At 71.8% G+C, this 57,671-nt stretch carries 45 protein-coding genes (1 of these 45 running past the window's edge); 17 read left to right on the top strand and 28 right to left on the bottom strand.

The features are described 5' to 3' along the window. Both argG and AB0B57_RS31505 read right to left on the bottom strand, forming a co-directional pair. On the bottom strand, positions 1–1,233 hold the 5' portion of the coding sequence (argG, locus tag AB0B57_RS31510) for an argininosuccinate synthase (RefSeq protein ID WP_357078055.1). The gene continues 219 nt to the left of window position 1, outside the view; 1,233 of the gene's 1,452 nt are visible here — the first part of the coding sequence; the start codon lies at positions 1,231–1,233; its stop codon lies off the left edge, out of view. 47 nt (positions 1,234–1,280) lie between these two features. Continuing rightward, positions 1,281–2,102, bottom strand: a complete 822-nt coding sequence (locus tag AB0B57_RS31505) for an RNA methyltransferase (protein ID WP_357078052.1) — start codon at positions 2,100–2,102, stop codon at positions 1,281–1,283. A 117-nt stretch (positions 2,103–2,219) separates the two neighbouring features. Between AB0B57_RS31505 and AB0B57_RS31500 the strand changes: the two genes are divergently transcribed. Next, entirely contained in the window at positions 2,220–4,067 is a 1,848-nt protein-coding gene (locus tag AB0B57_RS31500; protein WP_357078049.1) for a thiamine pyrophosphate-requiring protein, read from the top strand. Between the two features lie 101 nt (positions 4,068–4,168). Here AB0B57_RS31500 and AB0B57_RS31495 read toward each other — a convergent pair whose 3' ends face one another. The 9 genes from AB0B57_RS31495 to AB0B57_RS31455 all read right to left on the bottom strand — a co-directional run bounded on the left by AB0B57_RS31495 (position 4,169) and on the right by AB0B57_RS31455 (position 16,522). After that, the gene (locus AB0B57_RS31495; protein ID WP_357078156.1) at positions 4,169–6,433 is read right to left on the bottom strand and encodes a transglycosylase domain-containing protein; all 2,265 of its coding nucleotides are present in this window, start codon (positions 6,431–6,433) and stop codon (positions 4,169–4,171) included. Between the two features lie 26 nt (positions 6,434–6,459). Continuing rightward, entirely contained in the window at positions 6,460–6,849 is a 390-nt protein-coding gene (locus AB0B57_RS31490) for a hypothetical protein (protein ID WP_357078046.1), read from the bottom strand. Then, positions 6,846–9,572, bottom strand: a complete 2,727-nt coding sequence (locus tag AB0B57_RS31485) for a hypothetical protein (protein ID WP_357078043.1) — start codon at positions 9,570–9,572, stop codon at positions 6,846–6,848. The genes AB0B57_RS31490 and AB0B57_RS31485 overlap by 4 nt, the downstream gene beginning before the upstream one ends. A 58-nt stretch (positions 9,573–9,630) precedes the next feature. Further along, positions 9,631–11,133, bottom strand: a complete 1,503-nt coding sequence (locus AB0B57_RS31480) for a class I SAM-dependent methyltransferase (RefSeq protein WP_357078040.1) — start codon at positions 11,131–11,133, stop codon at positions 9,631–9,633. A 13-nt stretch (positions 11,134–11,146) separates the two neighbouring features. Next, a complete protein-coding gene (locus tag AB0B57_RS31475) occupies positions 11,147–12,145 on the bottom strand; it encodes an L-histidine N(alpha)-methyltransferase (RefSeq protein ID WP_357078037.1) in 999 nt (332 codons plus the stop codon). 222 nt (positions 12,146–12,367) lie between these two features. After that, complete coding sequence (locus AB0B57_RS31470; RefSeq protein WP_357078035.1) at positions 12,368–13,363, bottom strand: hypothetical protein; 996 nt, start codon at positions 13,361–13,363, stop codon at positions 12,368–12,370. A 618-nt stretch (positions 13,364–13,981) separates the two neighbouring features. Continuing rightward, positions 13,982–14,785 carry a hypothetical protein gene (locus tag AB0B57_RS31465; protein ID WP_357078032.1) on the bottom strand — a complete coding sequence of 268 codons (804 nt, stop codon included), beginning with the start codon at positions 14,783–14,785 and terminating at the stop codon, positions 13,982–13,984. Positions 14,786–14,936: 151 nt separating this feature from the next. Next, positions 14,937–16,043, bottom strand: a complete 1,107-nt coding sequence (locus AB0B57_RS31460; RefSeq protein WP_357078029.1) for an SPFH domain-containing protein — start codon at positions 16,041–16,043, stop codon at positions 14,937–14,939. 5 nt (positions 16,044–16,048) lie between these two features. Further along, positions 16,049–16,522 (bottom strand): NfeD family protein, encoded by a 474-nt coding sequence (locus AB0B57_RS31455; RefSeq protein WP_357078026.1) that lies wholly within the window; start codon positions 16,520–16,522, stop codon positions 16,049–16,051. 128 nt (positions 16,523–16,650) lie between these two features. Between AB0B57_RS31455 and AB0B57_RS31450 the strand changes: the two genes are divergently transcribed. After that, entirely contained in the window at positions 16,651–17,964 is a 1,314-nt protein-coding gene (locus AB0B57_RS31450; protein ID WP_357078023.1) for a serine hydrolase domain-containing protein, read from the top strand. A 131-nt stretch (positions 17,965–18,095) separates the two neighbouring features. Here the strand turns inward: AB0B57_RS31450 and AB0B57_RS31445 are convergent, their stop codons facing one another. Continuing rightward, positions 18,096–18,908 carry a DUF3097 domain-containing protein gene (locus tag AB0B57_RS31445; RefSeq protein WP_357078020.1) on the bottom strand — a complete coding sequence of 271 codons (813 nt, stop codon included), beginning with the start codon at positions 18,906–18,908 and terminating at the stop codon, positions 18,096–18,098. Positions 18,909–19,099: 191 nt separating this feature from the next. Here AB0B57_RS31445 and AB0B57_RS31440 point away from each other — a divergent pair, with 191 nt between their 5' ends. Then, the gene (locus tag AB0B57_RS31440; RefSeq protein ID WP_357078017.1) at positions 19,100–19,894 is read left to right on the top strand and encodes a hypothetical protein; all 795 of its coding nucleotides are present in this window, start codon (positions 19,100–19,102) and stop codon (positions 19,892–19,894) included. Between the two features lie 85 nt (positions 19,895–19,979). Here the strand turns inward: AB0B57_RS31440 and AB0B57_RS31435 are convergent, their stop codons facing one another. The 4 genes from AB0B57_RS31435 to fabG all read right to left on the bottom strand — a co-directional run bounded on the left by AB0B57_RS31435 (position 19,980) and on the right by fabG (position 23,404). Continuing rightward, positions 19,980–20,759: an HAD-IIA family hydrolase gene (locus tag AB0B57_RS31435; protein WP_357078014.1), complete on the bottom strand. Its 780-nt coding sequence runs from the start codon at positions 20,757–20,759 to the stop codon at positions 19,980–19,982. Further along, the gene (locus tag AB0B57_RS31430; protein WP_357078011.1) at positions 20,752–21,804 is read right to left on the bottom strand and encodes a ferrochelatase; all 1,053 of its coding nucleotides are present in this window, start codon (positions 21,802–21,804) and stop codon (positions 20,752–20,754) included. Before AB0B57_RS31430 ends, AB0B57_RS31435 begins: the two co-directional genes overlap by 8 nt. Before the next feature lie 100 nt (positions 21,805–21,904). Continuing rightward, positions 21,905–22,672 (bottom strand): enoyl-ACP reductase FabI, encoded by a 768-nt coding sequence (fabI, locus tag AB0B57_RS31425; RefSeq protein ID WP_357078008.1) that lies wholly within the window; start codon positions 22,670–22,672, stop codon positions 21,905–21,907. Positions 22,673–22,699: 27 nt separating this feature from the next. After that, positions 22,700–23,404, bottom strand: coding sequence for a 3-oxoacyl-ACP reductase FabG (gene fabG, locus AB0B57_RS31420; RefSeq protein ID WP_357078005.1), 705 nt, complete (start codon positions 23,402–23,404; stop codon positions 22,700–22,702). 155 nt (positions 23,405–23,559) lie between these two features. Between fabG and AB0B57_RS31415 the strand changes: the two genes are divergently transcribed. The 4 genes from AB0B57_RS31415 (at position 23,560) to AB0B57_RS31400 (ending at position 27,685) form a co-directional block, all read left to right on the top strand. Beyond that, entirely contained in the window at positions 23,560–24,792 is a 1,233-nt protein-coding gene (locus AB0B57_RS31415; protein WP_357078003.1) for a histidine kinase, read from the top strand. After that, entirely contained in the window at positions 24,789–25,451 is a 663-nt protein-coding gene (locus AB0B57_RS31410; protein WP_357078000.1) for a response regulator transcription factor, read from the top strand. Before AB0B57_RS31415 ends, AB0B57_RS31410 begins: the two co-directional genes overlap by 4 nt. A 99-nt stretch (positions 25,452–25,550) precedes the next feature. Beyond that, complete coding sequence (locus AB0B57_RS31405; protein WP_357077997.1) at positions 25,551–26,456, top strand: alpha/beta hydrolase; 906 nt, start codon at positions 25,551–25,553, stop codon at positions 26,454–26,456. Beyond that, the gene (locus tag AB0B57_RS31400) at positions 26,453–27,685 is read left to right on the top strand and encodes an acyltransferase (RefSeq protein ID WP_357077994.1); all 1,233 of its coding nucleotides are present in this window, start codon (positions 26,453–26,455) and stop codon (positions 27,683–27,685) included. The genes AB0B57_RS31405 and AB0B57_RS31400 overlap by 4 nt, the downstream gene beginning before the upstream one ends. 355 nt (positions 27,686–28,040) lie before the next feature. Here the strand turns inward: AB0B57_RS31400 and AB0B57_RS31395 are convergent, their stop codons facing one another. From AB0B57_RS31395 to AB0B57_RS31385, 3 genes are read right to left on the bottom strand one after another with little or no spacing between them, the layout of a single operon-like run. Beyond that, the gene (locus AB0B57_RS31395) at positions 28,041–28,991 is read right to left on the bottom strand and encodes a VWA domain-containing protein (protein WP_357077991.1); all 951 of its coding nucleotides are present in this window, start codon (positions 28,989–28,991) and stop codon (positions 28,041–28,043) included. Continuing rightward, positions 28,988–29,986 (bottom strand): DUF58 domain-containing protein, encoded by a 999-nt coding sequence (locus AB0B57_RS31390; RefSeq protein ID WP_357078153.1) that lies wholly within the window; start codon positions 29,984–29,986, stop codon positions 28,988–28,990. The genes AB0B57_RS31395 and AB0B57_RS31390 overlap by 4 nt, the downstream gene beginning before the upstream one ends. Next, positions 29,965–31,062, bottom strand: a complete 1,098-nt coding sequence (locus AB0B57_RS31385) for a MoxR family ATPase (RefSeq protein ID WP_357077988.1) — start codon at positions 31,060–31,062, stop codon at positions 29,965–29,967. Before AB0B57_RS31385 ends, AB0B57_RS31390 begins: the two co-directional genes overlap by 22 nt. 241 nt (positions 31,063–31,303) lie before the next feature. Here AB0B57_RS31385 and AB0B57_RS31380 point away from each other — a divergent pair, with 241 nt between their 5' ends. The 3 genes from AB0B57_RS31380 (at position 31,304) to AB0B57_RS31370 (ending at position 33,697) form a co-directional block, all read left to right on the top strand. After that, positions 31,304–31,534 carry a hypothetical protein gene (locus tag AB0B57_RS31380; protein WP_357077985.1) on the top strand — a complete coding sequence of 77 codons (231 nt, stop codon included), beginning with the start codon at positions 31,304–31,306 and terminating at the stop codon, positions 31,532–31,534. 68 nt (positions 31,535–31,602) lie between these two features. Beyond that, positions 31,603–32,082: a PH domain-containing protein gene (locus AB0B57_RS31375; protein ID WP_357078150.1), complete on the top strand. Its 480-nt coding sequence runs from the start codon at positions 31,603–31,605 to the stop codon at positions 32,080–32,082. Between the two features lie 85 nt (positions 32,083–32,167). Then, positions 32,168–33,697 carry a PH domain-containing protein gene (locus tag AB0B57_RS31370; protein ID WP_357077982.1) on the top strand — a complete coding sequence of 510 codons (1,530 nt, stop codon included), beginning with the start codon at positions 32,168–32,170 and terminating at the stop codon, positions 33,695–33,697. A 180-nt stretch (positions 33,698–33,877) separates the two neighbouring features. Here the strand turns inward: AB0B57_RS31370 and AB0B57_RS31365 are convergent, their stop codons facing one another. Next, positions 33,878–34,954 (bottom strand): phosphatase PAP2 family protein, encoded by a 1,077-nt coding sequence (locus tag AB0B57_RS31365; RefSeq protein ID WP_357077979.1) that lies wholly within the window; start codon positions 34,952–34,954, stop codon positions 33,878–33,880. A gap of 127 nt (positions 34,955–35,081) precedes the next feature. Here AB0B57_RS31365 and AB0B57_RS31360 point away from each other — a divergent pair, with 127 nt between their 5' ends. Together AB0B57_RS31360 and AB0B57_RS31355 are read left to right on the top strand one after the other, a co-directional pair. Then, positions 35,082–35,486, top strand: coding sequence for a hotdog domain-containing protein (locus AB0B57_RS31360; protein ID WP_357077976.1), 405 nt, complete (start codon positions 35,082–35,084; stop codon positions 35,484–35,486). Further along, complete coding sequence (locus tag AB0B57_RS31355) at positions 35,483–36,313, top strand: MBL fold metallo-hydrolase (RefSeq protein WP_357077973.1); 831 nt, start codon at positions 35,483–35,485, stop codon at positions 36,311–36,313. Before AB0B57_RS31360 ends, AB0B57_RS31355 begins: the two co-directional genes overlap by 4 nt. A gap of 49 nt (positions 36,314–36,362) precedes the next feature. On the opposite strand, the gene AB0B57_RS31350 is transcribed toward AB0B57_RS31355, so the two are convergent. Continuing rightward, complete coding sequence (locus AB0B57_RS31350) at positions 36,363–37,298, bottom strand: PfkB family carbohydrate kinase (RefSeq protein WP_357078147.1); 936 nt, start codon at positions 37,296–37,298, stop codon at positions 36,363–36,365. 104 nt (positions 37,299–37,402) lie between these two features. Then, positions 37,403–38,593 carry an XdhC/CoxI family protein gene (locus tag AB0B57_RS31345; protein ID WP_357077970.1) on the bottom strand — a complete coding sequence of 397 codons (1,191 nt, stop codon included), beginning with the start codon at positions 38,591–38,593 and terminating at the stop codon, positions 37,403–37,405. Between the two features lie 369 nt (positions 38,594–38,962). On the opposite strand from AB0B57_RS31345, the gene AB0B57_RS31340 reads away from it, so the two are divergent. After that, complete coding sequence (locus AB0B57_RS31340) at positions 38,963–40,084, top strand: lytic polysaccharide monooxygenase (RefSeq protein ID WP_357078143.1); 1,122 nt, start codon at positions 38,963–38,965, stop codon at positions 40,082–40,084. A gap of 83 nt (positions 40,085–40,167) precedes the next feature. Here the strand turns inward: AB0B57_RS31340 and asnB are convergent, their stop codons facing one another. Then, positions 40,168–42,129 (bottom strand): asparagine synthase (glutamine-hydrolyzing), encoded by a 1,962-nt coding sequence (gene asnB / locus AB0B57_RS31335; protein ID WP_357077967.1) that lies wholly within the window; start codon positions 42,127–42,129, stop codon positions 40,168–40,170. A 133-nt stretch (positions 42,130–42,262) separates the two neighbouring features. On the opposite strand from asnB, the gene AB0B57_RS31330 reads away from it, so the two are divergent. From AB0B57_RS31330 to AB0B57_RS31320, 3 genes are all read left to right on the top strand, one after another. Then, positions 42,263–43,744, top strand: a complete 1,482-nt coding sequence (locus tag AB0B57_RS31330) for an aminopeptidase P family protein (protein ID WP_357077964.1) — start codon at positions 42,263–42,265, stop codon at positions 43,742–43,744. A gap of 590 nt (positions 43,745–44,334) precedes the next feature. Beyond that, entirely contained in the window at positions 44,335–46,554 is a 2,220-nt protein-coding gene (locus AB0B57_RS31325) for a hypothetical protein (RefSeq protein WP_357077961.1), read from the top strand. A gap of 280 nt (positions 46,555–46,834) precedes the next feature. Continuing rightward, complete coding sequence (locus tag AB0B57_RS31320) at positions 46,835–48,487, top strand: hypothetical protein (RefSeq protein WP_357077958.1); 1,653 nt, start codon at positions 46,835–46,837, stop codon at positions 48,485–48,487. Between the two features lie 67 nt (positions 48,488–48,554). On the opposite strand, the gene pulA is transcribed toward AB0B57_RS31320, so the two are convergent. The 5 genes from pulA to AB0B57_RS31295 form a co-directional block, all read right to left on the bottom strand. Beyond that, positions 48,555–54,107: a pullulanase-type alpha-1,6-glucosidase gene (pulA, locus tag AB0B57_RS31315; RefSeq protein WP_357077955.1), complete on the bottom strand. Its 5,553-nt coding sequence runs from the start codon at positions 54,105–54,107 to the stop codon at positions 48,555–48,557. 110 nt (positions 54,108–54,217) lie between these two features. Next, the gene (locus AB0B57_RS31310; RefSeq protein ID WP_357077952.1) at positions 54,218–54,862 is read right to left on the bottom strand and encodes a cellulose binding domain-containing protein; all 645 of its coding nucleotides are present in this window, start codon (positions 54,860–54,862) and stop codon (positions 54,218–54,220) included. Positions 54,863–55,001: 139 nt separating this feature from the next. Further along, positions 55,002–55,700, bottom strand: a complete 699-nt coding sequence (locus tag AB0B57_RS31305; RefSeq protein WP_357077949.1) for a hypothetical protein — start codon at positions 55,698–55,700, stop codon at positions 55,002–55,004. 97 nt (positions 55,701–55,797) lie between these two features. Next, positions 55,798–56,187 carry a hypothetical protein gene (locus AB0B57_RS31300; RefSeq protein ID WP_357077947.1) on the bottom strand — a complete coding sequence of 130 codons (390 nt, stop codon included), beginning with the start codon at positions 56,185–56,187 and terminating at the stop codon, positions 55,798–55,800. Positions 56,188–56,224: 37 nt separating this feature from the next. Continuing rightward, positions 56,225–56,977: a hypothetical protein gene (locus AB0B57_RS31295; protein ID WP_357077944.1), complete on the bottom strand. Its 753-nt coding sequence runs from the start codon at positions 56,975–56,977 to the stop codon at positions 56,225–56,227. A gap of 19 nt (positions 56,978–56,996) precedes the next feature. Here AB0B57_RS31295 and AB0B57_RS31290 point away from each other — a divergent pair, with 19 nt between their 5' ends. Continuing rightward, a complete protein-coding gene (locus tag AB0B57_RS31290; RefSeq protein WP_357077941.1) occupies positions 56,997–57,185 on the top strand; it encodes a hypothetical protein in 189 nt (62 codons plus the stop codon). Positions 57,186–57,671 lie beyond the last annotated feature (486 nt).

Below are 57,671 nucleotides of genomic sequence, written 5' to 3'. Positions count from 1 at the left end.
CAGGTTGCGCATGGTGAGCTGGCCGATCCGGTCCGACGGGCCGAACGCCGAGTCCTCGGTACGCTCCATCGACAGCTTGTCGGGGTGGTAGCTGAAGGCCGGGCCGGTGGTGTCGAGGATCGAGTAGTCCTCGCCCCGGCGCAGCCGCAGCGTCACCTCGCCGGTGACCGCCGTGCCGACCCAGCGCTGCAACGACTCGCGCAGCATCAGTGCCTGCGGGTCCAGCCAGCGACCCTCGTACATCAGCCGACCGAGGCGGCGACCCTCGTTGTGGTAGTTGGCCAGGGTGTCCTCGTTGTGGATGGCGTTGACCAACCGCTCGTACGCGTAGTGCAGCAGCGCCATTCCGGGCGCCTCGTAGATGCCGCGGCTCTTGGCCTCGATGATCCGGTTCTCGATCTGGTCGGACATGCCGAGGCCGTGCCGGCCGCCGATCGCGTTGGCCTCCAGCACCAGGTCGACGGGGCTGCCGAACTCCTTGCCGTTGATCGTCACCGGGCGACCCTGGTCGAAGCCGATCGTGACGTCCTCGGTCGGGATCTCCACCGCCGGGTCCCAGAACCGGACGCCCATGATCGGGCTGACCGTCTCGATGCCGGTGTCGAGGTGTTCCAGGGTCTTCGCCTCGTGCGTGGCGCCCCAGATGTTGGCGTCGGTGGAGTACGCCTTCTCGGTGCTGTCCCGGTAGGGCAGCCCGCGTTCGAGCAGCCACTCCGACATCTCCTTGCGCCCACCCAGTTCGGTGACGAAGTCGGTGTCGAGCCACGGCTTGTAGATGCGCAGCATCGGGTTGGCCAGCAGGCCGTACCGGTAGAACCGCTCGATGTCGTTGCCCTTGAAGGTGGAGCCGTCGCCCCAGATCTGGACATCGTCGGAGATCATCGCCCGCACCAGCAGGGTCCCGGTCACGGCCCGGCCGAGCGGCGTGGTGTTGAAGTACGCCCGTCCGCCCGAGCGGATGTGGAACGCCCCGCAGGTCAACGCCGCCAGGCCCTCCTCGACGAGGGCGGCACGGCAGTCGACGACTCGGGCGAGCTCGGCGCCGTAGCTGAGGGCGCGGCCGGGCACCGAGCCGATGTCGGGCTCGTCGTACTGGCCGATGTCGGCGGTGTAGGCGCAGGGGACGGCGCCCTTGTCGCGCATCCACGCGACCGCGACCGAGGTGTCGAGGCCGCCGGAGAAGGCGATGCCGACACGTTCGCCGGAGGGCAGGGAGGTGAGAACCTTGGACACGGGGAAAATTATGCAACAGACCGCATGGGCATGCAAGCTGAAGCGATCTACTCTCCGTCGAACCCCGGATCGTCGCGGCTCAACTCCCAGAAGGCGACAGCCGCGGCGGCGGCGACGTTCAACGAATCCACTCCGCGGCGCATCGGGAGCCGCACCCGTACGTCACTGGCGCTCTGCGCGGCTCCGGTCAACCCGGGGCCCTCGGCACCGAACAGCAACGCCGCCCGCGCCCGCTGGTCCGGGGAGAGCCGCTGCATCGGCAACGCGTCCGCCGCCGGGGTCAACGCCAGCACCGTGAAGCCGGCCTCCCGCACCTCCTCCAGACCCGCCGGCCAGCGGCTGAACTTCGCGTACGGCACCGCGAAGACCTCACCCATGCTGACCCGGACGCTGCGCCGGTAGAGCGGGTCGGCGCAGGTCGGCGACAACAACACTCCGTCGATGCCGAGCGCGGCGGCGCCCCGGAAGATCGCACCGAGATTGGTGTGGTTGTTGATGTCCTCCAGGATCACCACCCGGCGCGCGGCGGCGAGCACCTCGGCCGCCGTCGGCAGCGGCCGGCGGTGGAACGACGCCAGCACCCCCCGGTGTACGTGGAAACCGGTGGCCCGTTGCAGCACGTCCTGCGTCGCGGCGTACACCGGCGCGTCCCCGGTGTCCAGGTCGGCGAGCTGGTTGATGCGCTTGGCGTCGACCAGGTACGACCGGGCCGGGTAGCCGGCCCGCAGCGCCCGGCGCAGCACCAGCTCACCCTCGGCGATGAACAGGCCGTGCGGCGGCTCCCAGCGGGTGCGCAGCTCGACGTCGGTGAGCGCGCGGTAGTCGGCGATGCGGTCGTCGTCAGGGTCGGTGATCTCGTGGACGGGCACCCGACGATTCTGCCGGACGGCGCACCTCGCCCACCGATGCCCACCCGTGGGGTGTTTTGTCCGAAGGAGAAGGGGAACGACGGTGGACTACCGGACCCGACGGGAAGGACCACCCAGGTGAGCGCAGACCACACCGGAGCGGGCGAGGCCGGCGCTCTCCCCCGGCACCCCACCGTCGCGGACCACATCGTGTCGCGACTGTTGAGCTGGGGCGTGCACCGCTACTTCGGCTACCCCGGAGACGGCATCAACGGCCTCACGTCCGCGCTGCAACGCACCAACGGGCGCACCCAGTTCATCCAGGTACGCCACGAGGAGACCGCGGGCTTCGCCGCGTCGGCGCACGTCAAGTACGGCGGCGGGCCGCTGGGCTGCGCGCTGGTGACCAGCGGGCCGGGCGCGATCCACCTGCTCAACGGCCTGTACGACGCCAAGCTCGACCACCAGCCGGTGATCGCCCTGGTCGGGCACACCGCGACCACCGCCGAGGGCGGCGGCTACTACCAGGAGGTCGACCTGCTCGCCCTCTACAAGGACGTGGCGGCGGCGTTCCTCGCCCAACTCGACCACCCGGCGCAGGTACGCCACCTGGTCGACCGCGCGTGTCGCACCGCGTTGGCCCGGCGTACCGTCACCGCCCTGATCCTGCCCCTGGACATCCAGGACGAGCCGGCCATCCCGGACCCGCCCCACGCGCACGGGTACTACCAGACCAGCAACGTGCCGAGCAGCACTCCCACCGTGCCGCCGGCGGCCGACCTGCGGCGGGCCGCCGAGGTGCTCAGCGGTGGCAAGCGGGTGGCCATGCTGGTCGGGCAGGGTGCGCTGGGCGCGCAGGAGGAGGTCCGCGAGATCGCCCATCGACTCGGCGCCGGGGTGGCCACCGCCCTGCTCGGCTTCACAGTCGTCGACCACCGCGAACCATGGGTCACCGGGGCGATCGGGCTGCTCGGCACCCGGCCCAGCTGGCAGTTGATGACCGGCTGCGACAGGCTGCTGATCGTGGGCAGCAACATGCCGTACTCGGAGTTCTATCCCCCACCCGGGCAGGCCCGCGCGGTGCAGATCGACCTGGACGGCACGCAGCTCGGGCTGCGGTACCCGACCGAGGTGAACCTGACCGGGGACGCCCGCCCCACGTTGCGGGCGTTGCTGAACGAGCTGGGCCCCGGCCCCGGGCCGACCGCCTGGCGGGCGGAGATCGCCGAGGCCACCTCGGCGTGGCGTCGGGTGCAACGCGACCTGGCCGAGCAGACCGCCGACCCGGTCAACCCACAACTGCTCTTCCACACCCTCAACGAGCGCCTGCCCGACGACGTGCTGCTCGCCGTCGACTGCGGCACCACCACCGCCTGGTACGCCCGCCACCTCCAGGTCCGCCCCGGGATGCTCGCCAGCCTGTCCGGCACCCTGCTGTCCATGGGCGGTGCCATGCCGTACGCGCTGAGCGCCAAGTTCGCCCACCCGGACCGACCGCTCGTCGCGCTGATCGGCGACGGCGCCATGCAGATGAACGGCGTCAACGAGCTGATCACCGTGGCGAAGTACTGGCGCGGTTGGGCCGACCCCCGGTTCGTGGTGCTGGTGTTGAACAACCGGGATCTGGCGTTCGTAAGCTGGGAGCAACGTTCCAGCGAGGGGACGCCGATGTTCCCGGACAGCCAGCAGTTGCCGGACATCGCCTACCACCAGTGGGCGGAGGTGCTCGGGCTGCACGGTGAGCTGGTCGACTCGCCCGAGCAGGTGCCCGGCGTCTGGGAGCGGGCGTTCGCCGCCGACCGACCGGTGGTCATCAACGCCTTGGTCGACCCGGCCGAGCTGATGCTGCCGCCGCACTTCACCGTCGAACAGGCCCGCAACACCGCGGCGGCGGTGCTGCGCGGCGACACCGACTGGGCCGGCATCATCCGCCGCGGCCTCCCGTCGACCCTGGCGAGCTACCGTCCCCGCCGCCGCAAGGGCTGACCCCGCCCCGGCGCCGTCGATCATGGAGTTGTGGTGGTGGATGGAAGCCGCGAGCAGCCGCATAACGGGCACCACAAGTCCATGATCGACGGGCCAGGCGGTTAGCCTCGCCGGTTCAGCCAGCGGTCCAGCGGCGAGAGGCGGTTGTCGTTCTGGTTTTGCGGGCTCTGCGGGACCGTCGGGCGCTCTACCGGGCGCCGGGGGTCGCCGGCCAACTCGTGGCTGGGTGCGGCGAACGCCTTCTCCGGCTGGCCCTTGACGGCGGTGGCGATCACCCGGGCAACCGCGTCGATCACCTTGCTCTGCACCGCCGAACCCACCGCGTCGGCCGGATCGTCCGGGTTGGCGGCGATGCCGGCCACCGCGACCTGCGGGGTGAAGCCGACGAACGTCTCGGTGGAGTTCTGCTCCGAGCTACCCGTCTTACCGGCCACCGGCCGGCCGTCGAGGATGTCGTTCACACCGGTGGCGGTGCCACCGTTGCACTGCCCGAACGCCGACTGCTGGCCCACCGGGCAGCGCGCGGCGTCGGTCGCGGCACGGGCGACGTCCGGGTCGAGGACCCGCTTGCAGGACGGCTGCCCGACCGGCACCTTCTCGCCGTTCGCGGCGGTCACCGAGCGCACCGGCACCGGCGTGCAGTAGGTGCCCTCGGCGGCCACCGTGGCGTACGCGTTGGCCAGGTCGAGCGGGGTGGTGGCGGCCACGCCGAGGGTGAACGAACCCCAGTTCGCGGAGTTGTTCTTCGCGAAGGCGGCGTCCGAGTCGGCGCGGAAGGTGATGCCGAGCCGCTGCGCCATCTCGACCACCTTGTCCTGCCCGACCTGCTCGGCCAACCAGACGAAGTAGGTGTTCACCGAGCGGCCGAAGCCGTCCCACATCATCCGGTACCCGTCCATCCAGTCCGGGTTGGCGTTCGCCGGGCACCAGTGGCCGTCGCAGCTGCCCGGCCCCTCGGCGGCGTAGCGGGTGGGAAGCTTGGCGGGCGCGTCGAAGCCGGTGGAGAGGGTACGGCCCGACTCCAGCGCGGCGAGCATGGTGAACAGCTTGAAGGTGGAACCGGCCTGGTACCCGTCGACGCTGGCCCCGCCGGAGATCAACGGGTTCACGGTGTTCGGATAGTTCGGCTGCCCGGCCGGATTGTCGGCCAGGCTGTAGTGCCGATTGACCGCCATCGCCAACACCTGCCCGGTGCCCGGCTGCACCGCCGCGATCGGCAGGGCGTGCTTGCTGCCGTACCCGTAGACCTTGGTGGCCTGCTGCTGTGCGGTGGCCTGGATCTTCGGGTCCAACGAGGTGACCACGGTGTAGCCACCCGAGCGCAGGGCCTGCTCGCGCTCCGCGACGGTGGCCCCGAACGCCGGCTGGGCGACCCACCAGCGCCGCAGGTAGTCGCAGAAGTAACCCCAGTCGTCGTGCCCCTGGGACACGGCGGTGCAGCCGTTGGGCTGGGCGGTGGGGTGCAGGGCCAGCGGTTCCGTCTTGGCCTGGGCGGCCTGCGCGGCGGTGATCGCGCCGGTGGCGACCATCGAGTCCAGCACGTACGACCGGCGGGCCAGCGCGTCGTTCTTGTTCCCGTCGATCGGGCTGTACGCGTCCGGGGACTGCACCAGGCCGGCGAGCAGGGCCGACTCGGCGAGGGTCAACTGCGCCGGAGGCTTGCCGAAGTAACGCTGGCTGGCCGCCGCGACCCCGTACGCGCCGGAACCGAAGTAGGCGATGTTCAGGTACCGGTCGAGGATCTCGTCCTTGCCGAGGTTCTTGTCCAGGGCACTCGCGTACCGGATCTCCTGGATCTTGCGCCCGACGGTGGGGTCGGTGGCGGCGGCGCGTTCCTCGGCGGTGCGGGTGGGGTCGGTCTTGAGGACGTTACGGACGTACTGCATGGTCAGCGTCGAGCCGCCCTGCTCGGTGCCGCCGCCCTTGACGTTGGCGACCACGGCTCGGGCGAGGCCGCGCAGGTCCGCCCCACCGTGGTCGTAGAAGCGCCGGTCCTCGGCCGCCACGATCGCCTGCCGCATCACCGGGGCGATCTCCGACAACGGCACGTCGGTACGGTTCACGTCGTAGAACGTGGTGATCAGCGTCTTGCCGTCGTTGGCGTAGAGGTAGGAGCGCTGCGGAGTGGCCGGGGTCTTCAGCGAGGCCGGCAACGCGGCGTACGACCCGAGCGCGGAGCGGGCGGTGAGCCCGAGCAGCAGGTTGCCCGGCAGCGCGGCGACTGCCAGGGCAAGCCCGGCCAACACGCCGGCGAGCAGCACGGTGAACAGCCGCGACAGCGGCGAGCGGGAGGCGGCCATGCTCCCCAGGATTGCCACGAAGTGGGGAAATCGGCCAGCCTGGGCGGCAATTGTCAGGCAATTCACCGACAACCGGGGCGGCGGCCCGGCCGTCAACCACTCAGTACGCCGCTCCAGCGGATGAAACCGGGCAACAGGAGCACGGCGCACACCAGCGCCAGAACCGTCATCACCAACGGCAGCCGGGCGCGCCGCAACGCCCGGCGCAGGTACTCCTGCCGGATCTCCTGCTTCTCGGGCTCGCTGAAGTCACGGTCGATGTAGAGGTCGGCGTCCCGTTCGGCCGCCTGGAACAGGTGCGCCGCCCAGGTCAGGAAACCGGCGGCGACCACCCAGAGCGCCGAATCCAGCGCGATCTTGCCGGTGGAGACATCCGTGCCCGCCGGGCCGGTGGAGACGGACGTGAGCATGTTGATCCCGGCTCCGGCGAAGAGCCCGGCCAGGAAGTTCAGCGTCGACGGCGCGGGCACCGCGATGCTCACGAGCCTGCCTCCGATCCCGCGTCCGGCCACGGCAGGTCCGGCCAGGCGACGCCGCAGACCCGGCGCCCGAGCGCGTCGATCCGCTCCAGCAGCTCTCGATCGGCATGCTCGTCCAGGAGGCTGGTCAGCTCCGTGAGCTGGGCTCGGTAGTCCAGCTGTTCATTGATCACCTTTTCCACCGCCGGCGTCCGCATCGGCCCGTCGCGCTTGGCGATCCGTTCGCGGATCGTCCCCTCGATCTGCTCGCACCCCCGCTGCCAGGCACGCAGATTGCGCCGGGACAGGGACGCCCCGTTGGCGGACGACGTGACGGTCTGCGGCGCCACGGCCACCTCCGACGGCTCGGACGGCTCGGGCCGACCCTGGTTGATGACGTGACCGAACAGTTTCAGGCTCTCCAACTGCACGATCCGCCACACGATGTCGGCGAGTTGGGCTGCCACGAACGGAATGCGCAGTCGCTCCTCGGGCGCGGTGGACAGCAGCGTCGGGTTCTTCTCGGTGGCGATCCGCTGGAACAGCGCCCGGAGGTGTTCCTGGGTGCCGTTGGCGGCCCCGGTGCAGAGCAGCGTCGCCTCCAGCGCCTGCGCCATGTCGATCTCCCGCCCCGGGGTGGTCCACTCCCTCTCGCGCCCCATCAGCCAGGCGTGCGCGGTCTCCACCTCCGGCCGCGTCGGCGACACTCCGGCGCGCACCAGCGCACTGAGGCACATGGCGGTGGTGGCCTCGTCGCGGTTCCACGTGCCGGTGCCGCTGCGCCACCAGTTGTCGAACGGCCCGCCCGCGGACACCTGCCGCAGGAGCCAGTTGCAGGCGTCCCGGACCACCGGGTGGTCCATGCGCAGGTTGGCCTGAGTGAGACCGAGGACCACCCGCGCGGTCACCCACGGCACCCGCGCCGGGTAGAAGTAGCCGTCCTCGTGCTGGGCCTCGCGGGCCACCCCGATGAGGAGGTCGATGCGTTTCTGGTCCTGGTGGACGGCGGGCGCGGAACCCTCGAAGCCGAGCAGGAGACCGAGCACCCAGTTGCGGTACATCTGGTCGGTGTCCAACTCCTCGGCGCGCAGGCCGGCCAGGTGCGGTGCCGCGCCGAGGAGGGCGTCCTCCGTGGCCATCGACTGCTGGATCTCCTCGAAATCCTCGTAGTCGGCGGTCACACCACCCACCGGCACGGGCAGCTTGCAGCCGGGCGCCTCGTAGCTCCACCGCGGCCGTACCACGCCGGCGATCTCCCACCAGGAGTCGACGTGGTTGAGCTGGTTCAGCGCGCTCGCGGCGAAGACGGCGGCACCGGAATTGTCCTTCCAGGACCTGTCGTCGCCGCTGCGCTTGCGCATCGTCCTGCCGAGCCGGATCAGCGTCTCCCAGGTGCTGAGCAGGTGCAGGGTGTCGGTCCGCGCCGCGTCCGGCGGGACCAACTGGTCGAGCCGGCTCAGCGTCGCCTTCATCAGGCGCTCCCCGCCGCGCTGCAGATGCAGCCACACGTTGCGCTCCGGGCTCTTCCACCGGCGATCCGCGTCCCAGTGCCGACGGGCGTGGTTCATCACCAGTTGCGCCCGACGGCGGGAGCCGATCAGGTAGGCGCCGTCGATCTGGTAGATGAGGCCGTCGTCGCGCAACCGCACGAGCGCCTGCCGCAACGGACCCGCCTCCCGGGTGGCCATCTGCAGCTCCAACACGCCCAGGCAGGCCACCCGGTAGAGCACCTCACGCTGGTCGTCGCTCGTCACCTGCCGGGTGTAATACGCCTCCAGGTCCGCCTCGGTGGGCACGGTGCCGTGCCGCCCGTAGAGGTGGATCGCCGTCAGGGCGATGTGCACGTCATCCTGTGCCAGTCGCCGGATCGTCTGCCAGTGCGCCTCGTCGATGCCACTGTCGACAAGCAGTTGGGTGACCAGCGGCCGGCCCTCGGCGAGAACCTGTCGCAGCTCACGAGTGGGTTCGCCACCGGCGAGGGTGGGGCCCGCCACCTTGTAGCTCGTCGCGAGCACCTGCACCTCGAGGCCGAAGTCCGAGCGCAGCCGGGTCACACAGTCGAACAACTCGTTGAGCACCAGCGGATTCGCGTGCAGGTTCTCCAGGACGACCAGGTAACGGCCGGAGCGACTCCGCTCCTGCTCCAGCAGGGCCAGCACGATCGACTCTGGACCGTCCGCCGGATCGGCGAGATTGAGCCACACGACACCGTCGTCGGCGCGCCGCTTGTCGGCGATGTTGGCCACCAGCGCCGACTTCCCGCAGCCGTGCTCACCGATCACCAGCACGTCCCGGCCAGCCTCCAGCTGCCGTTCCACCTGGGTGGAGGCCTCGGTCAGCCGGTCCAGCCGGGCGTAGTACTCCATCGCCTCGGCCGAGGGCGGCTCGGCGTGCCCGACCCGCCGCGGCTGCCAGCGGAGACCGAACGGATCCTTCTGCAGGGCGTACGCGACAAGCACCAACGGCGTGACCGCGTGGGCCCCGTCCCCCTCGGTCGTGGTCCGGACGACGTGCTCGGAGAGCCGCACCTCGGCGGTGTGCCCCATCGCCTCCACCCGGACGACCAGCTCGTGCCCCACGCTGTCGCGGAACTCCGCCGTCGCGCTGACGACCCGCAGCGCGGCGGGCCGCTCGTCGAGCATGGCGGTCTGGGCGGTGAGATCCTTGTGGGCCGCGGTGAGCAACTCGTACGCGACCGGCTTGGGGCCGAGCGCCTTGACGGCCAACCAGGGTGAATAGTCGGGCACCGACCCCCCCCCTTCGGCGATCACCGTGGGTCCACCAAGTCACCACGACAGGTAAATGCTAACCGCCAGTCCTCCCGCTGTCGCAGGGCAGGTCCACGCGCAGTTGGAGGTACTGGGTCCGGACCAGCTCCCCGTGGACGGACTTCACGTCCGAATCGGACACGTGGAAGCCACCCCGGTCGAACGCCGCCCGCACCTCGTCGGCGTCACCGAGATCGTGGCTGGCCATCCGCGTCGCGTACCGGCGGGCGGCGTCGGCAAGCTCGTCCAGCTCCACCGAGAGCAGCCCACGCCAACCGGCGGCCCGCTCCCGGAACCGCAGCTCGAAATCGTCCACGAGATCCGACACCCGGTGGCGGTCGTCCTGCTCCTCGTCGTCCTTCGGCCACTCGTTGCCCGGATGCAGCCGGACGGTGGTGATCACCGAACCGCCCGGATTCAGCAGCGCGGACCAGCTGCCGATCACCGCGTCCGCCGAGGCGCGGTTGAACCGGGTCAGGAACGCGTCGGCCAACACCAGGTCGAACCGGCCGCCCTCGACGAGCTGCGCGACCGCGTCGGGACAGGTCACGTCGGCCTGGTGCACCTCGACCCGGGCGCCGATCTGCCTGGCGTACCAGTCGCAGGCCAGCAGTGGCGTCTGACACATGTCGAGCACGTGCACGTCCAGGTCGGCGGGAATGCCCCCGAGCGCCGACCGCACCGCCTCCAGGAGGAAGGCGAGGATGGTGTAGTCGGCCGTGCCGCTGATCAACACCCGGCGCGCGCCCCGGCGGATCGCCTCGGCCAACTGCCCGGCGTAGAACTCCGCGTGCCACTGCGGGCTGCTGACCATGTCGAACAGGCGCAGGTACTGCCACGACTGGTGGTACCAGGAGCAACTGCTCCGGTCCAGGTGCGACGGCCCGCAGGACATCGGCGCCATCGCGTACAGCATGTTGGCCGACTGGAGCAGCCAGCGGGTCAGCTCCGGGCCGGGCCGGCGCGGCCGGCCCCGGTCGGGCAGGCACGACCGGCTCATCAGGCTGTCCCAGAGCAGGCGGGCCCGAGTCACCTCCTCGGAGTGGCCACTGACCACCCAGGACGCGAGGCCGTCCCCGCCCACCTCCTGCCGGACCACCACCTGACCGTCGATCAGCCACATGTCGGTCATCGGCACCAGGGGACGTTCGCCGGCGATGAACACGGGCACCATCACCGCGTCCAGATCGTGCGCACGGTCCTCCGCCAACTGTCTGTCGACCTCCCCCGAGCCCACGTCCTCGCCTGGCACGAGGTACATGCGGCGTACCGTCGCGCGTCGCGCCAGTTGGCGGAACAACGCCCGGGAGAACGGATCGGCGGGCCGACCGGCAGTGGTGTACGGGACGATCTGGCACAGCTCGTCGTGCACCCCGGCGACCAGCCCCTGCACCAACTCGTCCATCGCCGCGCCGGGTAGCCGCACGCAGTTGGGGTCGGTCCCCTCGTAGGAGGCCCGATAGAAGAGGCTGGCCCGACGCGCCCGGTCGATCAGGTCGGCGGGCGTGACCCTCTCAGGCGCCCCCTTTCGCTCGGTCATGTCCGCCACTCCCTCACCCTCGCGACGCCGTGATCACCAAATGGTGGCTTCCGGGCGCCAACTCGGCGTGCCGGATGCGCCAACCTGCGTCCCGGACGGCGGCAATGACGTCGGGATAGCTGAACCTGCGGGACTGGAAGCAGCGGATGCGGTGGCCCGCCGGCAGCCGTGTGCCATCCAGGACACCCGGTCGGCGCAACACCGCCTCGCCGGTCACCGTCGCGTCCCGCCAGCGCAGCACGAAATCCAGGTCGGCCTCGGACAGGCCGGCGGCGAGCAGCGGCTCCAGGGCCGCGCCACGGAACTCCGAGCACCGGTACGGTGCCAACACCGTGTCCGCCGGCTCGTCCGGCCGGCCCACCACCACACTCAGCACGAGCACGTCGCGCGGACGCAGTGAGGCCCGGATGTTGGCCAGGGCGGCGGTCGGGCATTCCAGGTTGCCGAGGGTGTGCCCGAGCAGGCAGGCGACCACCGGGTCGGGCCCGGGCCGCCACCGCTCGACCCCCTCGGAGGAGCCGGCCTCGATGTCCCACACGTGAGAGTCAACGCTCATCTGGCCACCCGCGAAGTGGGCCAACCGGTGACAGGCGATGGCGAGCAGGGTGGCGCTGAAGTCCAACGCGAGGTAACGCCGACAGGGGTGGCCAAGGCTGGTCAGCCGGTTGAGGAAGGCGCTGCTGCGTTTGCCGTTGCCCGGGCCGATCTCCGCGACGGCCAGCGCCCCGGCCGTCAGCGTCCGAGCGGCCAGCAGGGCTTCGGCTTCGTGGCGCGCGGAGGCCAGCATGCTCAGGTAGTCGTCGGTGCGGGCGTAGGCGTCGTGGGTGTGGGCGGCACTTCCGGCGTACGCGAACTTGAGGGGCAGCTGACCGGCGTGGATGGCCGCCAGCGCGGCGCGGCGATGTCGCTCACACTCGAAGTGCGGTGACCGGCACCGGGTCGCGTCACCCGTCGGACCTGATTGCGCTCGCAGGATGCCACCCGTGCCCGCCTCGCCGATCGTCTCTGCCACAACGTCCTCCGACGAAGTCAGAGTTACCGTCGGCCTGATAGTAGGGCAATGACGCAGGACAATGGCTCCGATGCGCCCGGGTTGTTTCACGATCTGTAAGCACCGCATCCCTTTTGCCAGGACTAGCAGACCGAAAAGCCAAACGCCACCGGCCGTCAGCCCGCTTTATCCGAGCCGAACGGCTATCCCTGCGCCAGCAGAGTGCATATCACCGGGCTGAGCTCAGTTCGGCCGACCGCTGCGGTTGCGCAACTGCTGCACCGCGGCCCGAGCCGCCGTGGTGAACGTGGGAGGGGTGAACTCGTGCCGCTGCCAGTCGCCGTGCAGCCCGCCGATGTCGTCGACCCCCTCCTCCACCAGCAGCACCATGTACTTGCTGAACGCGAGGGCGGCACCTTTCTCTTCGATCAACCAGGCGCTGGTCGCGAACTTCTCTCCGGGCTCGGCGAATTGCCGGGACCGGGTCATTAACGAGACGAAGAACTCGCACTCCCGAATTCTGTTCAGAACCGCCATTCCCACGTACCCGTCCGCGGCCCGGCCGGTGATCACGGTGAAACCGTTGTCCTCCAACAACCCGCTGAGGCCCCGGACGAACCCGTCCTCCTCCTTGAACCGGTACGACAGGAAGACGGTGTTGCTCGCGACCTTCGGCCGCACCAGACCCGAGTCGGGCCGCACGTGTTCCAGGATCCGTGCCTGATCGACGTCGTCGACCAGCCGTTCCAACTCGTCGTCGCCGCTCGTGGTCGCCCGGTCGCGCACCTCGTCGAGGAGCCGATCCGCCTTGGACCTGCTGCTGGCGAGCAGCCGGAACGCCTGGCAGTTGGTCAGCACCACGTCGGCCTCCGCCGCCAGCATCTCCGGCGGCGTCCGCTTGTCGAGCGTGAACGCGTCCCGCAAACGGCTCCGGTCACCGTGGTAGAACGCCACCGCATGTTCCTCCACTCGCGCCAGGTCGACGTAGAGCACCACGGCGGCCCCCTCGCCCGACTGGGACAGCGCGAACCTGCCGGCCTGCGCCAGATCGGTGCTGAGCGGATCGACGACGATCACGTCGAATGTGCCCGCGCCCGCCTCCCGAACGGCGTCGGCGAGACTTCCGACCGCCATCACCCGCTCCACCAACGGGCTGGAGGTCAGTTCCTGGTAGAGCCGCCCCGCGGCGGCGTCATCACTATCGCAGAGCAGTATGGTCAATCGGGGAAGCGCAGCCACGATATTGCTCCATGAATGTCGACATCGGCGGGAATGGAGCACCAATGGTGGCACGGTCCATCGACGGGTCACCTCCACGTTGCGTCCCTCGACAATGACCAAACGGACCCGTCCCGCGCCGTTGGGATGGGGCGTCATGGGCTGTGTGCTTTCCGGGACCGCACCCCTGGGCCCGGGGTGGAGCCCCGCCCGGGGGAGTCGACGTCACGGCGAGTGGACCGGCGTTCGGCTGCCACCCCGGTGCGACCCGGGCCCGTCGACCCACGCCCTCACCAGCGGCGGAGCCCCCTCCAGCGTCTCCGCACGTCGATGGCGTCGACCGTCTTGAACCCACCGACCGCCGCGGCGGTGTCGACGAGTAGCGGTAACGACGTCGACAGAGACAGGCCGCGATTCGCGCCCGTCGGCACGGAGGTCAAGGATCCGACAGTTCGGAGAACCACCATTCCCGCGGGCGCAGTTCCATGGACTCGGTCATTCCGCCGGGTTGACGCCGCCAGCGGCTTTTCGCCGAGACCAGGTGGACACCGCCGCCGGTTTTCCGCAGGGGTCGAGTTGACGCCACCGCCGGCTTTTGCCATGGCCGGGTTGACGCCCGTCGGCTTTTCTCGCGACGACTCAGGCGGCGGAAACGGGACCTCCCGGGGCGGTGGGTGGCGGGGCCGGGGTGGAGAGACTGGCGCTGGCCGCGTCGCGGGCGGTTTCCCGGGGCATCAGGCGACCGGAACGGTAGCCGATGCCGATGCCGGCGATCAGCACGAAGATCGCGCCGAACGTCTGGAGCGAACCGATCAGGGCGCCCCCCAGGCCGAGAAGGGGCGCGGCGATGATCAGCATGATGCCGTCGCCGAGACTGAACATGCCCGAGCGGGCCACCGCCCACCCGGTCAGGAACCAGCCCACGCTGTAGAACGTCGCGCCGATCAGGACCAGCGACCGCGCGGTGGTCCCGAAGACCGGCGTCTGCTCGGCGAGCCCGGCGAAGGGCAGCAGCAGCACGGTGCCGGCGATGCTGACCAGCAGCCCGGCGGCGGCCACCCGGCGGCTGCGGGTCGCGGCCAGCAGCCCGGTGAGCGCCAGCAGCGCGAGCAGGCCGAGCCAGACCGCGGCCACCCAACCGATCAGGTACACCGCCCGGCCGTCGGCCGGATAGGGGTCGTTACCCACCCCGCCGTCACTGGCCATCGCCACCGCGCCATAGAGGATGGCGTACGCGGGCAGCAGCCACACGGCCGCCCGCGCGAACCGACGCACCGACCAGGCCCAGCTGGCGTTCGTGGCCGGGCCGGCCGGGGTCGGCTCACCGACGAACGGCAGTACGCTGAACCCGCCACCGGTGCTGCGGGACCCCAGCGGTGCGACCGGGTCGTGCGCGCCGGGCACCGGGGCCGAGGACCACATCCGATTCGCCGGATCCTTCATGCGTCACCTCGCTCGTCCGCGAGTGGTGCGGAACGCGCCGGGGCGCCCCGATTGCCTGGTCACCACCCGTCCTAGGACCGATCGTGGCAGGCGTCGGAGCGCCCCATGAGCCTTTCTCGCATTTATCCGGCCGGGCGGCCGGCGTCCTGGATCAGCCGCGCTCGCGCTGGTCGGCCGGGTCCTCGGTCAGGCTGGCCGAGGACACCGGCTCCGGCGCGGGCAGCCCCTGCGGCTTGTTGCCACCGGCGGCCTGCGCCTCGGCGACGCGTACCTCGTCGTGGATCTGCTGGGCGGCGTCCGCCGCGGCCTGCGCCGCCTCCGCGGCCTCCCGCTCGACCTGGCTCGCGTGCTCGGCCGCCTCCGGCGCGGGCAGATCCCCCACCATCTGGCTCAACCCGCCGAGCGCGCCACCCATCCCCTCCAGGGCCTTGGTCAGCTCGGCCGGGATAATCCAGACCTTGTTGGCGCTGCCCTGCGCGATCTGCGGCAGGGCTTGCAGGTATTGGTAGGCGAGCACCTTCTGGCTCGGGTTCGCCTGGTGGATCGCGTCGAAGACCGTCCGGATCGCCTTCGCCTGACCCTCGGCCTGCAGGATCCGGGCCTGCCGGTCACCGTCGGCCCGCAGCACCGCGGACTGCTTGTCACCCTCGGCGGTGAGGATCACCGACTGCTTGTGACCCTCGGCGGTGAGGATCGCCGCGCGGCGGTCCCGCTCGGCGCGCATCTGCTTCTCCATCGAGTCACGGATGCTGGCCGGCGGCTCGATCGCCTTGATCTCGACCCGGGTCACCTTGATGCCCCATCGGCCGGTGGTCTCGTCCAGCACGCCGGAGAGGTGCCGGTTGATCTCGTCCCGGCTGGTCAGCGCACGCTCCAGGTCCAACGAGCCGATCACGTTACGCAGCGTGGTGACGGTCAGCTGTTCGATGGCCTGGAGGAAGCTGGAGATCTCGTAGGTCGCCCGGACCGAGTCGACCACCTTGAAGTAGAGCACCGTGTCGATCGAGACCACGAGGTTGTCCGAGGTGATCACCGGCTGCGGCGGGAAGCTGACCACCTGCTCCCGCATGTCGACCTTGGTGCGCACCGCGTCGATGAACGGCACCAGCAGGTTGAGGCCGGGGCTGAGGGTGCGCTTGTACTTGCCGAGCCGTTCCACCACATCCTGGCGTTGCTGCGGCACGATCCGCACCGCCTTGGCCAGCGTTATCACGGCGATCAACGCCACCGCGATCACCAGCACGCCGATTAAGGTCATCCCGTTCACCCTCTCGCTTCCGGCAGCTCACCGGCGGAAGAAATATCGTCCTGCCACACCAGGGCTGTCGCACCCCGGACTTTGATCACCCGAACCCGCTGACCTGGGTCGAACGTCTGCGTCGTGTCGTACGGGCGGGCACTCCACAACTCACCGTCGATCTTGACGAGGCCGTGGTCGGCGTCCACCCGCTCCAGCACCAACGCCGTGGAACCCTCGATCGCTTCCACACCGAACGGCTGCTCGCCGCTCTCCAGCGACGAACGCTGGTGCCGCCGCAGGGCCGGCCGGGCCACCAACAGACTCAGCGCCGACACCACCGCGAAGACCAGCGCCTGCACCGCTACCGGCGCGCCCAGGGCGGCGGCACCACCAGCGGCGAACGCACCGGCCGCGAACATGATCAGAAATAGCGTCGTCGTGAAGATCTCGGCGACGGCCAGCAGTACACCCAAAACGATCCACACCACGGCGTCCACACCACGATCGTGACACGCGAACGCACGCGCGGCCTCCCCAGGAAGATCAGTAGGCTCGGCGAATCCCTTTCCGGCCCTGATGCGGTGGCTCCGGCCCTGATTCGGCGGCCCGACCCGAGGAGATCCCGTTGACCCTGCTCCCCGAGACCGCCCGACAGATCGACGCCCAGGTCGCCCAGGCGCAGCTCGACGGCCATGCCCCGTCGCTGGTGCTGGGCGTGGTCCGCGACGGCGCGCTCGTCCACCTGGCCACCGCCGGTGAGCACCCCCGTCCGGACGTCGACCTGCAGTACCGGTTGGGCTCGATCAGCAAGACGATGACCGCAACCCTGATCATGCAACTGCGCGACGCCGGCCGGCTGGCCGTCGACGACCCGCTGGAGGAACACCTCCCCGGCACCGGAGTCGGCGCGCTGACCCTGCGCCAACTCCTCGCCCATGCCAGCGGCCTCCAGCGCGAGCCCGAGGGCGACTGGTGGGAACGGGCCGCGGGCGTCGACCTGGCCACCCTGCGCACCGGGGTCACCCCCGACAAGATCGCCTACCCGCCGCACGCCACCTACCACTACTCCAACCTGGCATACGGGCTGCTCGGCGGACTCCTCGAACGGCTCACCGGGACGCCCTGGGCCGACCTGCTCGACGAGCGGATCCTCACTCCGCTGGCCATGCGCCGCACCACGTACGCGGCCACCGAGCCGTTCGCCCGTGGCTACGTCGTCCACCCCTGGCACGACACCCTGCGCGAGGAACCGCGTACCGACACCGGAGCGATGGCACCCGCCGGGCAGCTCTGGTCGACGATCGAGGACCTGGGCCGGTGGGCCGCGTTCCTGGCCGACCCCGACCCGTCGGTGCTGGCCGCCGAGACGCTTACCGAGATGTGCTCCCCCGTGGTGATCAGTGACCTGGACGCCTGGACCCACGGGCACGGCCTCGGGGTGGAGCTCTTCCGGGAGGGCAACCGGGTGTACGTCGGCCACGGCGGCTCGATGCCCGGCTACGGCGCCTCGTTGGCCGTGCACCGCCCCACCCGTACCGCCGTGGTCGGCCTGGTCAACGCGTACACCCTGCGCACCGTGCACCTCGGCGCGCTCGGACGACGGCTACTCACCCTGGTGTTGGACGCCGAACCCGCTCCGGTCACCCCGTGGCGGCCGGCCACCGCCCCGCCGCCCGCCGAGCTGGCCGAGCTGACCGGCCCCTGGTGGTGGATGGGCACCATGATCCACGTGTACGCGGACACCGCCGGCGACCTGCGCGCCGGACCGGTCGGCGCACCCACCCTCCGCTTCGTCGCCGAGGGCCCGGACCGCTGGCGAGGCCGGGCCGGCGTGCAGGACGGCGAGATCCTCACGGTGCGCCGCGACGAGCGGGGCCGGGCGGTCGCGCTGGACATCGCCACCTTCGTCTACACCCGCACCCCCGACCAGGAGCCCTGAGCCCGGCCCGCCAACCGCCCCACGCATGATCGACTCGGTTTCCCGAAAGCGGGGGTGTCGGATCGTCCCGGACACCCCCGCTTCCCGAAATCCGAGTCGATCAACGAGGTCGGGCGTCAGGTCGAGGCAGGTCAGGTTGGTTCGGTGACGAAGTCGATCAGGCGTTCCATCGCGTTGATCAGGGGCGTCTCCACGTCGGCGAAGCTGTCCACCCGGGACAGGATGTGCCGCCACATCGCCGCCGGTTCGGCCACCCCGAGGGCCGCGCAGACCCCCTCCTTCCAGGGCTGCCCCGGTGGCACCACCGGCCACGCCGCGATGCCCAGCGCCCTCGGCTTCACCGCCTGCCAGACGTCCACGTAGGGGTGGCCGGTGACCAGCACGTACGGCGAGTTGACCCGGGCGACGATCCGACTCTCCTTGCTGCCCGGCACCAGGTGGTCGACGAGCACGCCGAGGCGTCGGGTCGGGCCGGGGCCGAAGTCGCGTACCTCGGCGTCGAGGGCGTCGATGCCGTCCAACGGCTCCACGACCACGCCCTCGATGCGCAGGTCGTCACCCCAGATCCGCTCGACCAGCGCGGCGTCGTGGATGCCCTCCACCCAGATCCGGCTGGCCTTGGCCACCTGGGCGCGAACGTTGTCCACCGCCACCGAACCGGACGCCGTCCGTCGACGGGCCGCCGGCACCGGCGCGCGGCTCGGGCGGCGCAGCGTCACCGGGCGACCGTCGAGCAGGAACGCCGCCGGCAGCAGCGGAAAGTTGCGTCGTCGGCCATGCCGGTCCTCCAGGACCACGGCGCCGGCCTCGAAGCCCACCACCGCTCCGCAGAAGCCGGAGTCGGCATCCTCCACGACGAGATCCGGCTCGGCGTCCACCTCGGGGGTGACCTTCCGCCGCCGCCAGTCTCCCGCCAACACGTCCTCGCCGTATCGCCCCGCCACGTCGATCACGCTAACCCCCACGCCCCCGCCCCACGCCCCCGCCCCCCACCCCCGACACACCGTCCCTCTCCCCCGCCCGCACCCCAACCCCCGAGCCCAGGGATTCGGGGCTAAAGGGGCAGTTCGGGGCAGGGCGGGCGACCGGAGCGGCAGTCGAGACAGGGCCGGTCGTGACCACGTACCCTTTCGGCATGTCCACCCCCGCAGCGGGCGCGGCCACACTCACGCCGCGCCGGTCGAGCCGGTTCGTCGCCTGGGTGCGCGCGTGGCGCGCCGGCCTGGTGCCGTACGACGAGGTCGCCGATGCCATCGCCGGCGACGAGGAGCACCTCGTTGCGGATGCCCCCGGCACCTGGACCGACGTCCCGCTGGGCGCCGCGCTACCCACGCTGGCCAAGCTCTCCCCGGACGACATCCGCCTGGTGCTGCCCGCGCCGGGCGACCCGCGGGGGCTGCCCGGCCCGGGCGACTTCGCCGGTGCGGCGTTGGTGACCGGCGAGGCGGTGGTCGCCGGCGGGCTCGGTCTGATCCCCCAGGTGCGGCTGCACACCTCCGGCTCGGGGGACTGTTTCGAGACGGTGCTCTGGCGGGTGTACCCGCTACCGGCCAACGCGCCGGCCGCCTCCCTCGCACTGCCAGGTGCCGCCGAGGCGGAGGCCGAGTTGGCCGCCGCGCTGGCCGAGACGACCGCCGCGCTGACCCGACTCGACGTGGCCCAGTGGCGGCCCGAGTTGGCCGGTGCGCTGGCGGCGTTGCGCCGCCCGGACGGCACCACCGACCTGCCACCGGGCTTCGACCCGCGAGCCCGACGGCTCTTCGCCCGCGCCGCGGTGCTCGACCGGGTGCTCGCGTTGGCCGGGCACGCCGCGCCCGGCGGTGCGATCAACAACCATGAGGCCCAGCAACGCGACGCGGCTCTGCGCCCCCTCACCACGGCCTGCCGCCAGGCGCTGGTGGCCGCCTGCAACGCGCCACTGCGCCCCTGACGCACCCCGCGCGGCAGCGGAGCGCCGCCACGCCACGCCCACGCCACGCCGAGCGACCCCGGGACGAGCCGCTGAGCGGGGGCGGTCAGATCTCGTCGAGCAGGTCCGCGACCGAGTTGATGATCCGGGACGGACGGTACGGGTAGCGCTCGGCCTCGGTACGGCTGCTGATCCCGGTGAGCACCAGGATGGTCTCCAACCCGGCCTCCAGGCCGCAGAGGATGTCGGTGTCCATCCGGTCGCCGATCATCGCGGTGCTCTCCGAGTGCGCGTTGATCGTGTTGAGTGCCGAGCGCATCATCATCGGGTTGGGCTTGCCGACGAAGTACGGCTCCACCCCGGTCGCCTTGGAGATCATCGCGGCGACCGAGCCGGCGGCGGGCAGGGCGCCCTCCACGGACGGGCCGGTCACGTCGGGGTTGGTGCAGATGAACCGCGCCCCGTCGTTGATCAGGCGGACGGCCTTGGTGATCGCCTCGAAGCTGTAGGTGCGGGTCTCACCGAGCACCACGTAGTCCGGGGCGAAGTCGGTGAGCACGTAACCGACCGCGTGCAGCGCCGTGGTCAGCCCGGCCTCACCGATGACGTACGCGGTGCCGCCCGGCCGCTGGTCGGCGAGGAACTGGCCGGTGGCCAGCGCGGACGACCAGATCGACTCCTCCGGCACGTCCAGCCCCATCCGGCTCAGCCGGGCGGTCAGGTCACGCGGGGTGTAGATCGAGTTGTTGGTCAACACCAGGAACGGCTTGCCGGAGGTGCGCATCCGGTTGATGAACTCCGGTGCCCCGGGCACCGGCTGGCCCTCGTGCACCAGCACGCCGTCCATGTCGGTCAGCCAACTCTGCACGGGCTTGCGGTCATGCATGGGTGCTCCCAGCGGAGGTCGGGCGACGGGTCGGCACGCAACACACGGTCGCGCAGGTGTCCCACATGGGCAGCTCGCCCAGGCGGCGACGCACCTGCGCGCCGTCCGGGTCGGTCCGTTCGGTGACCAGCTCACGCACCATGGTCACGAAGCGCGGGTCGGTGCCGGGGGTGGCGGCCCGAACGAAGTCGAGGCCGAGCTGCTTGGCCGTCTCCAGCGCCTCGGTGTCCAGGTCCCACACGACCTCCAGGTGATCGGAGACGAAGCCGATCGGGCTGACCACCACCGAGGTGGTGCCGCCCTGCGCGAGGGTGGCCAGGTGGTCGTTGACGTCCGGTTCCAGCCACGGCATCTGTGGTGGTCCGGAGCGGCTCTGCCAGACCAGGTCGTACGCCAGGTCGGGGGCGGCGGCCGCGGCCACGAGCCGGGCGGTCTCGTGCAGTTGCGCCTCGTACCGGCCGCCGTGCGGGCCGGCGTTGGCCGCCATCGAGCTGGGGATGGAGTGGGCGGTGAAGACCAGCCTGGTGGTGTCCCGCTTCGCCGGGTCGAGCTGGCCCAGGGCCGCCCGGACCGCGTCGGTGTGCGGCTCGACGAAGCCGGGATGGTCCCAGAACTGGCGCAGCTTCTCGATCACCGGGGCGTCCGCGCCGACGGCGGCACGGGCGGCGGCGATGTCCTCCTGGTACTGCCGGCAGGACGAGTAGCCGCCGTACGCGCTGGTGACGAAGGCCAGCGCCCGGGTGACCCCGTCGTCGCGCATCCGGGTCACGGTGTCGGCGAGCATCGGGTCCCAGTTGCGGTTGCCCCAGTAGAGGGGCAGGTCGACACCGTGCGCGGCGAAGTCGGCGCGGATGGCGGCCAGCAACTCGCGGTTCTGCTGGTTGATCGGGGAAACCCCGCCGAAGTGCTGGTAGTGCTCGGCGACCTCGGCCAGCCGCTCGGGCGGCACGCCTCGCCCCCGGGTCACGTTCTGTAGGAACGGCATCACGTCCTCGGGCCGTTCCGGCCCGCCGAAGGACACCAGCACCACCGCGTCGTACGACATGGGGTCATTCTTGTCCCTCGGCCGGGACCGCCCGGCGACGCCCCCTGGTCCGGACGTGTGGATCACGTCCGCGGCGGTCGGGGGCGTCGTCGGGGGAACGTCAGGAGCCCATGGCGTGGTAGCCGCCGTCGACGTGGACGATCTCGCCGGTGGTGGCCGGGAACCAGTCCGACAGCAGCGCCAGGCAGGCGCGGGCGGCCGGCTCCTGGTCGGTGAGGCTCCAGCCCAGCGGGGCACGCTCGGACCAGGCCTCCTCGAACTGGCCGAAGCCGGGGATGGACTTCGCGGCGATGGTGCGCAGCGGCCCGGCGGCGACCAGGTTGCTGCGGATGCCCTGCTTGCCCAGGTGCAGCGCCAGGTAGCGGGACGCGGACTCCAGGCCGGCCTTGGCCACGCCCATCCAGTCGTAGACCGGCCACGCCTTCGTCGCGTCGAAGGTCAGGCCGACCACCGCGCCGCCGGGCGACATCAGCGGCAGCGCCGCCATGGCCAGCGACTTGTACGAGAAGGTGGAGACGTGCAGGGCGGTCGCCACGTCCTCCCAGGGGGCGTCGAGGAAACCGCCGCCCAGGCAGCTCTGCGGGGCGAAGCCGATCGAGTGCACGACACCGTCGAGGCCGTCGACGTGCTCGCGTACCCGGTCGGCGAGGCTGGCCAGGTGCTCGGTGTTGGTGACGTCCACCTCGATGACCGGGGCCGGCTCGGGCAGCCGCTTGGCGATCCGCTCGACCAGGGAGAGCCGGCCGTAGCCGGTCAGCACGACCTGCGCGCCGTTCTCCTGAGCGATCTTGGCCACCGAGAAGGCGATCGAGGCGTCGGTGATGACACCGGTGACGAGCAGCCGCTTACCGGCGAGCAGTCCGGACATCGCAGATTTCCTCCGTAGTCAAAAGGGTTAGTGGCCCATGCCGAGGCCGCCGTCGACCGGGATCACGGCGCCGGAGACGTACCCGGCGCTGTCCGAGGCCAGCCAGGTGACCACCCCGGCGACCTCGTCGGGGCTGGCCATCCGGCCGGCCGGGATCGACTTGCGGATCTCCGCCTTGCGGTCCTCGGGCAGCCCGGCGGTCATGTCGGTGTCGATGAAGCCGGGTGCCACCACGTTCGCGGTGATGTTGCGGCTGCCCAGCTCCCGGGTGATCGAGCGGGCCACGCCGACCAGACCGGCCTTGCTGGCGGCGTAGTTGACCTGCCCGGCACCGCCGGCGAGACCGACCACCGAGGAGATGAAGATCATGCGGCCCCACCTGGCGCGCAGCATCTTGCCGGAGGCCCGCTTGGCGACCCGGAACGCGCCGGTGAGGTTGGTGTCCACCACGCCGGTGAACTGCTCCTCGGTCATCCGCAGCAGCAGCGTGTCGGCGGTCATGCCGGCGTTCGCGACGAGCACCTCGACCGGCCCCAGCTCGGCCTCCACTGCGGTGAACGCGGCGTCGATCGAGGCCGCGTCGGTGACGTCGGCGCGTACGCCGAACAGCCCCTCGGGCGCGTCGCCACTGCGGTGGGTGACCGCCACCCGGTCGCCCTGCTTGGCGAAGGCCTGCGCGATGGCCAGGCCGATCCCCCGGTTACCCCCGGTCACCAGCACGGTACGGGCCACTGTTCCCCCTTGCGAATGGTCAGCACGGACGCGTCGGAGCCTAGGCGTTACCGGCAGGTAAGCGCTAACGGGAGTCACGTCACACCGGGGTACGACACGGGGATCAACCCCTGGTGGCACGCCCGGTGACGGGGTCGGCCCGTAGCCTCCGGTTGGTGAACCGGCATCCGATCGCCGTGGCCCTGCGGGCGCTGCGGCAGACCCTGTGGGGACCCGACGCCCCGCCCGGTCAACCGCTGCTGGCCCGCTGGCCCCGGCTGGCTCGTTACGCCGCCCCGGTCGGGCTACTCGCCGCGCTCGGCCTCTTCTGGATCACCCTGGCCGTGGAGAGCAGCGACTGGGGCCTGCCGATACCGATCGCGGTGCTGTTCGCGGCGATGACCGTGGCGCCGCTGCTGGCGCTGCCCCGGCGTCCGCTGCTGGCCTGGCGGCTGACGGTGCTGGCCCTGTTGATCTGCACGTTCAACGCGCCGACCGACACGCCCGGCCCGTGGACGCCGCCGCTGGCGCTCGGGTCGATCGCGGTGGTCGCGGTGGTCCTCGCGCGGGTCGACCGGCCGGTGCTGGCCTGGGTGGTGGCGATCACCGCGGTGCCGGTGCTCACCCTGGTGCACCCCGAGAACCGGGCCGCCGTCCTGGCGCTGCTCGGCGCGCTGGCGATCGTGGGCGACCTGATCCGGCGTAACCGGCTCTCCCGACGGGCGCTGGCCGCGCAGACCGAGCTGAGCGAGCGGGAGCAGGAGCGCCGCGCGGTGCTGGAGGAACGCACCCGGATCGCGCGCGAGCTGCACGACGTGGTGGCGCACCACATGTCCCTGATCGCGGTGCAGGCGGAGACCGCCCCGTACCGGCTGACCGACGTGCCGGCGCCGGTAGCCACCGAGTTCGTCGCCATCGCCGCCTCGGCCCGCGACGCGCTGACCGACATGCGGCGGTTGTTGGGGGTGCTGCGCAGCGAGACGAGCGGGCCGCAGACCGCGCCGCAACCCGACCTGACCGACCTGGGCGCGATGATCGACGCGGCACGCCGGGCCGGCCTGCCGGTCACCCTGGACGCCACGGGGGGGCACGACGGGCAGGTGCCCGCGCCGGTCGGGCTGGCCGCGTACCGCATCGTGCAGGAGGGCCTGGCCAACGCGGCCCGGCACGCGGTCGGGGCCGCGGTGCGGGTCACCGTCCGCACCGGTCCGTCCGGGCTGGGAGTACGCGTCGAAAACTCCCCGGCCGACGTCCGACCGACCACCGACGGCGGCTCCGGGCACGGCCTGACCGGTATGCGGGAGCGGGCCACCTCGCTGGGCGGTACGTTCACCGCCGGGCCACTGCCCGACGGGGGTTACGCGGTGGCGGCCGAGTTACCGTACGACGCGGAGGGCGGGGACGTGTGATCAAGGTGCTGATCGCCGACGACCAGGCGATGGTCCGGCAGGGCTTCGGTGCGCTGCTCGCCGCCCAACCGGACCTGCTGGTGGTGGGTGACGCCGCCGACGGCGCGCAGGCGGTCGCCGCCACCCGTCGGCTCGACCCGGACGTGGTGCTGATGGACGTGCGGATGCCGGTCATGGACGGGCTGGCCGCCACCCGCAAGCTGCTCGGTGACCGGTCGGCGCAGCGACCCCGGGTGCTCATCCTCACCACCTTCGACCTCGACGACTACGTGTACGAGGCGTTGCGCGCCGGGGCCAGCGGCTTCCTGCTCAAGGACGCCCCGGCGGCCGATCTGGTGCAGGCGGTGCGGGTGGTGGCGGCCGGGGACGCGCTGCTCGCCCCGGCGGTCACCCGTCGCCTGATCGCCGAGTTCGCGGCCCGCCCGGACCGCCGCCGGCCCCGCCCCACCGACCTGGCCGGGCTCACCCCCCGGGAGACCGAGGTGCTGCGGTTGATCGCCCGGGGTCGCAACAACGCGGAGATCGCGAGCGACCTGGTGGTGGCCGAGCAGACCGTGAAGACGCACATCGGGCGGATCCTGGCGAAGCTGGGCCTGCGCGACCGGGCCCAGGCCGTGGTGCTGGCGTACGAGACGGGTCTGGTGGCCGCCGGCGAGTAACCCGCCGGAGCCAGCCCACGGACGGCTCCCCGGTACGACGACCACGCACCGCCCACCCGCGCACTGTGCCTCCGGACGACATTCCGGAGGGAGAACGACATGCGACGACGAGGTGCCGGTCGGGTGGCGCTGGCCACGCTGCTCGGCGTGAACCTGGTCCTGCCGACCCGACCCGAGCCGGTGGCGGCGACGGGTTTCGTGGAGGCGTACCCGGTCACGGCGGCGGCGATGCGCGCGGCCGGGCCGCCGTACGCGGACTGGGCGGCCGACGGGCGTCGGTTCCTGTCGTTCGACACCCGGGGCGACGGCCGCGCGGTCGAGGTGCTGGGTGACCTGGCCGGCGCGGACCGGGTCGCGGTGCTGGTGCCGGGGGTGGGCAGCACCCTGGCCGACTTCGACCGGGGGTTGGGCGGGGTGGCCCGGCGGGCGCCGGCGGTGCAGGCCGGGCAGCTCTACCGGGAGTTGCGGGCCGGCGATCCGGCGGCGCGGGTCGCGGTGCTGGCCTGGCTCGGCTACGACCCGCCCGACGGGGTGTTGACGGCCGCCGGCGGCGTCAGCGCCCGGCGCGGCGCGGCCGGGCTGGCCGTGCTGCTGCGCGAACTGGCCGCGCGACGTCCGGCCGCGACGATCACGCTGGTCGGGCACAGCTACGGCGCGCTCGTGGTGTCGCTGGCGGCGGCGGACGCCCCGGCCCAGGTCACCGACGTGGTGAGCCTCGGCGGCATCGGTGCCGGGGTGCAGCGCGCCGACGACCTGCCCGGCGGGCGGCGGTTCTGGGCGGCGGAGGCGCCCACCGACTGGATCCGCCTGGTACCGCCGGCCCGACTCCCCGGCCTCGGCTTCGGCCGCCGCCCCGGTGACCCGGCGTTCGGTGCCCGCCCCCTGCCGGTGGGCGGTGTGTCCGGGCACGACGGTTACCTCGCCCCGGGCAGCGCCACGCTCGTCGCGACGGCGGCGGTGGTGCGGGGCAGTGTCGACGCCGACCGGGTCGGGGACGCGCGATGAGCCGGGACCGTACCGTCGACGCGCTGCGGGCGTACGCCATCGGCGGGGTGGTGCTGGGGCACTGGCTGGTCACCGGGCTGGTGCTGACCGACGATGGCGGGTTGCGCCAGGCCAGCCCGCTGACCGCGATACCCGGGCTGGCCCCGGTGACCTGGGTGTTGCAGACGCTCGGGCTGTTCTTCTTCACCGCCGGGTTCGGCTCGGCCCGGTCGCTGGCCGGCTACCGGGGCAGGCCGGGTGGCTGGCTGGTCCGTCGGCTGCGCGGGTTGCTGCTGCCGACGGTGGCGCTGCTGGGGGTGGGTGCCGCCGTGCTGCTCGCCGCCACTGTCGCCGGCACCCCGGACGACACGCTCGCCGTCGCGCTGCGGCTCGCGATCAGTCCGTTGTGGTTCCTGTTGCCGCTGGTGTTCCTGATCGCGATAACCGGGCCGCTGCGCGCCGCCGTACGCCGGTGGGGGTTGGGCCGCTGTGTCGTACCGGCGGTGGCGGTGGTCGCCGCGGCGGACCTGGCGGTACGTCTGCTGCCGGCCGGCAGCCACCTGCCACCGGTCACCGTGGTGGCGGCCTGGTCGGTGCCGTACCTGTTGGGCGTGGCGCACGCCGACGGGCGGTTGGCCGGCCGACGGGCGGCGGGCACGCTCGCGGCCGGCGGGGCCGCCGCGCTGGCCGCGTTGCTGGCCCTGGGTTACCCGGTGAGTGCGGTCGGCGTGCCCGGGGCCGGGGTCTCCAACCTGAATCCGCCGTCGCTGCTGGCGGTGGCGCTGGCGGTCGCCCAGGTGGGGCTGGGGCTGCTGGCCCGGCCGTCGCTGGAGCGGCTGCTGTCCCGCCCGGTGCCGGGCCGGGCGGTGACCGAGGTGAACCGCTGCGCGTTCCGGATCTACCTGAGTCACCAGCCGGTGCTGGTGGCGGTGACCGCGCTGACCGCCCGCGGCGGGCTGGCCCTGCCGGGCTTGCACACCGGGCCGGACGACGCGGGCTGGGTGCTGGCGCGCTTCTGCTGGCTGCCGCTGCTCGCCGCGGTGCTGGTCACGGTCGTGCGGACCGGCCAGTCGAGATCGCCTCGCCACCCGGCTGGTGGAGGGGTCGCCGACCGGTCGGCCGAGTGCGTCTCGTCGGCACCGCAGGTGTACGATCATCGACGTTCCGGCCCGCCCGACTTGCAGGAGGTGATCGCTGTGCGAGATAGCGATCCTCCCAGTCGTGGCCGGGCCGATGGTCAGCCCCGCTGAGCCACGACTCAGTCTGGTGAGCTGACCCCGCTCCGCTCCCCCACCCCTCGGCACCCGCCGAGGTGTGTGCCGCGCCGTCCGACTCCGGACGGTCGCCGGGAGCCGCCCGGTCACGACTTCGTGTGCGCGTCCCTGCCCCCTGCGGTCCGCCCCCGCACGCGGACCGTCCAGCCGCCACCCGGAGCCGTCCATGAGCCGCTACGTCGCCCCACTGGGCTTCACCCTCGCCGCCGTCTGGGTGGCCATCGTCTTCGTCCTGGCCGGCGGCGGCCACTGAGCCGACTCCTGGCCGGCGGCGGCCACCGAGCCGACTGCCGACCGGCGGCGGTCGGTGACCCCGCCGCCGGTCCACCGCTCAGAGCATCCGGGACGACCACAGCAGGCTGAGCGCGCCGGCGCAGAGCGCCAGCAGCAGCGCCAACCCGGCATACCACTGGGTCACCTCACGCGGCTCGGTCCGGAAGCCGATCGAGCTGCCCATGTCCTGGTAGACCTGCTTCAGCTCACTCACCGAGGCCGCCTCGTAGAAGTAGCCCTCGGTGGTCTCGGCAAGCTCGGCCAGCGCCAACCGGTCCACCGGCACCCGCTGTAGCGTCCCACCGATGTCGACCTGGCCGGTGTCGGTGCCGAACGCGATGGTGGAGACCGGAACGTTGGCCGCCTGGGCCGCCGCCGCCGCCTCCTCCACCGCCCGCCCGGAGGTCCGGAACCCGTCGGAGAGCAACACGATCCGTGCCGGCGGAACGCCCGCCGCGCCGTCGGCCGGCACCGACCGGATCGCCTCCAGGCAGGTGAACACCGCCTCGCCGGTCGCGGTCGCCTCGGCCAACACCAGACCGTCGATCGCACTCGTCACCGCGTCCCGGTCCTTGCCCGGCGGCACCAGCACGTTCGCCGCCTTGGCGAACGACACGAGGCCCAGGTTGTAGCTCTTCGGCAGCTCACCGACGAACTGCTTGGCCGCCTCCTGGGCCGCCTCCAGCCGGTTCGGTGCCACGTCGTCGGCCTGCATCGACAGCGACACGTCGATGGCGAGCATCACGGTGGCCCGCTCCAGCGGCTCCCTGGTGTCCACCGCCGGCCGGGCCAGTGCCGTGGCCAGCACCAGCAGGCAGAGCAGGAACGCGGTCGCCGGGACGTGCCGACGCCAGCCGAGCCCCTTCGGCGCCACCGTACGCAGCAGGTCCACATTGGTGAACCGCATCGCGAAAGCCCGGCGGTGCAACTGCCGCCACACGTAGAACGCCGCGAGGGCGAGCACCGGCAGGACGGCCAGCAGCCACCACGGTTGCATGAAACGGATCATCGTGTCGTCCCCCGGGTACGCGCGTGCCGCTGCGCGGCCACGAATCGCACCATGTCCAGCAGCCAGTCTCGGTCCGTACGCAGACGCAGGTGGGCCGCCCCGGCGCCACGCAGGGCGGCGGCGATCGTGGCCCGTTGGGCGGTCGCGGCCTCGGCGTAGCGCTGCCGCAGCCGTGGATCGGCGGTCTGCACCTCGTGCAGCTCACCGCTCTCCGGGTCGACCACCGGCAACACGCCCACGTCGGGCAACTCCAGCTCGCGTGGGTCGATCACCTCGATCGCGAGCACGTCGTGGCGGACCCGCAGCTTGCGCATCGGCCGGGCCCACTGCTCGGCCGGGGCGAGGAAGTCCGAGATCACCACGGCCACCCCGCGCCGGCGGGGCGGACGGTTGAGCATCTCGACCAGGGCACCCAGGTCACCGCGACCCGGCTGGATGGTGGTGCCGGCGACGGTACGCAGCAGCCCCTGCGCCTCCTTGCGGCCGGAGCGGGCCGGCAGCCGGGTGAGCACCCCGGGACCGGCCGGCGGTGGTGGCCGACCGCGCCAGCGGCGGGCCGGTGCGGACACGCCGCCACCGGTGCCGATCACCGCGCCGATCCGGTTGCCGCCGCGCACGGTCAGGTGGGTGATGGCGGCCGCGGCGGCCACCACCACCTCCCGTTTGAGCCACTGCCCGGTGCCGAAGTCCAGGCTGGCGGAGAGGTCCAGCGCGAGCCAGGTCTCCAACTCCCGGTCGGCCACCGTACGCCGCACGTGGGGTGTGGTGGTCCGGGCGGTGACCGGCCAGTCCATCCGGCGCACGTCGTCGCCGGGGCGGTACTCCCGGGACTCGCCCGCCTCGCTGCCCGGTCCGGGCAACAGGCCGGCGTAGTCGCCCTGCAGCAGGCCGTCGAGTTTGCGGGTGACGAGCAGTTGCAGCCGGGACAGCACGGCCTCGCTGCGGTCGGAGGCGGGACGAGGGGTGGGTGAGGTCACGGCCGCTGCCCGGGCCAGCCAGCGCCCGGCGGCGGCGCGGTCGGCGACGGCGTGGCCTGCTGGCGGGGAGCGACCGCCGGCAGGGGGATCGTCGACATCACCCGGTGCACGATGTGGTCGGCGGGCACGTCGTCGGCGAGCGCGTCGTAGCTGAGCACCAACCGGTGCCGCAGGATGTCCGGTGCGATGTCCTGCACGTCCTGCGGCAGGGCGTAGTCGCGCCCCCGCAACAGCGCCAGCGCCCTCGTCGCCCGGACCAGGCCCAGCGAGGCGCGCGGGCTGGCCCCGTACTGGATCAGCTGCGCGACGTCGGGCATGCCGTGCTCGGCCGGGGCACGGGTCGCCAGCACCAACCGCACCGCGTAGTCGACAAGGGCGTTGTGCACGAAGACCTGGTCCGCCTTGCGTTGCAGGGCGATCAGCTCGGGTGTGTCGAAGACCGCTGTCGGCTCGGGAGCGGCCACCCCCATCCGGTAGACGATCTCGCGTTCCTCCGCGTCGGTCGGATAGCCCACCACGATCTTCATGAGGAACCGGTCCCGCTGCGCCTCCGGCAGGGGGTAGACGCCCTCCTGCTCGATCGGGTTCTGGGTGGCCATCACCAGGAACGGATCGGGCACCCGGTGGCTCTCGCCGCCGATGGACACCTGCCGCTCGCTCATCACCTCCAGCAGCGCGGACTGCACCTTCGCCGGAGCCCGGTTGATCTCGTCGGCGAGCAGGAAGTTGACGAAGACCGGGCCCAGCTCGACGTCGAACTTCTCGCTGGACTGCCGGTAGATGCGGGTGCCCATGATGTCGGCCGGCACCAGGTCCGGGGTGAACTGGACCCGGGCGAACGACCCGCCGACGACCTTGGCGAGAGTCTCCACCGCCAGGGTCTTGGCGACACCGGGCACCCCTTCGAGCAGGCAGTGACCACGGGCGAGCAGCGCGACGAACATCCGCTCCACCATCCGGTCCTGCCCGACGATCACCTTTTTGATCTCGAACAGGCCCTTCTCCAGCAGGGTGGCGTCCTGCGCCGGTGTGGTAACCGGGGCAGGTGCCGCTCCGTTCGGCGTCGGGGCGTCGGGCATGGTCGGCTGGGCCACCGGTCCTCCACAGCGTTTGTCGGTCGTCGCGGCTCGTGCGGTATCAAGACTCGCATGCCTTGCTGAGTGTCGAGGTGGGGAGAAGCCGATTTTCGCCGCGCCGCCCCGGGCAGCCGAATTGCGCACCGAGGGTGTACAAGGACCGGGCTGCCGCGTGTACGATTCACCCCGTCGCCGGGCGGCTCCCCCCGTGGCCGCCCGGCGCTCTAACTATCCGTCTGGCCACCCTAGACTGGCCGGGATGAGCACTCCCTCCAGCGCCGATGACGCCCTCGTCTGCTCGGCCCGCGGCTGCCGAGCCACCGCCGGGTGGGCCCTGGAGTGGAACAATCCCCGGCTGCACCACGTCGACCGACGCAAGACCTGGCTGGCCTGCGCCGAGCACCGGACCAGCCTCGGTGACTTCCTGGACGCTCGCGGCTTCCTGCGTGCCGTCACTCCGGTGCCCGGATCGCCTACGCTCGACATGTGACCACCCCCGGCGCCCCACCGCCTCCCGGATCCGACGCCTCGACGGCTGCACCGGCGGGCCGGGGGCCGTTGGAGCCCTGGCCCGACACGGTCCGCTGGCAGCCGATCTCCACCGATCTGATCTGGGTCGAGCTGATCCGCCTGGCGATCGTGGTCGCCATCGCGTTGGCGGCGACCGGCGTCGGCTGGGTGTTGAGCGACCACTGGCTGTTCGGGCTCGCTCTCGCCGTCGTGCTGCTGCTCGGTGTGTGGCGGGCCGTCGCGATCGGCCGCGCGGTGCGGGCCTGGGGGTACGCCGAGCGGGAGACCGACCTGCTGGTCCGGCACGGGCTGCTGGTCCGCCGGCTCTCCATCGTGCCGTATTCGCGGATGCAGTTCGTCGACGTCAGCGCCGGCCCGTTGGAGCGCGCCTTCGACCTTGCCACCGTGCAGTTGCACACGGCCGCGGCGGCGAGCGACGCCCGGGTGCCCGGGCTGCGCCCGGCGGAGGCAGCCCGGCTACGCGACCGGCTCACCGCCCTCGGCGAGGACCGGGCGGAGGGGCTGTGAGCGCTGCGGCGGGCTGGTCGGGGTGGCAGCGCGGCAGACCTGGCGCGTCCGGCGCGGAGCACCGACCGCGCCGAGGGCCGGCCCGATGAGCGACGGTCCCGCCGAGCCGAGCACCGTGCCACCCGTGGGCCCACCGCCGCACGGGCAGATACCGCCGGCCGACGCGGCCCTCCACGGGCCGGTGCCACCCGCCGAGCACGCCGCCTGGCCGGCGCCATCCGCCGACGCGGCCCTCCACGGGCCGGTGCCGCCGGCCGAGCACGCCGCCTGGCCGGCGCCCCCGGGCGGTGGCGAGGGTGAGCCCCGGCAGCGGCTGCACCCGCTCAGCCCGCTCCTGCACGGCGCCAAGTCGCTGTTCGTGGTCATCGCCGGGTTGTCGTGGTCGACGCTGTCCCGGGTCGGCTTCGGCTGGTTCGCCGCCATGGTGGGGGTGCTGGCGCTGGGCGCGACAGTGCTGTCGGTGATCAGTTGGTACAACACCGGCTACCACGTGGTCGGTCGCGAACTACGGGTGTACGAGGGGCTGCTCTGGCGGCGTACCCGGGCGATCCCGTTGGAGCGACTACAGGCCGTGGAGGTGGTCCGGCCCCTGCTCGCCCAGCTCACCGGCCTGGCCGAGTTGCGTCTGGAAGTGGTCGGCGGCGGCAAGACCGAGGCGCCACTGGCGTACCTCGGGGTGGCCGACGCGGCCCGGCTGCGCGCGCGGCTGCTGGCGCTGGCCGGCCGGGTGACGCAGCAGACCGGGCCGGGCCACGCGGCGCCCGCGGTGGTCCCGGGGGAGGCGGCGCCACCGGTGGCCGCGCCGGGCCGGCCACTGCACGCGGTACGCAACCAGAACCTGCTGGTCAGCCAACTACTCACCCCGCAGGCGTTCCTGCTCCCGTTCGGTGTGGCCTTCGTCGTGGTGCAGTTCGTCACGGCGGGGTCGTGGTCGTTCGTGGCGGTGGCGAGCACGCTGACCGCGATGGCCGGCGTGTTGCTGCAACCGATCCGCCGGGTCCTCGACGACTGGAACTTCCGGCTGGCCCGCGACGGCGGCACCCTGCGGGTGCACAACGGCCTGCTGGAGACGCGGGCGCAGACCGTGCCGCTGGCGCGGGTGCAGACCGTGCGGGCCACCTGGCCGCTGCTCTGGCGGGTGAAGGGCTGGCTGCGGCTGCGGCTGGAGGTGGCGGGATATTCCGTCGCCGAGGCCGACGACCGCAACCGGGCCGACCGGCTGTTGCCGGTCGGTGACCTGCCGACGGCGACGATGATCGTCGCCGAGGTGCTGCCCGGGGTACGCCTCGACACGCTGACGCTGAGCCCCCCACCGCACCGGACCCGGTGGCTGCACCCGCTGGGTCGTCGCGCGCTCGGTGCGGAGCTGTTCGAGGAGGTGTTCGCCACCCGGTCGGGGCGGCTCACCCGGCAGTTGGTGCTCGTGCCGTACGCCCGCATCCAGAGCGTGCGGGTGGTGCAGGGGCCGGTCCAGCGTCGCCTGGGGCTGGCCTCCGTGCACGCGGACACCGCTGGCGGTTCCGGTGCCACCGCCCAGGACCGCGACCTGGCCGAGGCGTGGGCGATGGCCGCCGACCTAAACACCCGAGCCCACCAAGCCCAATCCCAACCCTAACCCCACCCGTTCCCGCCCCCCGCCGCCCCGCCCACCCACCCACCCGCCCGCCCACCCACGGTGATCATGGAGTTATTGCTCTCCGGCCCGGCGTGTCGCGGCAATAACTCCATGATCACCGGGCTGGGGCCGGGGGGCCGAGGGGGGGCGAGGGGGGCCGAGGGGGCGGGGTGGGGGGTGTTAGTGGTCGGCGGGGACTGCGGGGTGGGTGATGGGGGTGTCTGGGCCCCGTGGGGTGGGGGACTCGGGTTGGTTGGGCGGCGGGTCGCTGGGATCGGTGGGCCGTGCCGCCTCGGCGCGCGGGTGGCGGGCCCGCCAGGCAGCCCAACCATGCTCCGCCAGGCCGACCGCCAGGAAGGTCAGCCCCACGTACGCCCAACCGACCAGCACGTCGATCACGTAGTGCTCACCGGAGTAGACCAGGGTGAAGGTCATCGCCAGCGGGTACGCGAGCAGCAACGGCCACCAGCGGCGGCGGGTGCTGGTCAGGAAGAACAGCACCACGAACAGCGCCCACGCGGTGTGCAGCGACGGCATCGCGGCGACCGGGTTGGACGCGATCTGGCCGGCGTTGAGCACGTTGCCGGCACCGTGCATGCCGAACGCCTTCCAGCCCCGGGTGGAGATCCGGGCGACCTCGGTGAGCAGACCGTTCTGTGCTGCCCACCAGGGCGGGGCGGCCGGGTAGATGAAGTAGGTCACCAGGCCGGCGGCGCAGAGGAAGCCCCAGCGCCGCATGTACGCGGCCCAGCGGTGCCGGTCACGCAGCCACAGCACCGCGGCGGCGGTCAACGCGACAACGAAGTGCGAAAAGTACACCCAGCTCGCGGCGATGTCCCACCAGTGCACCTGCGGGTGGTAGAGGTGCTGCTGCAACCAGACGGTGGGCACCTCGCCGCCGGTGGCCCAGCCGAACATGAACCGGTCCGCGACGATCAACTCCATCGCGTGTGGGGTGGCCCCGTTGTCGGCGAACCCGCGCGACAGGTTGTAGACGACGAACAGCAGCACCACCGGCACCCAGTCCCGGGCGAAGCGCAGGTGACTGCGCCACGGCCGGTCGCTGTTCCAGGCGACTGTCGCGGCCCAGATCCAGACGAAGGCGTACGTGGGGTCGGTGGGCAGCCCGATCGCCAGCCACGCGGTGACGAAGGCGACCGCCCACACGCTCATGGCGACGACGCGCCGACGACCCCCCTCGCCGGGCGCGGGCGGGTCGGTCCGGGCGGGGGGCTGGGGGTCAGTCACGACGGCCATCGGGGTCAAGGTTAACGACGGGTACGGCATCGACCGACGGGGACCACCCGGTGGTCGTTGCGGGTGGGTGCGCCCGGATCGCCGGGCGCGTGCCCGACGCGTCCGGTGAGCCCCTAGGCTGGCGAGCATGCAGGAGCAGCCCGAGCCGGCCTTCGCGCCGGGTCTGACGGCCCAGGTCGAGTTGACGGTCACCGACGCGGACACCGCCCAGGCGGTCGGTTCGGGGGACGTACCGGTGCTGGGCACTCCCCGGGTGCTCGCGCTGGCCGAGGCCGCGACGGTCGCGGCGACGGCGACCCGGATGCCGGCGGGGTCGACGACGGTGGGGACGCGCGTCGAGCTGGAGCACCTGGCGCCGACCGTGGTGGGCCGGACGGTCCGGGCGCAGGCCCTGCTGGCGACCGTCGACGGTCGCCGGCTGTCGTTCGAGGTCACCGTCAGCGACGGTGACCAGACGGTGGCCCGGGGTCGGGTGGACCGGATCCTGGTGGACCGGCAACGCTTCGTCGAGCGGGCCGGGCGGGCGTCGTGACGGCCGGCTTCGTCGAGGTCGCCGACCGGGTGCACGTGCTCCGCGAGCCACTGCTGCGGGTCAACGTCACCCTGATCGTCGGCGACGACGAGGCGCTCCTGGTGGACACGCTCTCGTCGGCCGCCCAGGCCGCCGAGCTGGCCGCCGCCGTCCGGGCGGTCACCGACCGTCCGTTGACGCTGGTCAACACCCATCACCACTACGACCACTGCTTCGGCAACGCGGTCCTGGCCGGCGACCCACCCCGCCCGGTGTACGCGCACGAGCTGGCCGCCACGGCGTTGCGCACCGACCCGGAGCGGCTGCGCCGGGAGGCGTACGAGGAGTTGCGCGCGGAGCACCCCGGCCTCGCCGCCGAGCTGGCCGACACGCCACTGCTCGCCCCGACGCACACCGTGCGGATCGAGACGTCGCTCGACCTGGGTGGCCGGCGGGTGCTGCTGCGCCATCCGGGGCGGGGGCACACCGAGGCCGACCTGGTGGTGCACGTGCCGGACGCCGACGTGTTGATCGCCGGGGACCTGGTGGAGCAGAGTGGCCCGCCCGCCTTCGAGGACTCGTACCCCCTGCGGTGGCCGGACGCGGTCGCGGACCTGCTGCGGCTGACCAGCGCGCGCACGGTGGTGGTGCCGGGTCACGGCGATCCGGTGGACGTCGATTTCGTCCGCGCCCAACACGCCGACCTGGTGAAGCTGGCCTGGCTGATCCGGGCCGCGCACACCGGCAGCGCGCCGCCGGAGAGGGTGGCCGCCGAGGCGCCCTTCGGTGCCCGCGCCGCCCTGATCGCCGCCCGCCGCGGCTACCGCGAGCTGAACGGCGAGGCGTAACCCGCCGCGCCCGAGGGCGGGGGGCGCGGGAGCGCGCCGGGCCACACAGCTAGCGCGCGAAGCGGCGCTCCACTGCGGCTCGGGTGGGCATGGCTGTCGCACCGCCGGGGCTTTCGCAGACCAGGCCCGCCACCCGCAACGCGAACGCCACCCGCTCGACCCAACCTGCCGGGGAGTCCGGTTCGCCGTCGGTGAGCAGGTCGGCGATCAGCGCGGCCAGCACCGAGTCGCCGGCGCCGGTGGCGTCGATCGCGTCGACCTTCGGGGCCGGCACCCGGACCGGGTCGGCGTCGGCGGCGGCCAGCACCGCACCCGCCGCGCCGAGCGTCACCACCACCGTGGCGGCACCCAACTCGCGCAGGTACGCGGCGACCCCCTCAACCGGCTCGCCCGGGTAGAGCAGCCCGGCGTCCGCGGCGCTCAGCTTGACCAGGTGCGCGCCGGCGGCGAACTCGGCCACCAGCTCGCGCAGCCCCTCCAGCGCGGCCGGCCCGTCCAGCAGCCGAGGGCGCACGTTCGGGTCGAAGACCCGCAGGCCGGTGGCGAGCGACCAGGCGCGTCGGGCGGCGGCCAGCGTGCCGGGCTGGAGCAGCGCGACGGAGCCGCAGGAGAGCACGTCGGCGCCCTCGACCAGCGCGAGATCCAGATCGTCGGGGCCGAGCAGGCCGTAGGACGGCGGCTCACCATAGAAGCGGAAGTCGGGTTCCGGCCCGGCGTAGGTGACCACCGCGAGCGTGGTCGGCGCCGGCACCGTCACCGCCCCGGCCACCCCGACGTCGACCGAGGTCAGGAAGGCGCGGATCCGGCCGCCCAGCGCGTCGTCGCCGAGCGAGCCGACGAACTGTGCCGCACCACCGAGGCGGGCCACCCCGACGGCGACGTTGAGCGGCCCGCCGCCGATCGCCTGCCGGTAGACCCGCTCCCCGTCGCGCTCGCTGTCGAGCAGGTCGACGAGCGCCTCGCCGAGCACCACCGCGTACCCCATGCCGTTCCTCTCGTCGTCGCCCACCACCGCACCGAGCCGATCGCCGTGCCACCAGGCTGGCACAACGCACGGCCCGCCGGGCGCCGAAGGCGGCGCACCGCGCGCTACCCGGGCGGGTGGACCGGCCCGTTGAGCGCGGCGAGGGGGCGACCGCTGCCGCCCCAGCGGGCCGCGACGATCTGCGCGGCCACACTCACCGCGGTCTCCTCCGGGGTACGACCACCGAGGTCCAACCCGATCGGGGACGCGAGCCGGGCGAGTTGCGCCGCGCTGAGCCCCGCCTCGCGCAGCAGCTTGTGCCGCTCGTCGTGGGTGCGCCGCGAACCCATCGCACCGACGTACGCCAACCGGTGGCGCAACGCCACCGCCAACAACGGCACGTCGAACTTCGGGTCGTGGGTGAGGACGCACACCACCGTCCGCCCGTCGGCCCGGCCCGCGTCCAACTCCGTCCGCAGGTACTGGTGCGGCCACCGCACCACCACCTCGTCGGCCTCGGGGAAGCGCCGTGCCGTGGTGAAGACCGGCCGGGCGTCGCAGACGGTGACCCGGTAGCCGAGGAACGCGCCGATCCGGGCCACCGCGGCGGCGAAGTCGATCGCCCCGAAGACGATCATCCGGGGTGGGGTGGCGTACGCGGTCACGAAGAGGCTGACGCCGCTGCCCCGGCGCTGCCCGTGGTAGCCGTACCGGAGCATCCCGCTGCGCCCGGCGGCCAGCAGCCCGAGGGCGTCGACGCGGGCGGCGTCGTCGAGCCGGTCGTCACCCAGCGAGCCGATCGCGACAGGTGGCCGCGTGGTCGTCGTCGGCGCGGCCGTCGGCCGCTGGCCGGTCAGCACCAGCCGCCGACCCAACCGGCGAGCCGGATCGGTCGGCACCGCGCCCGGTGGGTCGCCGGCATCGGCCGCCACGCAGGTCACCACTGCCGCCGGTTGGCCGTCGCGGCGGGCGGCGGCGACCGCCTCCACCTCCGGCAGCGCGCTGCCGTCGACGCGTTCCACGAACACGTCGAGAACGCCACCGCAGGTCAGGCCCACGGCGTACGCGTCGTCGTCACCGATGCCGTACCGGATCAGCTCGGGTGTGCCGGTGTCCAGGACGCGGCGCGACCGTTCGTAGAGGTCCGCCTCGACGCAGCCGCCGGAGACGCTGCCGGTGACCGTGCCGTCGACGGCGACCGCCATGGTCGCACCGGGCGGCTGGGGCGCGGAGCGCCAGGTGGCCACGACGGTGGCCAACGCGACAGGTTCACCTTCGCGGCACCGGCGGTGCACCTCGTCGAACACGTCCGGCACCGCCGCTGCCCCTTCGTCGCATCGTCCCCGTCCGCAGGATATGGCGTTCGAGGGCGGCCGGTGGGTCAACTGATCCATCGAGGAACGGCTATTGCGCCGCGGCCGTGTGGCGTGGTGGGATGAGGTGTACCGGGCGGTGCGAGGGCTGCGGCGCCGCCGGTTGCCGGGTTCGTCACACGCGAGGGCGCCGGTCCTGACCGGACCGTTGATGGCGCACGTCCACCGGCCGATTCCCCGCCGGGGCACGTCCGCTGTGCTCACCGCACCGCTCACATCAGCGGGGCGAGCAGGCCACATCCCACCCGATCGCGACGGGGCGGCTCGAGCAGCGCGCCTCGCGAGTCAGGAGAACCCGTGAATCGTTCCCGTATGGCCGCGTTGCTCACCGCGGCCATGACCTTCGCGCTGGGAGCTGTCGCCCTGGCGTCCAGTCCCCAGCCGGCCGCCGCGCACGGCGCGGCGATGACGCCGGGCAGCCGCACCTACCTGTGCTGGCAGGACGGCCGCAGCCAGACCGGTGAGATCAGGCCGAACAACCCCGCGTGCTCCGCCGCGGTGGCGCAGAGCGGGGCCAACTCGCTCTACAACTGGTTCAGTGTGCTGCGCTCCGACGCTGGCGGCCGCACCACCGGCTTCATCCCGGACGGGCAACTGTGCAGTGGCGGCGCCACCGGTTTCCGCGGCTACGACCTGCCGCGCACCGACTGGCCGCTGACCCACCTGACCGCCGGGTCGCGGCTGGACTTCAAGTACAGCAACTGGGCGCACCACCCGGGCACGTTCTACTTCTACGTGACCAAGGACAGCTGGAGCCCGACCCGGGCCCTGGCCTGGAGCGACCTGGAGCAGCCGTTCCTGACGGTGACCAACCCGCCGCAGCGCGGCTCGGTCGGCAGCAACGACGGGCACTACTACTTCAGCGGCAACCTGCCGTCGGGTAAGAGTGGCCGGCACATCATCTACTCCCGCTGGGTCCGCTCGGACTCGCAGGAGAACTTCTTCGGTTGCTCCGACGTGACCTTCGACGGCGGCAACGGTCAGGTGACCGGGGTGGGCCCGGGCACCGGTTCGCCGTCGCCCGACCCGACCACGCCGCCGCCGGACCCGACCACCCCGCCGCCGGACCCGACCACGCCTCCGCCGGACCCGACCACCCCGCCGCCGAGCCCGACCACGCCAGCGCCGGGCGGTGACTGCATGGCGGTCTACAAGGTGAGCAGCACCTGGCAGGGCGGCTTCCAGGGCGAGGTCACGATCATGAACCACGGCAGTACGCCGTTCAACGGCTGGACCGCGAGGTGGACCTGGCCCAACGGGCAGGCGATCAGCCAGATCTGGGGCGCCACACAGACGTCGTCCGGCTCGTCGGTGACGGCGACGAACGTCAACTACAACGGCACAGTCGCACCGGAGGGCACCACCACGTTCGGCTTCCTGGCCAGCAGCACAGGGACGAACGGTCTCCCGACGGTCACCTGCGCCCGCAAGTAGCCGCCACCACCCACTGAAATGACCAAGAGGTCTGCGTCACCGGAACTGCTCCGGATGACGCAGACCTCTTGGTCATCAGGGTGTCAGCGGACCATCGAACCGACCACCGGCTTCGTGAGCAGGGCGGACTGGTTGCGCTGGATGCCCGGGTCGAGGGTCTTGGCCACGAAGATCGCGTGCCAGATGCAGAAGATCAGCACCGTCCACACCTTGCGGGAGTGGTCGGCTTCCTCCCGCTTGTGCTCGTCGAGCAGCCGCAGCGCGTACGACAGGTCGAGCAGGTCACCCGCACCCGAGGTGCTCAGCACGTGCCGGGCCCACTCGTACATCTCGCCGCGCAGCCAGACCCGGGTGGGGGTCGGGAAGCCCAGCTTCTTGCGGTTGACGATGGCCGGCGGCACGACACCCTGCAACGCCTGGCGCATCGCGTACTTCGTGGCGTCGGAGCGCGGCGGCAGCTTCAGGTCCACCGGGATCTTCGCCGCGACGTCGAAGACCTCACGGTCGAGGAACGGCACCCGCACCTCCAGCGAGTGCGACATCGAGATCCGGTCGGCCTTGACCAGGATGTCGCCCCGCAACCAGGTGTAGAGGTCGACGTACTGCATCTTGGTGACGTCGTCCAGCTCCGTGCACTCGGCGTAGATCGGGGCGGTGACGTCGGTGTAGCGCACCGAGGGGTCGTAGCGCCGCATCAGGTGCTGCTTCTCCTCCTCGGTGAACATCCGCGCGTTGCCGTAGTAGCGCTCCTCGATCGGGGTGGTGCCACGCTCCAGGAAACTCTTGCCCTTGACCCCCTGCGGGATCGCCTTGGAGACCGCGCGCAGGCCCTTCTGCACCCCGCCGGGCAGACCGTTGACGGTGCCCAGCGACAACGGCTCCCGGTAGATCGTGTAGCCGCCGAAGAACTCGTCCGCGCCCTCACCGGAGAGCACCACCGTGACGTGCTCGGCGGCCTTCTTGGCCACGAAGTAGAGCGGCACCAGCGCCGGGTCGGCCACCGGGTCGTCCAGGTGCCAGACGATCTTCGGCAGCGCGTCGATCATGTCCTGCGGACCGATCTTGGTGGGGATGGTGGTGACGTCCAGGTGCCGCGCCGACTCCTGGGCGACATCGATCTCCGAATATCCCGGTACGTCGTAACCGACGGTGAAGGTGAGGATGTTCGGGTTGAACTCCCGGGCCAGCGCGACCACCGCCGTGGAGTCGATGCCGCTGGACAGGAACGAGCCCACCGGCACGTCCGAGCGCATGTGCATGCGCACGCTCTCCCGCAGCGTCTCCCGGATCTCGTGGTACAGCTTCTGCTCGTCGTCGACCGGCGCCGGCCGGAACACCGGCCGATACCACCGCCGTACGTCGATCCGCCCGCCCGGCGTCCAGGTCAGGTACTCCCCCGAGCCGATCCGGCTGATGCCCTTGTGCAGCGTGCCGGGCTCCGGCACGTACTGCAGCGTCAGGTAGTGGCTGAGGTTGGCCGCGTCGACACCCGCGTCACCCTGGTAGTTGCTGTGCGCGAACGGCAGCAGCGCCTTCTTCTCCGACGCCAGGTAGAGCCCGTCGGCGGTCTCCAGGTAGTGCAGCGGCTTGATGCCGAAGTAGTCCCGGCCACCGAAGGCACGCCGCTCCTGCCGGTCCCAGATGACGAAGGCGAACATGCCGCGCAGCCGGGTGAGCACCTGCTCGCCCCAGAAGTGGTAGCCCGCGACGATCACCTCACCGTCACCGGCGGTGGCGAACTGGGCGCCGAAGTTCCTGATCAGCTCCTCGCGCAGCTCGATGTAGTTGTAGATCTCACCGTTGAAGGTGAGCAGGTAACGGCCGTTCGCGTACGGCAGTGGCTCGTGGCTCGACGCGACGTCGATGATGGCCAGCCGCTTGTGGGCGAACACGCCGTCCGCGTACCGGCCGGAGGCGTCGCCGACCACCTCGACCCCGGTCTCGTCGGGGCCGCGGTGGTGCAGGCATTCCAACGCTCCGGCGATGTGGTCGCGATGCGCTGCGGCGTTGCCGTTCGCGCTGAAGAAGGCCAGAAGTCCGCACATGGTGGCCATCTTTCCACGCGCGCTGTCGACCCGTCGCAGCCGTCCGTCGATCCACCCGACTCCCGGCGGGCGGCAGCGGAAACCGGGCTCGCGGTACGGTCGGGATCAGCAACGAGGCGGAGGGAGCGGCGCAATGACCGAGGGACAAACCGACGGTACGCCGACAGACGGCACGGAATCGCACGATCCGGACTTCCCGGAGGCATTCCTGTCCTTCATGCGGCAGGGCTGGCGCGACACCGCGCTCCCCGTGACGCCCCGTCCGGAGACGCCCAACTACGCCAAGCGGCGTGCCGCGCTCTCCGCGGCCTTCCCCGGCGAGACACTTGTCATCCCCACCGGCACCGAGAAGGTCCGGGCCAACGACACCGACTACCCGTTCCGGCCGGGCAGCGACTTCGCCTACCTGACCGGCGACCACGACGCGGACAGCGTGCTGGTGCTGCGCCCGAACGGCTCCGGGCACGACGCGACGCTGTACATGCGGCCCCGCTCATCCCGGGAGACCGACGAGTTCTTCCGCAGCCGCAACGGCGAGCTGTGGGTGGGCCGGCGGCACACCCTCGGCGAGAAGTCGACCGAGCTGGGCCTGCCCACCGCCGACCTGACCGGCCTGGAGGCGACACTCGCCGACCTGGCGCCGGGGCGTACCCGGGTGTTGCGCGGTTTCGACGCCCAGGTGGACGCGGCCGTGCGCCCCTACGACGGGCCCCGCGCCGAGGGCCAGCCGGCCCGCGACCGGGAGTTGGCGATCGCCATCTCCGAGATGAAGCTGGTCAAGGACGAGTGGGAGATCGGCCAACTCCAGGACGCGATCGACGCCACTGTGCGCGGTTTCGAGGACGTGGCCCGGATCCTGCCGGCCGACCGCCCGGTCTCCGAGCGGCTGCTGGAGGGCGTCTTCGCGCTGCGGGCCCGACACGACGGCAACGACGTCGGGTACAGCTCGATCGTCGGTGCCGGCGAGCACGCCACGATCCTGCACTGGGTGCACAACCACGGCGCCACCCGACCGGGTGACCTGCTGCTGATGGACATGGGTGTCGAGGGCCGCAACCTCTACACCGCCGACGTCACCCGGGTGCTGCCGGTGAGCGGCCGCTTCACCGCCCTGCAACGCCAGGTCTACGACATCGTGTACGCCTCACAGCAGGCCGGCATCGAGGCCATCCGGCCCGGGGTGAAGTTCAAGGACGTCCACCTGACCTGCATGCGGGTGCTCGCCGAGGGCCTGGCCGAGCTGGGTCTGCTGCCGGTGAGCGTGGACGAGGCGATGGACGAGAAGTCGACGATCTACCGGCGGTGGACGCTGCACGGCTTCGGCCACATGCTCGGCATCGACGTGCACGACTGCTCGAACGCCCGCAAGGAGACCTACCGCGACGGCGCGCTGGGCGAGGGCTACGTGCTCACCGTCGAGCCGGGCCTGTACTTCCAGCCGGAGGACGAGCTGGTCCCCGCCGAGCTGCGCGGCGTCGGCATCCGGATCGAGGACGACGTGCTGGTCACCGCGACCGGCGCGGTGAACCTGTCGGCCGGGCTGCCGCGCACCTCCGACGAGGTGGAGACCTGGCTGGCCGAGCAGCGCGAGGCCGGCCCCCGCCTGCCCGGCTGACCGCACCGGCACGACCGACACCGACTACTGCGAACCTCACCGCCGGGCCGCGACGTCTCGACGTCCGGCCCGGCGCGGTAAACGCCCCGCCCCGCCCGGCCGACACCCCGCCCGGCCCGGCCGACGCCCCCGCCGGCGCGTGATCCACTCGGTTTTCTTGAAATCGCGGTGTCCGGACCCCGCCGATACCGCGTTATCAAGAAACCCGCGTGGATCACGCTGGTCCACTCGGCCCGACATCCACCCGGCCTGGCATCCGACCTGACGTCAACCCCGCGCACGCGCCCACGACCCCGGCAACGAGCACCCGACGCGGCGTCCACCCGGCCCACCACCCGACGCGACACCCACCTGCCACCCAAGTCGAGGCCCGCCCGCCACCCGACGCGGCGTCCAACGCGCCCACCTCCCGACGCGGCGCGCCCACCTCCCGACGCGGCGCGCCCACCGCCCGGCGCGGCGTCCACCCCGCCCACCGCCCGACGCGCCGGCCGCGACCGCCACGATGGCGAGCACCTGACGGCGACGCCTGCTCCCCAAGAGGCCTGCCGCGGACTTCCCGACCCCAGCAGCACCGTTCGCGTGGGCTCGTGCTGCTGGCGCCCTTCGTGTCAACGCCAACGCGCTCACCACGCCTGCCCCAACCTGGGCCTAATGTGGGGTTATCTCGGATAAGTCCTCATCACGAGGATGGTTCTCATACGGTGTGGATCGGAGGCTACAACCTATTTGTAGCTGGTCGTGACGCTTCGGGTGGTGCGACCCCGTCTGGCAGCAGGAAAGGGCGGAAGGCTCTGATGTCCAACGACGTAACGAGTACCGACGGCGGGGCCTCGACAGCTCCGCCGACACGACGACGGCGGGCGCTCTGGGTCGCCGGCGTGGCCGGGCTGACCGGCGTGGTCGGCCTGGCGGCCCTCGGCGGTGTGGCCGCCCGGGACGACAAGCCCAAATCCGAGCGGGCTTCCGACGCGCAGCCGTCGACCAACCGACAGAACGTCAGCGACGCCGGCGGCGCGAACGACGACGGCGCCAAGAAGGACGGCGCCAACGAGGACGGCAACCGGGACGAGTGGAGCGGCGGCGACTGGAGCGGCTTCGACGACCGGTCCGGCAAGGACGACAAACGCACGGACGACAAGCGCGCGGACGACAAGCGCGCGGAGAAGGACCGCACCAAGCAGGTCCCGTGCGACAGCGACAAGCTGATCCAGGCGATCACGTTCGCCAACAACGAGGACGGCGGCGTGCTGGAACTGGCCAAGGGCTGCACCTACACGCTGACCCGCAACCAGGACGGCAACGGCCTCCCGGTGATCACCGAGCACATCACCCTCAAGGGTGAGCACACCACCATCGGCCGTGAGGCCACCGCCGACTACTTCCGCATCCTCAACGTCGGCGCCGGCGGGCACCTCACCCTCAAGGGCCTGAGCATCAGGGGCGGCCAGACCCTTCAGCCATCGGTGACGGCCGACCCGGCGACGGTCTGGGCACCCTACTTGTCCCCGGCCCGGTCCGTCGCGACCGGCACGGCAGCCAAGCCTGCGGTCACCACCGCACCCGCCGGCACGCCGACCTCGGCGTCCACAGCAAAGGCGGCGGCAGCAGCCAAGCCCGCGGCGGCTACGGCCGCAAAGCCCAGCGCGGCAACAACGGCCGCACAGCCCGCGGCCGCAAAGCCCGCAGCGACAACGGCCGCCAAGCCCACTGCAGCCACACCCACGACGGGTGTCAAGGCTTCGACGGCAGCGGTCAAGGCCGCTGAAGCCAAGGCCGCTGAAGCCAAGGCCGCTGGAGCCAAGGCCACAGCGGTCAAGGCCGCTGGAGCCGAAGCCCCAGCAGCCAAAGCCAACGCCGCAGTAACGGCAGCCAAGCCGGTAGCCGCGGTGGCGACGCCGGTGCCGGCCGGGTCTGCGGTGGCGCCACTGGTGGACGAGCCGGGATTCAACGACGGAGCCGGGGTGCTGGTGCAGCCCGGTGGACGGGCGGAGATCCTGGACAGCGAGTTGCTCTACAACCAGTCCGGCGGCAGCGGCGGTGGGCTGGCCAACTTCGGCAGCAGCAGGCTCAGCAAGACGACTGTCGCGCACAACACCGCCTTCTTCGTCGGCGGCGGCATCTTCAACGCCGGCGTGCTCCAGGTCGACGAGTCGAAGATCAAGGACAACACCGGAATCATCGGTGGCGGTGGCATCTCCAACGGCGCGCCGGCGATTCGCAGCGAGGGCGTTGTGGGCGGTTCGGTCTGGGTCCACAAGAGCGAGGTCACCGACAACGAGACGCTCGGCTTCGGCGGCGGCGTGCTGGATGTCGAGGGCACCACGACGCTGCACCAGACGACTGTCGGTGACAACACCGCGGTGCTCGAGGGTGGTGGCGTCGCGGTGGCGGACAGCCAGCTCACCCTCAAGGACGCCACGGTGGTCAAGAACAGCGCCGCTCGCGAGGGTGGCGGCCTGTTCGTGAGCTCCGACAGCGTCGCGACGATCGAGAGCAGCAGGATCAAGGACAACACCTCGGGCTTGTCCGGCGCCGGTCTCTACAACGACGACGGCGTCACCACGCTGCGCGACAGCGAAGTGGTGGGCAACCGGGCCGTCGGTCCGTTCGCCCGCGGCGGCGGCATCGTCAACGCCGAGGGGAGCGAGGTCAGACTCCACCGGACGACGGTGGCGCACAACTTCTCCACCCTTGAGCCGGGGGGCATCTTCAACAGCATCGGCGGCACGGTGACGCTGGACGACGAGTCCCCGGTCACCGCCAACCGCCCGACCAACTGCTTCAACGTTCCGGACTGCTTCGCCTGACCGGGTGGGGCTGAACCACATAGAGAGCACGCCCCTCCGAGCCTGCCGCGGCCCGGAGGGGCGTGCCTGTTTGGGCAGCTCACGGGCCCGTGGGCCGGCTTGGGTGGTCCGGGCCCCGCTGGATGGAACATGAACCGAATGTGGGCCTTTCTCGGATAAGCCCGCGAGGCGAGGAACCTTCTCATACGGTGGTTTTGGGAGCTACAACCGATTTGTAGCAGGGGACGTCCGTCTGACGGCGGCGACCCTGTCTGGTACGAGGAGAGGGCAGAGAGCTCCGATGTCCAACTACCTAACGAACAACGAAGCCTCCGGGCGGGCGACGGCCAAGCGCCGCCGCAAGCTCTGGCTCGCCAGTGGCGTGGCCGGTTTGACGGGCGTGATCAGTCTCGCGGCGGTGGGCGTCGCGGGCAGCGCCGGTGCAGTCGGCTTGAACTGGAACACCGCGCAGGTCAGCAAGGACGGCGACCAGCGGGGTGAAGAAGGACGCGACTGGGACAAGGACAAGGACCAGGACCGCGACAAGGACAAGGACCGCGACAAGGACAAGGACAAGGACCACGAGCGCGGGAAGGAGGTGCCCTGCGACACCGACAAGCTGATCCAGGCGATCGTGTTCGCCAACAACAAGCACGGCGGTGTGTTGGAGCTGGCCAAGGGCTGCACCTACAACCTGACCCGCAACGACTACGAGGGCAACGGCCTCCCGGTGATCACCGAGCACATCACCCTCAAGGGTGAGCACACGACGATCTCCCGGGAAGCCACGGCGGACTACTTCCGCATCCTCAACGTCGGCAGCGGTGGGCACCTCACGATCAAGGGCCTGACCATCAAGGGTGGCCAGACCCTCGAACTGGAGAACGGTGTCGAGCCGGCGGCGGTCTGGGCGGCCTACTCGGACTCCGAGGCGATCGCAGCCCAGGTGAAGGCCGGCACGCCGTTGGCCCAGGCGCTCACCGCGCGGCAGGCCAACCCGAAGGCGGGCCTGAAGGCCGCGCCGAAGGTCACCCCGAAGGCCACGCCGGGCGTCGTCAAGCCGCTCGTCGAGGAGCCGGAGGAGAATGACGGTGCCGGCATCCTGGTCCAGCCGGGCGGCACCGCCGAGATCCTGGAGTCCGAGGTCGTCCTGAACCAGTCCGGCGGCAACGGCGGCGGCGTGGCCAACTTCGGCACCACGAAGATCTGGCACAGCACCGTCACCCGCAACACCGCCTTCTTCTTCGGTGGTGGTGTCTTCAACGCCGGCCTGCTCAAGGTCGAGGAGTCGAAGATCAAGGACAACACCGCAGTCATCGGTGGTGGCGGCATCTCCAACGGCGCCGCGGAGATCTTCACCGACGACGTCGACGGCGGGACCGTCGAGCTCAAGAAGAGCGAGATCACCGACAACGAGACGCTGGGCTTCGGCGGTGGCTACCTCGACATCGAGGGCAACACCACGGCGTACGAGACCACGTTCGCCTCGAACACCGCGGTCCTCGCCGGCGGCGGCCTCGCGGCGGCGGACAGCCAGCTCAACCTGCACCACGTCACGATCGAGAAGAACAGCACCGCCGGTGTCGGTGGCGGCGCGGCCATCGCCTTCGACAGCGTGGCCACCTTCGAGAAGAGCACCATCAAGGACAACACCGCCGGCTTCTTCGGCGGCGGGCTCTTCAACGCCGACAGCGTCACCACGCTGCGCGACAGCGAGGTTGTCGGCAACCGGGCCGTGGGCCCGATCGGGGTCGGCGGCGGCATCTTCAACATCTTCGGCGAGGTCAACCTGTCGAAGACGAAGGTCGCCCACAACTTCTCAACCTTCGAGCCGGGCGGTGTCTTCAGCTTCTTCGGCCAGGTGAGCGTGGACGACAAGTCCGCCATCACCGCGAACCGGCCGACGAACTGCCTGGCCATCCCGGGCGGCAGCATCGAGAACTGCTTCGCCTGATCAGGGCACAACGCCAGCACGACGAGCCGGCCCCCTTCCGCACCACGCGGGAGGGGGCCGGTTCACGTCACTTCTGGACGAACACCGCCACACTGCGCGCCGGTACGGTGAAGGTGCCGGCGGCCCGGTCGAACGAGGCGGTACGCAGCACCGGGTCGGCCGAGTCGACGAGCACCGGGTGCAGTGCCACGTCGGCCCCGCGCAGTCCGGTCACCGTCTGCGCAGCCGCCGACGGCGTGCCGTTGAAGACGACAGTCACCGACGCCCAGGCACCACCCAGCCCACGGGCGTCCAGGGTCATGGTCAACACACCCGGCGTCTCCTGCGCCCCGGACAGCGGGAACGCCACCCGCCGCTGCACCTGCTCGGCGGTGGCCAGGCCGAACACCGGCGACGACGCCCGGATGCGCAGCAGCTCGGCGTACCGGGCGTCGGTGGTGGTGATGGCTGTGCAGTCCGGCACCAGCGCCGGGTCGGCCAGCAGCGGCTTCGCGTACGGCCACTTGTCCTCGTTGTCGGGCGCGGGCGGCAGGCCGACGCCGAACCCGTTGCCCCGTTCGCAGTCCCAGCGGATCTGGTTGAACCAGTCACCGGAGTTGTACGAGTTGCGGTCCAGCGACTTCGACCGCAGCCGTTCGGTGCCGGCGGTGACGAACCCGGTGCCCTGTCCCAGCACCACAGTGCCCAACGCCAGCACCTGCATCCGGGAGCGGTCCGCCGCCGAGGTGGCCTGCGGCAGCTTGTACGCCAGCGCGTCGTACAGGATCTCGTTGTCGTGCGCGTCGACGTAGGTGACGGCCTCCCCCGGCGCGGCGGTGTAGCCGGCCGGGGAGCCGTTGTAGTCCACCTGCGCCCCGGTGACCTGCCGTCCGGCGGTGTCGGTGAACCGGTACCCGCGCAGGTTGCCGGTCAGACCCACCTTGATCAGGTCGTGGGCGTGCAGCAGGCGGGCCTTCTGCTCGGCCGGTGACCCGTTGACCTCGTCGCCGTTCGGGTCGGTGTAGAGGCCGGAGGCGAAGCCCTGCACCCGCGGGTTGGTGTCGAACGGTCCGCCGCCGCGTACGGCGTCACGGAGCCGGTCGTTGAAGGTGCCGATGCCGGTGCCCGCCATGTTGGCCTGGGTGGCCTGCACGAACCGGGCGTCGCCTGCCACCTCGCCGAAGTTCCAGCCCTCGCCGTAGAGCAGGATCGACCGCCCGTCCACGCCGTCGCGGGCGACGGTCAGCCGGTCCAGGGCCGCGCGGACGGCCAGGATGTTCGCCTTCGGGTGGTGGCCCATCAGGTCGAAGCGGAAACCGTCCACCCGGTACTGCCGCGCCCAGGTGACGAGCGAGTCGACGACCAGCTTGCCCATCATGGCGTGCTCGGGGGCGGTGTTGGCGCAGCAGGTGGAGTCGGCCACGCTGCCGTCCTCCAGCAGCCGGTGGTAGTAGCCGGGCACGATCTGGTCGAGCACCGACTTCGGGTCGGTGCCGGCCGCGGCCGTGTGGTTGTAGACCACGTCCATCACCACCCGCAGGCCGGCGTCGTTCACCCCGGCGACCATCCGCCGGAACTCGGTGGTCCGTGCCGCGCCGACCGGGTCGACGGCGTAGCCGCCCTCCGGCACGGTGTAGTGCAGCGGGTCGTACCCCCAGTTGTAGCCGTCGGTGTCGGCGACCGCCGCCACGCAGGTCTGCTGTTCGGCGGAGTCCGGCGGCAGCGCGGCCAGGTCGCAGGCCGGTTGGCGCTGGTCGGCCCGCTGCTCCGGGATGGTCGCGAAGTCGAACGCCGGCAGCAGGTGCAGGTGGGTGACCCCGGCGTCGCCGAGCGCCCGCAGGTGGGTCATGCCGGCCGTCGCCGGGTCGGTGAAGGCGAGGAACGTCCCCCGCCGCTCGGCCGGCACGGTGTCGTCGGCGATGGAGAAGTCCCGCACGGACAGCTCGGTGATCTGCGCCTTCGCGGGCGGCACCGGTGCCGGCTTGCGTAGCGTGCGCCACCCGGCCGGGGCCAGCGCCGGGTCGTTCAGGTCGACGAGCTGACTGTGGGTGGAGTCCGCCGCCAGGGCCACCGAGTACGGGTCGGTCACCGAGGCGGTGACCAGTTTCTGCGCCGCGGGTTGCCACGCCCGCACCTCGTACCGGTAGAACCTGCCGGTCCAGGTGTGGTCGCCGCGCGCCGACCACACGCCGGTGCGGTCGTCGCGGCGCATCGGCACCGTCGTCGGCGACGAGGTGGGCGAGTCGAACAGGTGCAGCGCCACGCTCTGGGCGGTCGGCGCCCACAGCGCGACGCTCGGTGTCCGGCCGTCGAACGTCGGGCCGAGGGTCGCGTCGGTGGCCCGGGAGTACACGTCGTCGAGCACGCCGGGGACCTGCACCCCGGTCGCGGCGAGCAGCGCACCCTCGGCGTCGCGTTCGGTGACCAGCAGCTGCCCCCGCAGCGCCGCCGGGACCTTCACGAGGTCGTGCCGATCAAGGGCGAAGCTACGGTACGACCACAGGTGCGGGAACCTGTCGCGTTGGGCCTCGGTCAGCCCGTTGCGCTGCGCCCGCAGCGGCACCGTGGTGTACGCCCCGGTCAGCTCGCCGTCGACCACGCTGACCCCGCCGTTCGGCGCGGCGACGAGCGCGTACGTCCTGCCGTCGGTCGGCGGTGTCTGCCACACCACGGTGGACCTGTCGATCCAGTGCGCCTTCTGCTTGCTGATGTCGGTGTCCCCCCTGGCGGTGGCCGCCGTCGACGGCAGCAGGCGGCCCGGCGTGGCGGCGAGCAGCCACACCTCCCGGCCCACCCTGGCCAGGTCGAGCCGCTGATCGTCGGGCAGGTCCTTGGTGTCGCCCTGGTGGATGATGTAGTTCAGCCCGGTCGCGCCGGCCGCCAGCGGCACCCGGAACACCGCCCCGAACGCGTCGGTCCCGGTGGGCTTCAGCGGCGCGGACCACTCGGTCGGGTTGGCCGCCCCGTCCCACACGTGCAGGCCCCAGCCGTCGTAGGTGTTGTCGGCCCGCCGGTAGTGGATGACGGCGGTGCCCTCCTCGACCGGCGGGGCCGGCTCCCCGGTGGCCGCCTGTCGGCTCGGGTAGATCGTCGGGTCGCCCTGTTTCAGCCAGATCTCCCCGGTCTGCGTGACGTCGATGCCACGGTCCTGGGCGACGTCCTTCGCACCGGCCTTGTCGACCACCAGGAAGTTCACCGACGTCGCGCCCGGCTTGAGTTTCACCCACGCGAACCGGCCGTAGGAGTCCTCCCCCGCGAACGGCTGCCCCGTGGGCCACTCGGTGACGTACGCCGGGTCGATGTCACCCCAGGTGTACAGCCCCCAGTCGTCGTACCCACCCGCGGGGCGCTGGTAGTGCACCACCGCCCACTCCCGGGAACCGCCCTGCGGGGGCGTACCCACGACGGCGGTGGACCGGGCGGTGGCGGTGCGACCCTGGCCGTCGCGGACCACCGCCTTGTACTCGATCCGGGTGCCGCCGGCCAGGCCGGTCAGGTCGTGCTGCACGGTGTACGGCGCGTGGTCGGCGCTGCCGAGCAACGTCCACCGGCCGCCCGCGACCCGGGCGGCGACGGTGACGGTGGCGAGGGGGTCACCTGTCACCTGGGCGGTGACCGCGGCCCGGGTGGCGACCAGCGCGTCCGGAGCCGGGGTGGTGATGGTGAGCGTCGGTGTGCCGGCCGTCTGTGCGATGGGGGTGCCGGCCCGGTACACGACCGCCGACAGCGGCGCGACGGTGAGGCTCAGCCGGCCGTCAGCGCCGGCCTGTCCCGCCGAACGGGCCGGGGGCGCTCCGGCGCAGCATGCGCCGCCGGCCTGTTCGCCGTCCGCGCTGCCGTAGATGCCGGTGAAGGTGGCGCCGGCCGACCAGGTGTCCACGGTGACAGTCTGCGCGGTGTCGGCGTTGTTCACCGCCACCACGTACTCGGTGCGGTCGGCGGGGGCGATCCGGGAGGCGGCGAACACCCCCGGGCCGTCGGCCGCGTACCGGGTGACCTGCACGCCGTCGCGCAGCGCCGGATGCGCCTGGCGCAGCCGGCCCAATTCGGCGATGGTCCGGTACAGCGGGTGGCCGGTGTCGAACTGGTCGCTGGCGTGGGTGCGGTCGGTGCCGAGCAGGTCGTCGTCGAGGTAGTCGGTGACCTTCGAGGCGAACATGTCCTGCCGGGCGTCCTTGTCCCCGCCGGGCCCGGTGAAACCCTGCTCGTCGCCGGAGTAGATCACCGGTTGGCCCCGGGTCAGGAACATCAGCTGGTGCGCGAGCTGGTCGCGGCGCAGGTGGCTGGCCGGGTCGGTGCCACCACCGGCGACGAACGAACCGATCCGGCCCATGTCGTGGTTGCCGAGGAAGGTGGTCAACCGGCCGGCGTCGGTGTCCCGGGCGGCGTAGAGGTCGTCGCGGGCGTACACGTCGGCGAGCGCCCGCGCCGAGCCGGCACCGGCGGTGAAACCGCGCGCGGCCTCCTGGAAGGCGAAGTCGAGAGTCGCCGGCAGGCCACCCTGCCGGACGTAGCGGGAACTGACCTCCGGGTCTGCGCTGTACACCTCACCGAACATGAAGAAGTCCTTCTTGCCGGCCTTCTCTGCGGCCCGCTCGATGCCCTGGCTGAACTGCGGCCAGAACTCCATGTTGACGTGCTTCACGGTGTCCAGGCGGAACCCGTCGACGCCGATCGCGCCGATCCAGTCCCCGTACGCCTTGGTCAGCCCCCGCACCACCTCGGGCCGCTCGGTCCACAGGTCGTCGAGGCCGAAGAAGTCGCCGTACTCGCTGTTCTCGCCGGCGAAGGTCGAGTCGCCCCGGTTGTGGTACATGGTCGCGTCGTTCAGCCACGCCGGGACCTTGACGTCCGCGTCACCCGGCCCTGGAAAAACCGGGGTGTACGGCCCGGACGCCTGGTTCACCCGTGGGAACGCGCGACTGCCATCAGCGTAGTTGCGGTCCTCGAACGCCCGCCCCCGCGCGTCGGTGTACGGCGAGGTCGCCTTGTCCACGTACGCGTAGGAGTCCTCGGCGTACTTGATGACGTCGGCGGTGTGGTTGACGATCACATCGAGGTAGATCTTGATGCCACGTCGGTGGGCGAGCGTGACCAGCCGCTTCATCTCCTCGTTGCTGCCGAAGTGCGGGTCCACCTGCGTGAAGTCGGTGATCCAGTAGCCGTGGTAGCCGGCCGAGATGTCGGTGCCGGCGCCCTGCACCGGCCGGTTCTTGAAGACCGGGGCGAGCCAGATGGCCGTGGTGCCCATCCCCTGGATGTAGTCCAGCTTGTCGATGACACCCCTGAGGTCACCGCCGTGGTAGAAGCCCTTGTCGGTCGGGTCGAGCCCGGTCCGCAACCGGTCACCGGTCAGGCCGCCCCGGTCGTTGCGGGGGTCGCCGTTGGCGAACCGGTCCGGCAGCACGAAGTAGAACTGCTCGGCCCGCGCCGAGGTGCCGCCCGCCTTCAGCAGCGCCTCGGCGGTGGGTTCGGCGGGCCACTGCGCGGCACCGGTGGTGGCCTTCGTGTCGGTGCCGGGCGGCCGGGGGTCCGCCGAGGCGCCGGGCTGGTGCGCGGCGACCGGAGTGCCGCCGAGGGTCACGGTGAGCAGAGGGACGAGGGCCAGCACGGCGGTACGCGGAATCGGCGGGGGTTTCATCGACGCCTTTCTCTGGTCGCTGATGGGCCGCACGCTAACCGTCGCCGAAACATTCTGCAATGCCTTGCAAACATGGTCGCAACACAGCAGCGTCCTTGCGGAAGTGCCGCTCAGAATCCGCTACAGCGCACCCCGTCGACAGTGCACACCCGGGGGGTGCTGGAGGCCCGCTCCAGGTGAAACCGCAACGACACCGACCCACCGGGCCGCACGTCCACCCCACTGACGTAGGTGAAGCCGCTGCCGTCCTGCCGCACCGTCCCCTGTGGCACGCCCTCCACCCAGGCCGTCACCAACCGCCCACCGGAGAACTCCAACCGGACCGTCCAGCCACGACTCTCGGCGGACCGGTTGACCATCGACACCTCACCGATGAAACCCCCGTCGAAGCTCTGCACGACCCGGTAGCGCCCACTCATTGCCGGCTGCCCCTGCGGAGCCCGGCTCGGTGACCGCGGCACCGCCGGCACACCCCCCGTCGCACCGACCGACGCGCCGGCCGACGGTGACCGCGAGGCCGTGGCGCTCGGCGGCAGCCCGCTCGCCCGCCCGGACAACCCCGGCCGTACCGGCGGGGGCGACGACGCCGGGCCGGGAGCAGTCGGCACCTCCGCCGCCGTCGGCAGCGGCAACGCCGGCGGCCTCGACGCGCCGTCCGGCGCAGGACTACGCCCCCGGTACGCGCCCAGAGCCATGAAGAGCAGCACCACCATCACGAGGACACCAGCGCCCACCACGATCCATGGCGACGACACGATCGCAACCGGACCGTGCGGCAGTCGCGGGGCACGACGCATGCCGGACATGTACCTCCTTCAGCGCACCGTCCGGGCAGCCTAGCGATCGGCGGCCGGGGCCGGTAGCGCCGACGACGCGCCGCCGTGGCAGCTCGGCTCAGCCGAGCCGGCAGTCGACCCCGTTGATCGTGCACCGGAGCGGCCGCTGCGCCGACTCGCCCCAGCCGACCCGCAGTCGCAGCGTCCGAGAGTCACCCACGTCCAGCGAACGGGTGCCGCGCAACACGAACTCGCCGTGCCCGCGACCCCGCACCGAGACCCCCGAGTCGTCAGCGACCCGCAGAGCCCACAGGTCGTCGTCGAACGCCAACTCCACAACCCAGTCCATCGACCGACTCGACTCGTTCGCGATCGACAGCACCGCCGCGTCACCGTCCCAGCCGTTCGTACCGACCTGGTACCGAGCACTGACCGTGCGCTCCGCCGGCGCGCCCGACACCAACGGAGCGACAGACTCCGCCGGCGCGCTCGTCCGCGGCGGAGTCGGCGAACCGGTCACGGTGACCCGTGGCGACGGCGCCCGACTGCTCCGCGACGGCCGCGGCGACACCGAACGCCGCTCCACACCGGCCGGAGTCGGCCCACCGGTCGCCGACGAGGCAGCCGGCACGGTCGGCAGGAACACCGGAGGCGCGGCCCGCGGCGCGACTTCCCGCTCCCGGGTACGGAACGACAGCAGCGCGATCACCAGGAGCACCACCAGCGCACACACACCGAGCAGCACCACGATCCACGGCGCCGACGTCAACACCCGAGCCGCTCGCGACCCCGCCGCACCATCCGGCCGCACTGCCATCAGGTCTCCCCTCGTCCCCACCGACGCGACAGCGTAGCCAGCGGCGCACGGACCGGGAACCGGGCGGGTACGGATCGGGCCAACCGGCCCGGGTCGGTCAGCCCGTCCGGACGACAGTGCAGATGAGTGGCCCGTCAGCAGAGACCCGCAGCAGGTAGCGGTACCGCTCTCCCGGCACCGCCTGCCCCCGACTGTCCAGGAACTCCCACTCGACCGCCACCATCGTCAACATCGCCGACAACGGCTGCACGTCCTCGATCCGGGCGTGGGCCGCGACCAACTCCCGGTCCTGGTAGTCGGGCGCGGCACCCACGAAGGACAGCGCCACCGCCGCCGCGGACGTGAACGAGAAGCTGTAGGTGTCGGCCACCACCAACCCCGGCAGGGCGTAACAGCCGGCGATGGCCGGCAGATCGCCGGAGGTCAACGCCACGCCGTACCGGTCGAAGAAGTCGGCCAACGTGTCAAGATCCGTGGACGCGTTCACGGTCACAGCAGTTGCCGGGCACCGCCCAGGTCAAACCTCAGCGCGGCGGCACCCGTACCTCGATCTCCGCACCCAAGCCCGCGTCGGCGGCCAGGCCAAGGTCGTCCCCACTCCAGAACCGCCCCGGGTCATACCAGTTCGGACGCCGACCCGCCGGCAACAACCCCATGGCCTCATAGGTCACCGCCACCACCTCGGCGCAGTACGCCGTCTCCAGTGCCCGATCCCGTTCCCCCGCCGAGCCGGCCGGGCGACCGGAGGTGGCCGGGTTGGCCGGGGTTGGCCGAGGTGCTGGCCGGCCGGGAAGCGGCAGCGCGGACAGGCGACCAGGGAGCGGCAGCGCGGACAGGCGGCCGGGGCGCGGCAGCGTCGGCACCCGACCACGCACCCACCGCCACGCCAACTGCGCGGTCGACGGGAACGGCGTGCCGTCCAGCCGCGCGATCGTCCGCAGCACCGCCCGCTCCATCTCAGCGTCGGCCGGCGGGTCGAGTTGCCGCAGCCAGGCCCGCTGGCCGTACCGGTTGGCCCAGACGCAGACCGCGTCCCGCAGATCGTGCAGTTGGACGCCGCGCTGGTGGGTGCCCGACCACAGATCCGGCAACGACCTACCCAACTCCGCGTGCCACATCAACGGCGGCATGTCGTCCAGCACGACCGCCATCCCGACGTGGTTGACCGGGCTGTTGGTGGTGAACTGGATTGCCCGGTCCGGCACGCTGCGACCCCGGAACACCCACACGTCTCCGGTGCGGGTCAACTCGACGGCCTCATCCAGGCTGATGCTCATGGGGGACTAGCCTAGGCCGATGCGGCAAGGATTGCGGTGGTGGAAGATTCTCGGGCTGGCCGGCCTCGCCGGCGTAGCGGCCTCCGGCGTGGTCATCGCGCGGGCCGAGCGGCGCCGACGCGCGTACACCCCGGAGGAGATCCGGCAGCGTCTGCTGGAGCGGCACGCCCAGGCCGGCGACGCCGCGAGGCCCACAGACGGCGCCTGACCACCCGACCGATCACCGATCGTCTTTCCGCACCGCCGACCTTCGGCCCTCCCTCATGGACGGTGGCCGCGACGGTGGCGGTCGCGCTGGTGCTCGTGATGCTCGCCGCAGCGACTCAGGCGGAGTTGGCCCAGGAGGGATTTTTGACCGATTCGCCCCGATGTGGGCGACACTCGGACGCGTAGGCGGAAGCGCGGGAGGCGGGCCCGGTTCGGGCCGGAACCAGACTCGGCCATGGTCCACTCCGATTTGCCAAAACCGCGGTGTCCCGGCCACACGGACACCGCGATATTCATGAACCCGAGTGGATCATCGCCCTCCGCCCGCAGGGCGGACCACCGCGTGGGTATTTTGTTCTGTGTGGGTTTCGTCCTGTGGTCAGGGCCATCGTGGCGGCGGAATGGGGGGCCGGGCCGGGTCGTTATACCTGGCATGCCGCCGCAGCCCCCGGGCTGTGGTGTGCGGCAGCCCCCGGGAACACCCGCC

This window comes from Micromonospora sp. NPDC049101 (genome assembly GCF_040648675.1).
Lineage (GTDB): Bacteria > Actinomycetota > Actinomycetes > Mycobacteriales > Micromonosporaceae > Micromonospora.
This window is presented reverse-complemented; position numbering and strand designations above follow the sequence as displayed.

Bases quoted from the DNA above. Each gene is read 5' to 3' on its own strand.
- AB0B57_RS31330 (WP_357077964.1), top strand. From the start codon at position 42,263: ATGACCGAGGGACAAACCGACGGTACGCCGACAGACGGCACGGAATCG.
- fabI (WP_357078008.1), bottom strand. From the start codon at position 22,672: ATGTCCGGACTGCTCGCCGGTAAGCGGCTGCTCGTCACCGGTGTCATC.
- AB0B57_RS31320 (WP_357077958.1), top strand. From the start codon at position 46,835: ATGTCCAACTACCTAACGAACAACGAAGCCTCCGGGCGGGCGACGGCC.
- AB0B57_RS31295 (WP_357077944.1), bottom strand. From the start codon at position 56,977: ATGAGCATCAGCCTGGATGAGGCCGTCGAGTTGACCCGCACCGGAGAC.
- AB0B57_RS31370 (WP_357077982.1), top strand. From the start codon at position 32,168: ATGAGCGACGGTCCCGCCGAGCCGAGCACCGTGCCACCCGTGGGCCCA.
- AB0B57_RS31400 (WP_357077994.1), top strand. From the start codon at position 26,453: ATGAGCCGGGACCGTACCGTCGACGCGCTGCGGGCGTACGCCATCGGC.
- AB0B57_RS31465 (WP_357078032.1), bottom strand. From the start codon at position 14,785: ATGAAGGATCCGGCGAATCGGATGTGGTCCTCGGCCCCGGTGCCCGGC.
- AB0B57_RS31460 (WP_357078029.1), bottom strand. From the start codon at position 16,043: ATGACCTTAATCGGCGTGCTGGTGATCGCGGTGGCGTTGATCGCCGTG.
- AB0B57_RS31380 (WP_357077985.1), top strand. From the start codon at position 31,304: ATGAGCACTCCCTCCAGCGCCGATGACGCCCTCGTCTGCTCGGCCCGC.
- AB0B57_RS31480 (WP_357078040.1), bottom strand. From the start codon at position 11,133: ATGACCGAGCGAAAGGGGGCGCCTGAGAGGGTCACGCCCGCCGACCTG.
- pulA (WP_357077955.1), bottom strand. From the start codon at position 54,107: ATGAAACCCCCGCCGATTCCGCGTACCGCCGTGCTGGCCCTCGTCCCT.
- AB0B57_RS31440 (WP_357078017.1), top strand. From the start codon at position 19,100: ATGTCCACCCCCGCAGCGGGCGCGGCCACACTCACGCCGCGCCGGTCG.
- AB0B57_RS31360 (WP_357077976.1), top strand. From the start codon at position 35,082: ATGCAGGAGCAGCCCGAGCCGGCCTTCGCGCCGGGTCTGACGGCCCAG.
- AB0B57_RS31350 (WP_357078147.1), bottom strand. From the start codon at position 37,298: ATGGGGTACGCGGTGGTGCTCGGCGAGGCGCTCGTCGACCTGCTCGAC.
- AB0B57_RS31305 (WP_357077949.1), bottom strand. From the start codon at position 55,700: ATGGCAGTGCGGCCGGATGGTGCGGCGGGGTCGCGAGCGGCTCGGGTG.
- AB0B57_RS31435 (WP_357078014.1), bottom strand. From the start codon at position 20,759: ATGCATGACCGCAAGCCCGTGCAGAGTTGGCTGACCGACATGGACGGC.
- AB0B57_RS31365 (WP_357077979.1), bottom strand. From the start codon at position 34,954: ATGGCCGTCGTGACTGACCCCCAGCCCCCCGCCCGGACCGACCCGCCC.
- AB0B57_RS31290 (WP_357077941.1), top strand. From the start codon at position 56,997: ATGCGGCAAGGATTGCGGTGGTGGAAGATTCTCGGGCTGGCCGGCCTC.
- AB0B57_RS31430 (WP_357078011.1), bottom strand. From the start codon at position 21,804: ATGTCGTACGACGCGGTGGTGCTGGTGTCCTTCGGCGGGCCGGAACGG.
- AB0B57_RS31340 (WP_357078143.1), top strand. From the start codon at position 38,963: ATGGCCGCGTTGCTCACCGCGGCCATGACCTTCGCGCTGGGAGCTGTC.
- AB0B57_RS31405 (WP_357077997.1), top strand. From the start codon at position 25,551: ATGCGACGACGAGGTGCCGGTCGGGTGGCGCTGGCCACGCTGCTCGGC.
- AB0B57_RS31395 (WP_357077991.1), bottom strand. From the start codon at position 28,991: ATGATCCGTTTCATGCAACCGTGGTGGCTGCTGGCCGTCCTGCCGGTG.
- asnB (WP_357077967.1), bottom strand. From the start codon at position 42,129: ATGTGCGGACTTCTGGCCTTCTTCAGCGCGAACGGCAACGCCGCAGCG.